Source organism: Aeromonas sp. MTB (assembly GCF_056632455.1).
In genome coordinates this window covers 2,258,360-2,316,030 of record NZ_CP147026.1, presented here as the reverse complement: position 1 = coordinate 2,316,030, position 57,671 = coordinate 2,258,360, and the positions used below count along the sequence as shown (strand labels likewise).

Genomic DNA, 57,671 nt, shown 5'->3' with positions numbered 1-57,671 from the left:
AATCCGGCAAGCGGGTGGTGATCAGTACCGGCTCCAAGAACCTGCAGGAGCAGCTCTTCTATCGGGATCTCCCGACCATCACAGGGGCGCTCTCCTACACCCCGCCGGTGGCCTTGCTCAAGGGGCGCAGCAACTATCTCTGCATCGAGCGGATGAACCGGCTCTTGAGCGAATCCCATCTGCAAAAGCCTGAAATCCTGAATGATCTGGTGAAGGTAAAATCCTGGTCCACCGCCACTGATAACGGCGATGTGGGGGATATTCCGGGATTGCAGGAGAACGCCGAGATCCTCGCCCACGTCACCAGCACCAACGACAACTGCCTCGGTCGCGACTGCCCCTATTACGACGACTGCCATCTGGTGGTGGCCCGACGCCGCGCCATGGATGCCCAGGTGGTGGTGATCAATCATCACCTCTTCTTCGCTGATATGGCGGTGAAAGACACCGGATTTGGCGAGTTGGTGCCCGAAGCGCAAGTCTATGTGTTTGACGAGGCGCACCAGCTGCCGGAGATCGCCACCAACTACTTCGGCAAGTCGGTGGGCAGCCGCACCATCCAGGATCTGGCGCAGGATATCCAGCTGGCCTATCGGGCAGAGGCGCACGACATGGCCCAGCTCGGCAAGGCGGCGGACCGGCTCGCTATCGCCAGTCAGGATCTGCGTCTCGCCTTCGGGTTAGATGGCGGTCGCGGCAATACCCGCGACATGCTGCGCCAGCCGCTCTGGGGGCAGGCTCTGGCTCGTCTTAACGACGCCATCGGGCTCTGCTACGAGGTGCTGAAACTCGCGCTCGGCCGGGGCGAGCAGCTGGATCACGCCTTCGAACGGATCAGTGAACTGCGCACCCGCCTGGGTGAAGTGCTGGCGGTCAACCAGACCGGTTTCTCCTACTGGTACGATTGCTCACGGCTTCATTTCACCCTCAATCTGACGCCGCTATCGGTGGCCGAGCGATTCAGTGCCGAGGTGCAAAGACCGGAGGTGGCTGGGTCTTCACCTCCGCAACCCTGACGGTGGATATGCGGTTTGATCACTTCAAAGCCGAGCTGGGGCTGGCGGGCAGCGCCGAGCTGATCCTCGACAGTCCGTTCGACTATGGCGAACAGGCGCGGCTCTGTGTGCCCCGCTATCTGCCGGAGCCCAACGCCTTTGGTCGTGGCGAGCAGCTGGCCAATCTGATGATCCCCCTCATCAACAAGACGCCGGGGGCTGTTTCTTCCTCTGCACCAGCCATCAGGTAATGCGTCAGGTGGCCGAGGTGCTGCGCCGGGAGATCGGTCGCACCGTCTTGTTGCAGGGGGAGGATAACAAGCAACGGTTGCTCAAGGAGTTTGTCGAGAATGGCCGCGCCGTGCTGGTGGCGACCAGCAGTTTCTGGGAAGGGATCGACGTGCGAGGGGCGGCGTTGTCGTGTGTTATCATCGATAAACTGCCGTTTGCCAGCCCCGATGATCCGCTGCTCAAGGCGCGGGTGGATGATTGCAAGCTCAAGGGAGGGGATCCCTTCGCCGAGCTGCAGTTGCCCAAGGCGGTGATTGCCCTCAAGCAGGGGGTAGGACGGCTTATTCGTGATCGCAGTGATCACGGGGTGCTGGTGATATGTGATCCCCGAATGGTCAACAAACCTTACGGCGCCACCTTTATCAAGAGTCTGCCGGCCATCCCCCGTACCCGGGAGTTGGGAACGTTGGGGAGTTTTTTCGATCGCACTGAACGCGGTGAATAAGTGTGCCGCCAGCTAACAGATTTGAACAACGGGTGAGCATATCTCGCTTGCCGGTTATGTAATTGACTGATTTTATAGAGATTGGAAAGCATGAACGAGTTGAAGATCCTGGCAGTTGATACCGCCACTGAAGCCTGCTCCGCCGCCCTGCTGGTGGGTGACAAGCTGTTCTCCCGCTGGGAGGAGGCGCCACGGGATCACACCCGAAAAATCCTGCCCATGGTTCAGGCTGTGTTAGAGGATGCCGGGATAAGTTTGAGTGACCTCGATGCCATCGCGTTCGGCCGCGGCCCGGGTTCCTTTACCGGCGTGCGGATCGGCATCAGTGTGGCGCAAGGTCTGGCATTTGGTGCGGGTGTGCCGCTGATCGGCATCTCGACCCTGGCCGCCATGGCGCAAGGGGCCTATCGACTGGATGGCGCCGAGCAGGTGCTGACCGCCATCGATGCGCGGATGAACGAGGTCTATTTCGGCCGCTATGAGCTGATTGATGGCCGCATGCAGCTGGTGGGGGACGAGGTGGTGAGCGAGCCCGCGGCACTGGTTGACGTTCGTGGCAAGCTGGCGGGCCCTGTGACCTGCGTCGGCACCGGTTTTGAGACCTATGGCGAGACCCTGAGTGGTCTGGCCGATGAGCTGGCGGTGAGCCAGGTGCGTTTCCCGGCGGCAGAAGACATGTTGCCGTTGGCCCGCGCCGCCTGGCTGGCGGGGGAGGCGGTACCGGTTGAACAAGCAACGCCGGTCTATTTGCGTGACAAGGTGACCTGGAAAAAACTGCCGGGTCGCGAATAAGGGCAGGAGCACTGACGTCATGTCGCTCTTGCCGCTCATCAGCTGCAATAAAAGCGGATGGCCCGACGGGCCACGCCGGCAACAGGAGAGTGACATGATGCGTAATAGCAGAAGCGACATGATGAAACGCACTATGGTGGTCGGGGCGCTTGCTATGCTGCTCGGGGCCTGCAGCTCGGTCCCCAAGGAGCTGGCCTATGAGCCAGAAAACCAGCTGGTGGCCTATCAGCCCGCCCTTGGCGGAATGGAGGGCAAACCGGCCCGCTGGAGCGGCGTTATCTCGGCGGTGCACAACAAGGCGGATCAGAGCGTTATTGAAGTGGTCTACTTGCCGCTCAAGTCCAACGGTGTGCCGGAGCAGACCGAGCAGAGCCCGGGCCGTTTTCTGGCCATCATGAAGGGTTTTGTCGATCCGACCCTCTACGCCAAGGGGCGCAGCCTGACGGTGCTGGGCACCATAGGCAAACCGGTTGATAGCCAGATTGGCGAGCACAAGTACCGCTTCTCGGTGCTCAATGTGACGGGCAGCAAGCTGTGGCCGCCAGTCAAAGAGGTGGAGGTACGCTATATGGACCCCTACTTCTATGACCCCTTCTATGATCCCTTCTGGCCGAGACGGCCGCTGCGTCGCTAAGGCTTGCCATGATCAAGAGCATCAAAAGCACTCTGCACGAACGTCTGCTCACCTTGGCAGATGGTCGGCAGGTGGCCCTGCTTGAGAATCAACTCGCGGATCAGGCTCAGCAGGGCAAACCCCTGCTGATTGCCCTGCACGGCTGGCTCGACAACAGTGCCAGCTTCTTGCCGCTGGCGCCGCATCTGGGAGATTTTCACCTCATCTGTGTCGATCTGCCGGGGCACGGTCACTCCGATCACAAGACCACCCCTTATGTCTTTGTCGACTGGCTGGACGATCTCTACCAGATCGTGCAGGCGGCGGGCTGGTCACGCTTCACTCTGCTCGGTCACTCCCTCGGGGCGTTGATCGCCTCGGCCTATGCCGGGGTGTTTCCCGAACAGGTGGAGCGGTTGATCATGCTGGAGGGGCTGGGCCCGCTCAGTCAGCCCGATGAGGAGGTACCTGCCCAGCTGCGACGTGCGATTTTAAACCGCAGTCGCACCCGGGAGCGCAGTGCCAACGGCTTTGCTTCCATCGATGAAGCTGTCGCCGCCCGTTGCAAAGTGGCGGATATCACGCCGCAGGCGGCGCGTCTTATCTGTGAACGGCAGCTTGAAGAGCGGGCAGGGCGCTGGCACTGGCGCAGCGACCCCCGTTTGCGGGATCTGTCGCCCCTGAGAATGAGCGAAGGACAAGCTCGTGCATTGATGGCGGCCATTTGTTGTCCTGTGCTGTTGATTCAGGGGGAGCAGGGCTTTGCTGCGCTTGAAGCCCAATGGCAGGCTCGTCAGGATGCCTTCCAGCAGATCGAGCGGGTCATATTGGGTGGAAACCACCATTTTCATATGGAAAATTCGGTTGATACGGCCGTTTGTATCGTAAAGTTTTGTCAAGTTCGGTAGAATCGCCAGCTTTCAATAATTCCAGGTTTGTTTTCTCCCTCACATTTTTCTGTTGTTAATTTGCTGTTAATTGATGTTGCGCTGTGTAAATATGTGCGGCATTAGAGCATCAGCTTAAAACAACCGATTAAAATGGATGTGAACCGGGACGGAGGCAACACAGTGAGCGCACAGGTGCTAGTTATGCAGGAGAAGTTTGTGGAAAAAGTCTGGCTGAAACGTTATCCGGAAGGGGTCCCCGCCGAGATCAATCCAGACCAATACAGCTCCCTGGTCGAGATGTTCGAATCCTCGGTGACCCAGTTTGCCGATCAGCCCGCCTTCGTCAACATGGGCCAAACCATCACCTACCGCCGGCTGGAAGAGCAGTCCCGCGCCTTTGCTGCCTACCTGCAAAACGAGCTGAAGCTGGAGAAAGGGGATCGGGTTGCGGTGATGATGCCTAACCTGCTGCAATACCCCATCGCCGTGTTCGGCATCCTGCGCGCCGGCATGATCGTGGTCAACGTCAACCCGCTCTATACCCCGCGCGAGCTGGAGCATCAGCTCAAAGACTCCGGTGCCAAGGCCATCGTCATCGTCTCCAACTTCGCCCATACCCTGGAAAAAGTGGTCTACGACACCCCGATCAAGCACGTTATCCTGACCCGGATGGGTGACAATCTGGGGCTGGCCAAGGGCACCCTGGTCAACTTCGTGGTCAAGTACGTCAAGAAGTTGGTGCCGAAATACAATCTGCCCCACGCCACCACCATGCGTCAGGCCCTCTCCAAGGGGCGTTTCCTGCAGTACATCAAGCCGGAGATCACCAACGACGATCTCGCCTTCCTGCAGTACACCGGTGGCACCACCGGCCTCTCCAAAGGGGCCATGCTGACCCATCGCAACATGATTGCCAACGTCGAGCAGTGCCTCGGCGTCTATGGCCCCATGCTGGAGCGTGGCAAGGAGTTCGTGGTCACCGCGCTACCGCTCTACCACGTCTTTGCCCTGACCGTGAACTGCCTGCTCTTTATGCGCATCGGCGGTTACAACCTGCTGATCAGCAACCCGCGCGACATTCCGGGCTTTGTCAAAGAGATCAAGAAGTACCCCTTCACCTGCATTACCGGGGTCAACACCCTGTTCAATGCGCTGGTCAACAACGAGGAGTTTCAGGGGATCGCCTTTGACAAGCTCAAGCTCACCATCGGCGGCGGCATGGCGGTGCAGCGCGCGGTTGCGGAGAAGTGGAAGACACTGACCGATACCCCGCTGCTGGAAGGCTATGGCCTGACCGAGTGTTCGCCACTGGTGAGCGTCTGCCCCTACGATCTGACTGATTACAACGGTTCCATCGGTCTGCCGGTCTGCTCTACCGAGATCCGGCTGGTGGATGACAACGGTCAGGTGATCCACGCCCTCGGCACCCCGGGCGAGATGCAGGTGCGCGGCCCGCAGGTGATGGTGGGCTACTGGCAGCGTCCCGAGGCGACCGCCGAAGTGATGCAGGATGGCTGGCTCTGTACCGGTGATATCGCGGTTTGCGACGAGCAGGGCTTCTTCAAGATCGTTGACCGCAAGAAGGACATGATCCTGGTCTCCGGTTTCAACGTCTATCCGAACGAGATCGAAGATGTCGTTGCCCTGCACCCGAAAGTGCTGGAAGTCGCCGCCGTGGGTGTGCCACACAAGGTTTCCGGCGAGTTGGTGAAGATCTTTGTGGTCAAGAAAGATGCAAAATTGCAGGAGGACGAGATTATTGCCCACTGTCGCAAACATCTGACTGCCTATAAGGTGCCGAAACTGGTAGAATTTCGTGACGAACTTCCCAAGACCAATGTGGGCAAGATCCTGCGCCGCGTACTGCGCGACGAGGAGATTGCCAAGCAATAACCGGACTGCGGCTGCAGAATCTTCTGCAAACCAGCACCGTCGTTATGCAAAACCGTGGGTCATCCCACGGTTTTTTCTTTTTGGCCCTGATCAACCGCGCAGGCACAGATGCACTATCAACTTATCACTCAGCAAGACGAACTTGAGCAGTATCTCGCTTCTCTGGCCGACGTTCCCCTGGCTATCGATACTGAATTCGTTCGCACCCGTACCTACTACCCCCAGCTTGGCCTGTTCCAGATCTATGACGGCGAGCATCTGGCGCTGCTGGATCCGCTCACCCTGGATCTCTCCGCCCTCTGGCAGCGACTGGGCAGGGCAGGGCAGATCGCCATCCTGCACGCCTCTGGCGAAGATCTGGAGCTTATCCAGCATCAGGCGGGCCACCTGCCCAACCAGATGCACGACACCCAGCTGGCAACCGCCTTTCTCGGTTACGGCGTCTCGGTCGGCTTTGGGGCGCTGGTGAACGAATTCCTCGGGGTCGAGCTGGAAAAAGATCAGGCGCGCACCGACTGGCTGGCTCGCCCGCTTACGCCGCGTCAGCTCGAATACGCGGCAGCGGATGTCTTCTACCTGATGCCGCTCTACGAGAAGGTGATGGCCAAACTGCGGGAAAGCGGCAAGTTTGCCTGGTTCGAGCAGGAGTGCCAAAACCACTCCGCCCGCAAGACCCAGGGTAGCGATCCCCGTCAGGCATATCTTGAAATCGTCAACGCCTGGCAACTGGGTCGCCGCGAGCTCGCCATCCTGCGTGAGCTGGCCGCCTGGCGCCAGCAAGAGGCGGTGCGCCGCGATCTGGCCCTCAACTTTGTGGTGAAAGAGCTGCACCTGTTCAAGGTGGCAGAGCGTCGTCCTGCCTCCCTGCGGGATCTCAACGAGCTCGGCCTCTCGCCCATCGAGATCAAGATCCACGGCAAGCGGATGCTCGATATCGTCGCCAAGGCGCAGCAGAGCGATCCGGATAGCTGGCCCGAGCCCATTCGTCGGCTGGTGGACTTCCCCCAGTACAAGGCCGAGCTCAAGCGCATCAAGGCCATGGTGGAAGAGAAGGCCAAGGCGAGCAATATTCCGCCTGAGCTGATTGCCAGCAAGAAGATCATTCACCAGTACTTCACCTGGAGCTGGCGGATGAACGACGAAGAGCGGGCCCGCAGCGACAAGCCGATGCTGCTGCAAGGGTGGCGCCATGAGCTGGTCGGTCACCTGCTGGCACAATAAGCCACCAGACGGTTGCACCTATAAATCAATCCTCACCCCCGGGTGGGGATTTTTATTGGGCGAAAGAGACAAATGGGCATGCCGGTCTGGGGATAACGACGAATCAGCGAGCGGCCAGATGGCTCGGAATGGAAAATGAAAAAGAATGAAAAAGAAAAGGCAGCGGAACACCGCTGCCTTTTTTGATCACCAGATAGGCTGGGTCAGATAGGGGTTGCTCACCTTCTCGCGACCGAAGGTGGAGCTGGGGCCGTGGCCCGGGATAAAGACGATTTCGTCACCCAGCGGCAGCAGGGTCTCGGTGATCGACTTGATCAAAGTGGCGTGATCGCCACGGGGGAAGTCGGTACGGCCTATGCTGCCGGCAAACAGCACATCGCCAACCCAGGCAAGCTGCTCGGCTTGGGAGAGCAGCACGATATGGCCCGGGGTGTGGCCGGGGCAGAAGTAGACATCCAGCTCGCACTGGCCAAGCTGCACCTTGTCACCCTGCTCAAGCCAGCGATCCGGTGTGAACGCGGGGGTATGGGCGAAGCCGAACATCTGGCTCTGCTGGGGCAGCATGTCGAGCCAGAAGGCGTCCTCCTTGTGGGGGCCGGTAATGGCGACGCCGGTTTTTTCCCGCAGCTCGGCGGCGGCACCCACATGATCCAGATGACCGTGGGTCAGCAGGATGTGAGTCAGGGTCAGGCCGCGTTTGGCGATGGCGGCCAGCAGTTTGTCCGCTTCGCCGCCCGGATCGATCAGGGCCGCTTGATGGGTCTCATCACACCAGATGAGGGAGCAGTTCTGGGCGAACTGGGTGACCGGGATCACCTCGAATTTCAACATAGAGTTCCTCTCTTGGGATGGGTCAGCCGCGCAGCGCGCTGGCATGCTGCTCGGCGAAATAGTCGAGGCAGGCCTGCTTGTCACCGCGAAACACGATGCGCTCCTGCTTGTTGCCAAGCTGATAGAGATACATGGGGTCGTAGTAGCGGGTCAGCAGCAGGGTGATCCAGGCCAGATGCAGCGTGGTATCGCCGCTCTTCTCCTGCTCGGTGAGGGCGGTCTGCATCAGGGCATCCAGCTCGCGGTGGGCCTGATCGCCGAGGCGGCGCTTGAGACGGGCCAACGCATCGGTGAGATAGGCGGCAAACAGCGGCCAACCGGCTTCCTGGCCATACATGGCTTGATAGCGCAGCCAGAGATCGTGCACGTAATCTTCGCGGATCTGCTCGGCGCGATCGATCTGCGGTACATCTACCACCACCAGCGGTGCCTGACTCATGGCCTCATGGAGGGAGAGGGGCAGGCAGCAGCGGCCGATCAGGCGACTCTCATCTTCCACCACGAAGGCATGCTCGCCCTGATGGCGGCGCTTGAGCAGCTCGATGGCGAGGTTGTTTTCAAAATTGATGTTGCTGGGCTGGCCGCCGGGCAGTTGACCAAACGACGAGCCCCTGTGATGGGCGTGTCCTTCCAGATCGAGCGCCTGAGCTACGTGGTCCAGCATATGGGTCTTGCCGGAGCCGGTCATGCCGGTCAGCACAGTCCAGCGACACTCGGCAGAGGCCTTGTCCTGGGTGTCGATCAGGAAACGGCGCAGCTCCTTGTAGCCTCCGGCGACGCGGGGGCGAGTCACCCCCGCATCAGCCAGCCACTGTTGTACGGTTTGCGAGCGCAGGCCGCCGCGAAAGCAGTAGAGCAGGGCATCGGGCTGCTGGCGCAACTGCGCCAGCCAGCCTTCGAGTCGTTCGGCACGTACTGCTCCCCCCACCAGCTTGTGTCCAAGCTCAATGGCGGCGGCCTGACCCTGCTTCTTGAAGCAGGTCCCCACCTGGGCGCGCTCATCGTCTGTCATCAAGGGCAGATTGGTCGAGCAGGGGAAGGCCCCCTCCTTGAACTCGATGGGGGCGCGCACATCAATCAACGGCACATCGTCCAAAAAGAGTTCGGCGTAGTCCGTGGCCAGTGGCAATTCACTCATTGGACAATCTCGATAAAGCGGGAGCCCTCAAGGGGCTTGATCTGGCCGATGGGTGAGAGTGCAAGGCCAGCTTCGCGCGCGATGGCGAGCAGCTCGGCTTCGCTCTCTTTCCCCACGGCGACCAGCAGGCCGCCACTGGTTTGCGGGTCGCACATGATGTTGCGGGTGCGATCGTCCATGGCATCCAGCTTGTGGCCGTAGGAGTCGTGGTTGCGCAGGGTACCACCCGGTACGCAGCCCTCGGCGAGGTAGTAATCCACCTCATCCAGCAGCGGCAGCGCCTTGAAGTCGAGGCGGGCGCTGACATTGGATCCTTCACACATTTCCAGCAGGTGACCGGCCAGACCAAAGCCGGTGACGTCGGTCATGGCGTGGACACCCGGCAGTTCGGCAAAACGCTGGCCAATCTTGTTGAGGGTGCACATGGCGTTGGGGGCCAGCTGCTCGTGTTCGGGCTTGAGCTTGCCCTTCTTCTGGGCGGTGGTGAGGATACCGATACCGAGGGGCTTGGTCAGATAGAGGGTATCACCCACCTTGGCGGTGTCGTTCTGCTTGATGGCATCAAGCGGCACGATACCGGTGACCGCGAGGCCGAAGATGGGCTCGGGGGCATCGATGCTGTGGCCACCGGCCAGCGAAATCCCCGCTTCATGGCACACCTGACGGCCGCCGTCGATCACCTGCTGGGCCACTTCGGCGGGCAGGGTATTGATGGGCCAGCCGAGGATGGCGATGGCGACGATGGGCTTGCCGCCCATGGCATAGATATCGCTGATGGCGTTGGTGGCGGCAATGCGGCCAAAGGTGAAGGGGTCATCGACGATGGGCATGAAGAAGTCGGTGGTGGAGACAATGCCCTGACCGTTGCCGATATCGACCACGGCCGCGTCATCCTTGCTGCTGTTGCCAACGATCAGGGTCGGGTCGTTGAAGCCCGGGATCTGGCTCTTGAGGATGGTGTCGAGTACCTTGGGAGAGATTTTGCAGCCGCAGCCAGCGCCGTGGCTGTATTGGGTCAGACGAATGGAAGACATACTTACCCCTTTTATTTGCAAACAGAGCTGAGGCTCTGTGGAGCCGTCTTGGTCAATGGGCGGTCTTGTAGAGAGAAGGACAAGAAGCCGCAAATATGGGTGGCCTCGGTGCCAACAGGGGCAGCGATGACTGGCAGTTATGAAGGACCGCCAGGCCGGACGGGGAAGAAAAGGGCGACAAGGTGCGCCAGCGCAGCCCCGCCAAGGGCCACAGGACGGGGCATTATGCCACATTTGCCCCTTGGGGTTCGAACAGGAATTCACATAAACAGCAGGGAATTGCCCGCACTTGCCTGTCATCGGGCTGGATCCGGCGCTGGCTGATTGATTGCAGTACAGATGCAGCAAAGAGGACGTCAAAGAGATCAACAGCACGCAACAGCCGATCGACAACAGGAGAGCTTAGTGACCACCACATTTTTGGTTAACCACCCCATTACCACGGCGCAGTTTGCGGCGTTGTTGGCGCAGACCTCGCTGGGGGCGAGACGGCCGCTGGACCATCCGGACACCCTGCAGGGCATGCTGGATAACGCCAATTTGCTGATCACCGCTTGGCAGGGCGAGACCCTGGTCGGGGTGGCTAGCTCGGTGACCGATTTTCATTTTTGTTGCTATCTCTCGGATCTGGCGGTGGCCGAGTCGCTGCAGGGGCAGGGGATTGGCAAAGCACTTATTCGCGAGACGTTTTTGCAATTGCAGCCCGGCTGCAAGCTGATCCTGCTGGCCGCACCGCAGGCGGTGGCGTACTACCCCAAGCTCGGATTTAGCCAGCACCCGAGTGCCTGGGTAATGAGCAGTCTGGATGAACTGGTACTGGATGAGTTGGCATAAAAACGTCAACTCATCCAGACAGGGCGAGATTAGCTTATCCGGCTTGCCCCAGCGCCGGTTGGCGAGCCTTGCCCCAGCGGCGCAGGCGCCGTTGCAGTGGCCGCTCCAGCAGGTTGTAGCTCAACGCCGAGAGCCCGATCAGCACCGCCAGCATCAGCAAGGTGGCCACTACCCCCAGCAGCGGGTTGGCCTGGCCATACCACCATTCGGTGATCCCCGGCGCCAGATAGTGGATGAGCTCGCAACCGGTGAGCAGCACCAGCGCATGGAGCAGGTAGATGGAGTAGGATAGATCGCCCAGCCAGTTGGTGAAGCGGTTATCCAAAAGGCGCAGTAGCGGACTTTTGCGCTCCCCCTGTGCGGCGGCAATCCAGATCAGCAGCACGTAGGAGCCGATCAGCAGCAGTGTCAGTGGTGGCGTCATGGTGAACTGCATCAGCGCGAAGGGCAGCACAAAGGCGACCAGCAGTGGCAGATCTCGCTTCATCATGGGCAAGCCTTTCGCGGCCTTGACCCTCGGCAGCAGCCAGAGGCCGAGCACAAATTCACTAACCCCGCGTCCCACTGCAAGCGCGCCGCTGGTGACATCCAGGGTGCCGCGACTGTGCACGATAAAGGCCAGCACCGTCAGCGCCAGCAGGGGGGCGAGATGGCTCCAGCGACTGCGGGTCACCGCCAGCGGGATCAGCAGCGGGAACAGTAGGTAGCTAATCCACTCCACGCTCAGGGACCAGGCGGCGAAGTTCCAGGTCAACCCGTGATCGGTTACCACCTGCAGCAGCAGGAAGGCGCTGGGCAGTGCTTCGGCTGGCGTGAAGGGTGAACCGAAAGGCGGCATCCCTTCCCACTCCCACATCTTGAACAAGGGGCCGGCATAGAAGCCTACTCCGTGCTGCGCCTTGTAAAGTTCCCAGCCGACCAGCAACAGCAGGGTTACCAGGTAGAGGGGGTAGACGCGGGTCAGCCGCAGCCAGAGAAAGCGGCCATAGCCCACGGTGCGGGGCGTGCAGGTGAAGGCCTCGCCATAGACATGGGCCAGCACCACGCCGCTCAAAATAAAGAACAGATCGACCCAGAGGTAGCCGTTCTCGATGAGTTGGGTGTGGCCTGTGATCGGCTCTATCCACTGGGGAAAGAGCAATAATCGGGCATGGAACAGCACCACCATCAGGGCAGCGATGCCCCGCAGCGGCGTTAACAGCGGCAATGATTGATTCATATCGGGATCCCTTGTGATGTTCAGCTTGGCCTGACATCTATTTTGTTGTTGTGCCGCCCATCAATCCTGACGGGACGGTTGCCCCGGCTCGGCTGCCGCAGGCGGGATCACACTACGGAAAAGAGAGTCATACGGGTGTGATTTGAATCATAAATGCGCAGTTATTGTGCAAAAAAATTTAAACAGATAAAGACGTGGGACGCAGGCAGGGAAAGAGGAGGAGAGAGAACACCCATAAAGCAGAGAGGTGGAATCGGGGCGAGCGTCAGGCTCAGGTTTATACGGCGCGATGCAAAACAATCAGGCCCGCAAGGGGCCTGATTGATCACAAGGGAAGATGACGGCCGATCAGCGGGCGCGCACCACCAGACCCTTGAGGTAGAAGCCTTCCGGATAGGCGGTACCGATAGGGTGATCGGAGGCCTGGGAGAGCCGCTCCAGGATCTGGGCATCGCGACCGGCATCGAGTGCCGCATCGGCGACGATCTTCTGGAACAGGCTCTGCTCCATCAGGCCGGAGCAGGAGTAGGTCAGCAGCACGCCACCCGGCGTCAGCAGCTGGAACGCCAGCATATTGATGTCCTTGTAGCCACGGCAGGCACCCAGCAGCTGGGCCTTGCTTTCGGCAAACTTGGGCGGGTCCAGCACGATGACATCGAACTTCTCGCCCTTCTCGCGATATTCACGCAGCAGCTTGAACACGTCGTGACGGACAAATTGGGTATTGCTGGTATCCAGCCCGTTCAGCTCGGCATTCTGGCGGGCGATATCCAGCGCATTCTGGGAGAGATCGACGTTGACCACTTCCTTGGCGCCGCCCTTGAGGGCATAAACGCCAAACCCGCCGGTATAGCAGAAGCAGTTGAGGACGCGCTTGCCTTCGGTGTATTTGGCGGCAGCCTGGCGATTGTCCCGCTGATCCAGATAGAAGCCGGTTTTATGGCCGTTGCGAATATCCACCAGGATCTTGACGCCACCGTTCTCTTCAATGACCACCGGCTCGTTCGGGGTCTCGCCATAGATGACGCCGGTGCGCTCTTTCAGCCCTTCCTTCTTGCGCACTGCCACGTCGGAGCGCTCATAGATGCTGCACTCGGGGTAGAGGGTACGCAGTGCCTGCGTTATCAGCTCACGCTGGAACTCGGCACCGGCAGAGAGGATCTGGCACACCAGAAAATCGGCATACCGGTCGATGGTCAGACCCGGCAGGCCGTCGGATTCGGCGGCGCAGAGGCGATAGCCGGTGAGGCCCTGACGCTTGATCAGCGGATCGCGAGACTCCTGCGCATATTTGAGACGACGGATAAAGAAGTCGAGATCGACGGTCTCATCCTTGTCGAAGGTCCAGACCCGGGCACGGATCTGGGAGCTGCCTGACCAGGCGCCACGGGCGAGCCACTTGCCATCGTTGGCATAGATCTCGACGGTATCGCCGTCAATGGGGTTGCCCTGAACCCGCTCAATCCCCTTGGAGAAGATCCAGGGGTGGCGACGCAGCAGGGATTTTTCGCGGCCTTTGACGAGATAGATGGAAGCGCTCATGGATGTTTGCCGATGGTAGAAAGAAAAGGGGCCACATTCTATGTGCAATAGTGCGGCTAAGCCAGCCTTTGCTGGTATATGGCAGAGTGACGAATTGTACGTCTGGACAACGCCCGAGTGTTGCATATGCAAGATTTGCAGAATCTCAATGTTGGCGTTTCACGCTGTTTATCTTATATGTCACAGTTGGTTGTGCTTGTTTTTTGTTCAGCGCTGGTCGCTATATGTGCACAATGTAGCCAATAAAGCGTTTTAACCTTACTTTATAGTGATTTTCGCTAAAGAGTCATTTGATGATGTCGATAGTGGGGAAGACCATTTTGAATCTTTCCTGTATCGAGCTGTCCATGTTCCTCTCCATCGCTACCAATATTTCTGCCCTCAATGCTTCTCGCCATCTTGGTCAATCATCCAACACGCTGGATTCGGTATATCGACGACTCTCATCCGGCTTGCGCATCAACAGTGCCGCTGATGATGCAGCAGGCTTGCAGATCAGTAATCGCCTCACCAGTGAAGTGAACGGGACCAACACCGCTATTCGCAACGCCAATGATGGGATCTCGGTGATCAACGTCGCCGATGGGGCGCTTGATGAGTCGGTGAACCTGATGCAGCGGATGCGCACCCTGGCACTGCAGTCGGGAAGTGGTGTCAATACGGCAGAGGATCGCGTAGCCCTGAATGCTGAGTTCAAGCAACTGCAGTTAGAGATGGACCGGATTGCCACAGGTACCCGGTTTGCCGGACAGGACCTGCTGGCGGGGAGTTACGAAGGTATCTTCTTGGTCGGTGCCTATGCAGGACAGAATACCGTCATTACCGATCTCAATGCCCAGACCAAAAATCTGGGGGAGATGGAGTGGCAAGCGCGCAGTCCGGCAGGAAGCAAGCCAGGGGCGTATGACATTGCTGATCTCAAGCTTTCATCTCAGCCTATCACCCTTAATGGCGTCACTTTTGACAAGGACTATTCAACCCTGGAAGCGTTCGTGGCAGATATTAATGGCACCACCTTTCCCAATAATCAGGGGCCGGTACAAGCGAAACAACTGCCATTTTCTGTCGCCTCCGCGGTCGATTTATCCGCATTACCCTCCTATATCGATGTGGCGGGTCACTCTGTGGATTTGACCACAGGCATTGATATGACCGGATGGGATCCGGTCAATCCGACAGCAAAAAATAGTGCCATCATGGCAACCGTGGTTCAACGCATCAACAGTACTGCGCAATCGGCAGGTCTGGGTTTTTATGTGAGTGCCTCCAACAACAGCAATCCCGCCAGCAATTCATTGACCATGCATAGCGCTCAGGGCAACAGCCTTGCGCTGGCCAATGGCACAACCCCCCCTCCGCAGCCAGCACCACCGGCGCCTCCGGTGATCAGTAGTTCCTCTCTGAGCTCTCTGTTACCCGATGTTACATCGACGACGTATATCGGTCAGATGGAGCTGCGCTCATCAGGCGACAAGTATTCCAATATTGATATGCAGGGATCCAGCTTGCATGCGCTTGGCTTTTATCAAGAGGACAAGAAAAAATATACCGTTGATAATATTCATGTTCTTAGTGAAGACAACGCCAGCAGGGCCATCAAAACCCTGGATGTGGGTATGAAACAGCTGGGTGTTCAGCGCGCTCGGCTCGGTGCCCAAGCCAACGCGCTGGATTCACGGGTACGCAATCTGGCCAATGCCAATGAGAACCTCAGCGCTGCCCGCTCAAGGATCCGGGATGCCGATATGGCTGTGGAATCGGCGCGCTTGGTCAGCACCCAAATCTTGCAGCAGGCGAGTGCTTCGATTTTGAGTCAGGCAAACAGTCGCCCCAATGCGGCCCTGAGTTTGCTGCAATCCTGAGCGGGACTGCCAGCCGGCATAGCAATTTGTCGCTATCATTCATGGTCACTATCCATAAAGACAAAGAGGCCACCCAATGGGTGGCCTCTTTTCTTATTGCTTCTTGTTGCCGGATGCTATTCGGCAGCGTCAGAGAGTGATCCCCTTGAGTGCCTGGGTCAGTTCGCTGGCGGTGGCTTTGAGCCCTTGCGTGCCAGCCACCGAGGCGCTGGCAGACTCCTCCACCTGCGCCGCTTCATGGCGTACCTGATCCAGATTGTGGGTGATCTCGGCGGCGACCGAGCTCTGCTCTTCGCTGGAGGTGGCGATCTGGGTACTCATCTCCAGTACCGCATCGCTGTGGTTGCTCAGCTTCTCGATATCGAGCCCCACCTCGCTGATGAGCTGCTGGCTGCTGGCGGCACGCCCCACGGTTTTCTCCATGATCTCGTTCAGCGCGCCAGTACCGGTCTGCAGCTCTTCGATCATCTGCTGGATCTCCACCGTCGCCTGCTGGGTACGGCTGGCGAGGGTACGCACCTCATCAGCTACCACCGCAAAGCCGCGACCCTGCTCACCGGCACGGGCCGCTTCGATGGCGGCGTTGAGGGCCAACAAGTTGGTCTGCTGGGAGATGGCGTTGATGACGTTGACCACCTCGTTGATCCGGTTGGCGTTGTGGGTCAGGCGCTCGACTGCGCCGGAGGCGTTGCCAATTTCGTCTGCCAGGGTGCGGATCGCTTCGATGGTGCGGGCTACCCGGTTGGCGCCATTGGCTGCCTCTTCGCTCGACTGGCGGGTCTGCTGCAGGGTGTCGTTGGCATTGCGCGCCACTTCGCGGATCGCCGCCGACATCTGCTCCATGGCGGTGGCCAGCGAATCCATGTGCTGGCGCTGGGAACGCGCCATGGTCTCGCCTTCGCGGGCATGGTCACGAAACTCGTCGGCGGCCATGGTCAGCGCTTCGGCAGACTCCTCCACCAGTTTGACGATCTGGTGCTGGCGGTCGGTAAAGCGGTCGATGCTGCCCGCCAGGGTTGAGAACTCATCCCGCACCGGGAAGAAGTTGAGTCGGAAGGTGAGATCCCCGTCCGCCACGGTTTGCAGCGCCTTGTTGGTGGAGTAGAGCGCACCGGAAACAAAGGTCATCATGTAGTGGATCACCAGCGCCATCAGGGCGGCCAGCGCGCCGATGAGGAGCAGGGTCGAGCCCTGACCCTCCCACATGGAGAGGTTGCCGGTATCGAGATCACCGGTGACGTAGCCTGCCTGACCCGCTGGCGCGCTAAAGAGGTAGTGACCTCCTTGCTGCTGCAACCCGCTGCTGCCTTGCCGGGTCAGACGCAGATCAGCAGGCAACACCAGAGTGGGCTGCTGGCTGACCAGCTGCGCCGTGGTTTCGACCCGTTGTTGCAACTGCGCTACCCGCAGGGAGATCTCCTGCTGATGGCTGGCCGCCAGCATATACCAGCTGAGAAAGGCGATGATGAAGAGAGGTAACCAGAACGCGATATGGAATTTTTCACTGATGGTGAGGTGAATGAGATAGCGGTCAACCCACCGGAATTTAACTTCTTTCATAATGGAGCTGCATCCTGCAGAGATAGAGTGTCGGGCACATTATCGTCTCGGGAAATTTTTTCTTAAGCGGAAGGTGTGAGAAATGGGAGAGCAATCGTTTGTCATTCGGGTGTGGGGGCAGGTGCAGGGGGTGGGATTTCGCTATTTCACCCGTGAGCGGGCGCTGCAACTGGGTTTGCGGGGCCATGCCTACAACCTGGAGGATGGATCGGTGGAGATCCTCATCAGCGGCCCCGCGCAGGGGGTGCAGATGATGCTGGGTTGGCTAGAGCATGGCCCGCGCACCGCCAGGGTGACCCGGATGGAGTATGAGGAGGCGCTGCCGCCCACCGGTCAGGGCTTTCACACCAACTGAAGGGGCGGGGATGAGATGGACGCTGACAAACAAGGTCTGTTGCTGACTCAGGCAACAAGCTGGGTCGCCCGTTATCAGGAGGCGGCGCGGGCGGTGCGCGAAGAGGCCAGCGAACCGGCCGTGCATGGCTATCGTATCGCGGCGCGCCGCTTGCTGGCGCTGCTCGCCCTGTGGCGGCCACTCACCTATCATCCCGAGCTGGAGCGGCGTCTGCTGCGCTCGGTCGGGCGGCTCTCGGCGCTGCGGGATGCTCAGGTCTACGCCGAGCGTTTTGGCAAGCCGCCTGCCAGCACGGGCAATACTCACAAATCTGCCTGTCGTGTGCCCCTGTTGTCACGGCGACTGGCCCGCTGGCTTGCGGCGGTGGTGCAGGTGCAGGATGCGCGTGCATTGGCGTTCCTCTATCAGCAGCATCTGGCCCTGCGCCTTGATGAGGCGCAAAGCGCTCTCGATGAACCTATTCCCTGCGTTGGGAAATCTGCCAGCTCCCGTCAGCAACAGTTGCGCCGCTGGCATCGGCTGCGCCTCGAGATCAAGCAGGCCCGTTATGGCGTGGAACTGTTGCTGGATCTGGGGAGTGGAGATCCCGGCTGGTTGAGCACCCTGACTCACTGGCAGGAGCGACTCGGCCAGTTGCAGGATTGGCGGCAATGGCGGCGGAGGTTGCGAGCAGAGCAGGGGGGCACCCACAAGCAGACGAAATTGCGGCAGCAGTTGAAGGGGAAGATCACCACCCGTTTGCGTCAACTGGACTGCCAGCAGGCGGAGCTGGTGGCGCTCAAACTGGCGATGCAGGCAGGCCACAACATGAATGACATGCCAAGTCGGCTGGTCAGGTATTCAGAACAAAATGCATCGCCCGCGAATCCCGGTGGTGGATAGCCCCGAGGCCGCACGCAATCGGCGGCAGCCATCCGCGATCAGCATCTACAAAAGCTATCCAGGCCAAACAGGTGAGACAAAAAAGAGAGGCCGTTTGGCCTCTCTTCTTCTATCTGGCTGTGGTCGCAGTCAGCGATACGCTTACTTGACGCGCATACCAGGCTGGGCGCCTTCCTGCGGCTCCAGGATCCAGAGATCCTTGCCGCCAGGGCCTGCAGCCAGCACCATGCCTTCGGACATGCCGAAACGCATCTTGCGCGGCGCCAGGTTGGCCACCATCACGGTCAGCTTGCCTTCCAGATCTTCCGGGTTGTAGGCAGACTTGATACCGGCAAACACCTGACGGGTTTCGCCGCCGATATCCAGTTGCAGCTTGAGCAGCTTCTCGGCTTCCGGTACCACTTCGGCCTTCTTGATCAGCGCGACGCGCAGGTCAATCTTGGCAAAATCGTCATAGGTGATGGTTTCGCTGATGGGGTCATCAGCCAGCGGGCCGGTCACTTTCGGTGCCTGCTCCTTGGCCAGGTCTTCCTTGGATGCTTCGATCATGGCTTCAATCTTCGCCGGCTCGATGCGGGAGAAGAGGGCCTTGAACGGCGCAACGGTGTGATTGACCAGCGGCATCTCGATGCCATCCCAGCTGAGGGTTTCGGCCAGGAAGGCTTCGGCACGTTCGGCCAGCAGCGGCATGACGGGCTTGAGGTAGGCCATCAGCACGCGGAACAGGTTGATGCCGACGGAGCAGACAGCTTGCAGCTCGGCATCTGCGCCTTCCTGCTTGGCGATAACCCAGGGCGCTTTGTCGTCCACATAGCGGTTGGCCTTGTCGGCCAGCGCCATGATCTCGCGGATGGCGCGGCTGAACTCGCGGCTCTCATAAGCCTCGGCAATGGCGGTGCGGGCGTTGGCGAATTCGGCGTAGAGCTCGGGTTCGGCGCAGGTTGCCGCCAGCTTGCCGCCAAAACGCTTGGCGATAAAGCCGGCGTTGCGCGACGCCAGGTTGACCAACTTGTTGACCACATCGGCGTTGACGCGCTGTACGAAATCTTCGAGGTTCAAGTCCAGATCGTCGATGCGGCTGTTGAGCTTGGCGGCATAGTAGTAACGCAGGCACTCCGGATCCAGGTGGTTCAGGTAGGTGGATGCCTTGATAAAGGTGCCCTTGGACTTGGACATCTTGGCGCCGTTGACGGTCACATACCCGTGTACGTTGACCTTGGTCGGCTTGCGGAAGTTGGCACCTTCCAGCATGGACGGCCAGAACAGGCAGTGGAAGTAGGCGATGTCCTTGCCGATGAAGTGGTAGAGCTCGGCATCGGAGTCCGCTTTCCAGTAGCTGTCAAAGTCGATGTCGCCGCGCTTGTTGCACAGGTTCTTGAAAGAGGCCATGTAACCGATGGGGGCATCCAGCCAGACGTAGAAGTACTTGCCCGGGGCGCCGGGAATTTCGAAACCGAAGTAGGGGGCGTCACGGGTGATGTCCCACTGCTGCAAGCCGCTTTCGAACCACTCCTGCATCTTGTTGGCCATCTCTTCCTGAATGGCGCCGGAGCCGCGCACCCACTCAGAGAGCCATTTTTCAAATTGCGGCAGGTCGAAGAAGAAGTGCTCGGAGTCCTTCATTACCGGAGTGGCGCCGGAGACGGCAGATTTCGGATCGATCAGCTCTGTCGGGCTGTAGGTAGCGCCGCAGCTGTCGCAGTTGTCGCCATACTGCTCCGGAGATTTGCACTTGGGGCAGGTCCCCTTGACGAAACGGTCCGGCAGGAACATGGATTTTTCCGGATCGAACAGCTGGGAGATGGTGCGGCTCTTGATAAAGCCACCATTTTTCAGGCGGCCATAGATCAGCTCCGCCAGCTCGCGGTTTTCGTCGCTGTGGGTGGAGTGATAGTTGTCAAAGCTGATGTTGAACCCGGCGAAATCAGCCTGGTGCTCCTTGGAGACAGCGGCAATCATCTCTTCCGGGGTGATCCCCATCTGCTGTGCCTTGAGCATGATCGGGGTGCCGTGGGCATCATCGGCACAGATGAAGTGCACCTGATGGCCGCGCATTCGCTGATAACGAACCCAGATATCGGCCTGGATATGTTCCAGCATGTGGCCAAGATGGATGGAGCCATTGGCATAGGGGAGGGCGCAGGTTACCAGCATTTTACGAGGATCAGTTGCCATATTACGTTCTTGATGTGCTTGTTGGGATGATAGAGTGCCGTGCATGTTACCCGAATTGGGGGTAGCCTGCCTAGGGTTGTGGCTATGCCAACCTTGGCAGCACCTGCTGTTACGATGGCAGGCAAGCCACTGATTTGTGTGCGGTAACCGTTCACCTCAAGATAATGACAAGATAATGAGGAGTTAATGGTGATTGATTCAGTAAAACAGATCCTCGCCGAATTTAAGCCAGCAGGCTGTCACAAGGATCTGGTGGATGCCGGATTCGTTCGCGAGATCATCAATCAGGGTCAGGGGCTTACTATCCGGCTGGTATTGCCGTTTGCCGGTCTCTCGCTGCTCGATCAGCTCAAAGAGAACTACGATGCCAGACTGCGCAGCGCCACCGGTGCTGCCCGTATCGACTGGGCATTGGAGATTGACGTCGCCAGCATGCCGCGGGCGCAGGGCCTCAATGCCGTGCAGGGCATTCGCAACATCATCGTGGTTGCTTCCGGCAAGGGGGGGGTGGGCAAATCCACCACCGCGGTCAACCTGGCGCTGGCCCTGCAAAAAGAGGGGGCGCGGGTCGCCATTCTCGATGCAGATATCTATGGCCCTTCCATTCCTACCATGATGGGCACCCTCACAGAGCGCCCGGTCAGCCATGACGGCAAGCTGATGGAGCCGGTGATGGCCTGCGGCCTCAAGAGCAACAGCATCGGCTATCTGGTCTCCGAGCAGGATGCCACCATCTGGCGCGGCCCGATGGCGAGCAAGGCGCTGGCGCAGATCCTCCATGAGACCCGCTGGGGCGAGGTGGATTATCTGGTGGTAGACATGCCGCCGGGCACTGGCGATATCCAGCTCACTATGGCTCAGCAGGTGCCGACTTCGGCGGCGGTGATCGTCACAACCCCGCAAGATGTGGCGCTGGCCGATGCCCGCAAGGGGATCGCCATGTTCAACAAGGTCAATGTGCCGGTGCTTGGCATCATCGAGAACATGAGTTACCACGTCTGCAGCGCCTGTGGTCACCATGAGCCGCTATTCGGTACCGGTGGCGGCCAGAAGATGGCAGAGCAGTATCAAGTGGCGCTGCTTGGCCAGCTGCCGCTGCACATCGACATCCGCCAACACATGGATGATGGCTGCCCGACGGTGTTCGGCGCACCGGAAGGGAGCCTGGCTCAGGCCTATTTGAAGCTGGCGCGCAGGGTTGGTGCTGAACTCTTTTTCAGCGCAAAACCGATTGCGACCCCCCTCTATGCCATGGCGCTGGATGAATAATCGACGGTCGGTCACTTGAAAGGGAATTGAGGGTGGGCATGACCCACCCTTTTTTATATAATGGATCGGTTTAAACCATCCCCACTGCTCTTCTCTTTTAGGTATTTGTCATGTCTGATACTCAACATTCGTGTGTGATCATCGGTATTGCGGGCGCATCTGCGTCTGGCAAAAGTCTTATAGCCCAGACCATTTATGAAGAGCTGGTGGCCGAACTGGGCGCAGGTCAGATTGGTGTGATCACCGAAGATTGCTACTACCGTGATCAGACCCACCTGACCATGGAAGAGCGGGTCAAGACTAACTATGACCACCCTAACGCGCTGGATCACGACCTGCTGGTACAGCACCTGAGCCAGCTGGTCAAAGGTGACGCGGTTGCCATTCCCCAGTACTCCTACACCGAACACACCCGGATGAGCGAAGTGACCCCGTTTGCGCCGCGCCGGGTGATCATTCTGGAAGGGATCCTGCTGCTGACTGATAGCCGTCTGCGGGATCTGATGGATGCCTCCATCTTTATGGATACCCCGCTCGACATCTGCCTGCTGCGCCGTCTGGTGCGTGATGTGCAGGAGCGTGGCCGTACCATGGACTCCGTGCTTAAGCAGTACCAGAAGACAGTGCGTCCGATGTTCCTGCAGTTTATTGAGCCGTCCAAACAGTATGCCGATGTGATCGTGCCCCGTGGTGGCAAGAACCGCATCGCCATCGACATGCTCAAAGCGCGTATCCGCCACATGTTGATTGGTTAAGATGAAACAAGCCGGGTGATGCCCGGCTTTTTTAAAAGCACAATTTGTCAGGAGAGTCGCCCAATGCGTCTGTGTGATACCGATATTGAACGCCATCTGGATGAAGGCAAGATCGTCATTGAGCCACGGCCCGGGGTAGAGCGGATCAGTGGTGTCAGTGTCGATGTGCTGCTGGGTAACGAGTTTCGGGTGTTTCGCGATCATACCGCACCCTATATCGACCTGAGCGGCCCGAGCAGCGAGATGGCCGATGCCATCGATCGGGTGATGAGTGACGAGATCCACATCCCCGATGGCGAAGCCTTCTACCTTCACCCGGGTCAGCTGGCGCTGGCGGTGACCTACGAATCCGTCACCCTGCCTGCCGATATCGTCGGCTGGCTGGATGGCCGCTCTTCACTTGCACGCCTGGGTTTGATGGTGCACGTGACGGCGCACCGGATCGATCCGGGTTGGTCCGGTCGCATCGTGCTGGAGTTCTACAACGGCGGCAAATTGCCGCTGGCACTGCGCCCGAAGATGAAGATCGGCGCCTTGAACTTCGAGATGCTCTCCGGCGTCGCGGCCCGTCCCTACAACAAGCGGGAAAATGCCAAGTACAAGAGCCAGCAGGGCGCCGTTGCCAGCCGCATCAATCAGGATTGATAACTGGCAACACGGCAACGATTCAAGGGAGCACAAGGTGCTCCCTTTTTGCATCTGGAATCAAACGGATATGGGGCTGATGGTGCTGGTCGGATGAGATTGGCGGGGTAGGGACGTTTTATCACCACTTTCGCCCGTTTTTCTGTCATAAAAATGTCATAAAAATGAAATTATTGGCTTAATTGTCAGCTATTTTTGCCCTTTCCCGCAATCATTGATGGCTTTAATTAATCGATGGCAAGCCGCATGAAGACTGGCTCTAGGATATTTTTTTCCAAAAAGCTCTTTTTTTTTATGGCTGAAATATTTCAATGGTGGCTATGGTGTTGGCCGCCATCTGGCATAATCCGCCGCAACTCATAAACAGGCTTTTTTTTATGTTTGAAATGTTTAGTGGTTTGGGTTTGTGGTGGTCAATCGGTTTGGTATTGGCCGTTTTTTTTGTGCTTGCCTATGAATTTATCAACGGCTTTCACGATACCGCCAACGCGGTAGCAACGGTTATCTATACCAAGGCGATGCCAGCTCACCTGGCGGTCGTTGCATCGGGGATCTTCAACTTTTTTGGCGTCATGTTCGGCGGTCTGGGTGTGGCCTATGCCATTGTCCATCTGCTGCCCATCGACCTGCTGCTTGGGATGGACTCCACCCAAGGGTTGATCATGGTCTTCTCCTTGCTGTTTTCCGCCATCGTGTGGAACTTGGGCACCTGGTTCTTCGGGATCCCGGCCTCCAGTTCACATACCTTGATCGGTTCCATTCTGGGGGTAGGCGGCGCCTATGCCTGGATCACCCATAAACCGGTGACAGAAGGGATCAACGTGGGCAAAGCGATCGACATCATGCTTTCCCTCATCATCTCTCCCACCATCGGCTTCATCATCGCGGCGCTGCTGCTGCTGGCGATGAAGCGCATCTGGACCAGCAACAAGATCCACAAAACACCGGAAGAGCGTCAGCTGGTGGATGGCAAGAAGCACCCGCCATTCTGGGCGCGTCTGACCTTGGTGGCCTCGGCTATGGGAGTCAGCTTCGTACACGGCTCCAACGATGGCCAGAAGGGCATCGGTCTGGTGATGCTGGTGCTGATCTGTATGGCGCCAGCCTATTTCGCACTGGACATGAACAGCCGCGCCTATGATCTGGACCGGACCCAGGATGCCAACCAGCGCATCATGGAGATCTACCAGCGCAACCAGTCCGCCCTCTCTGGTGTCATCAACTTCTCTGCACCGGCAACGGCTCAGGAAGAGCTGATGACCCACTGCTCCGCAGATGGCGTGTTGCAGGCGATGGCCACCCTGGATGCCCGTCTGGGTGCCGTGCGTACTTATGATCAGATGAGCCTGACCGACCGCCGCGAAGTGCGTCGTCTGCTGCTCTGTATCGATGACACCGCCCGCAAGGCTGCCAAGCTGCCGCTGCCAGCCAAGGAGCTGACCGATCTGGCCAAATGGCGCAAGGATCTGACCGCGACCGCTGAATATGCACCGACCTGGGTGATCGTCTCCATCGCGCTGGCGCTGGGTTGCGGCACCATGGTGGGTTGGCGTCGTATCGTCCATACCGTGGGCGAGAAGATCGGCACCACCGGCATGACCTACAGCCAGGGCATTGCGGCCCAGATCACGGCTGCTACCTCCATCGGGGTCGCCAGTCTGACCGGTATGCCGGTGTCCACCACCCACATCCTCTCTTCTGCGGTGGCGGGGACCATGATTGCCAATAAATCCGGCCTGCAGAGCCAGACTATCAAGACCATCCTGATGGCCTGGGTGTTGACCCTGCCGTTGACCATGCTGCTCTCCGGCGGCCTGTTTATCGTCAGCCACCATCTGTTTGGTTGATCTGCTGCGTTCATAACGCGGATCACAATGACGATGCCGCCCGGTCGAAAGATCGGGCGGCATTTTTTATATGCTGGATAGATCGTGTCTCGTGAGCGCAGGAATATGGCTTGCAGGGATGTTAGGAGCGGGTCAGAAATCCCAGCCAGATTGCGGCATCGGTTCAGGTTGATCGCCTTCGCGAGCCTTGCGCCGCGCAGCCTCGACCCGGCGTTTGCGATCCCTGCACAGGCGCATCACCTCTTGTTGCTGGGCAGGGGTCATGGTGAGCCAGTTGAAACGCTCGTCGCGATTGCGCAGGCACCCCTTGCAGTAGCCCTTGTTGTTCACTTCGCAGACCCCGATGCAGGGGCTCTGCAGCGGGAATATTTCGAGCTGTTCCATCCATCACCTTGTACACCCTGTCACCTTGTTATAACCCAGCGGATCCCCTTTGGAGAAATCCTGCTTCAAGTGATTGATGTCGTTTGCTTTCCCCCTGCAAATTTGGCATCTTCCCCGCCGAGCATGGCTCTTGGCGTTATATGAGGACATATGAACAAACACGCGTACTGGCTGACCGCCGCAGTGCTGGGACTGGCCGGTTGTGCGGGCAACTCTGACAAAGCAGAAGTGCCCAAAAAACAGACCGACAACAGATGCTTTCTTAACTGCGAGGTACCGGAAAATCTGGGCAAGCAGTATCTGGACGGGACCTTGCCAGAGGATCTGGTGAGGGTGGAGCGGGTCAATAGCCGTGCGCATGCCGACTACAGCAAGTTTGGCCCGCAAAGCAGACTGGTATTGGAGCGCTCCGGCAAAATGACCCGCCGTTATGGCGAGCTCTATCACCAGCTCTCCCGCTGGGTCGCGGGCGGTGGCAACCCTGCCGACATCACCCGTTACGGTATCAGCCTAGCTCAGCTGGGCGGTGCCGATCGCATGGGTAACGTGCTCTTTACCGGTTACTACTCGCCGGTGCTGGAAGTGCGCCACCGCCCGGATGCCAAGTACAAATATCCCATCTATGCCATGCCCAAATGTGGCGGTCGCTGTCCGACCCGGGCCGAGATCCATCAGGGGGCCCTGGCCAACCGCGGGCTGGAGCTGGGTTACAGCAAATCCCTTATCGACAACTTCCTGATGGATGTGCAGGGCTCCGGATTTGTCCACTACGGGGATGACGATCGGCTGCAGTATCTGGGCTACAGCGGCAAGAACGGCCACGGTTACGTGAGTATCGGTCGGGTACTGATCGACCGCGGTGAAGTGCCCAAAGAGCAGATGTCGATGAAGGCCATCAAGGAGTGGGCCAACCGCCAGCCGGAGGAGAGCGTCAAGGAGCTGGTGGAGCAGAACCCCTCCTATGTCTTCTTCGAGCGTCGCCCGACCAATGATGTGATCGGTGCGGCCGGTATCCCGCTGCTGCCGCTGGCGGCCGTCGCTGCCGACAAGACCCTGCTGCCGATGGGTACCCCGATCCTCGCCGAAGTTCCCTTGCTCGACAAAGAGGGCAACTGGACCGGCAAGCACCAGCTGCGGCTGTTGATTGCGCTGGATGTGGGCGGGGCGGTGAAGAAGGGCCACCTCGACCTCTACCACGGTATGGGCGAGAAGGCTGGCGTCGCGGCCGGTCATTACAAGCACTTTGGCCGGGTCTGGAAGCTGGGCCTGCACCACGGGCCGACTGCCGCCCCCTGGTTGTAATCCTCTGATGGATTGGGCGTCTGTTATCGTGTGCCCGAGCAAAGATGAAGAGACAAAAAAAGCCGCCGGATTGCTCCGGCGGCTTTCTATTTTGTGCGAGTTGCCAGTCTTTGGCTGCGTCAGCTCTTCTGGATATCCAGCCGGATAGCGCCGACCGGTTTGCAGCAGCAGGGTAGGCACTCCCCCTGAGCGACAAATGCCAAGGGCACCGCAGGATAGTGCACCTTGCCAGCCATCAGCGGAGTGCGGCAGGCGCCGCAATAGCCGCTGCGACACTGGAATTCCACATGATGACCGTGGCGCTGCAGGGTCTCCAACACGCTTTCGCCGGGATGGGCGTGCAGCACGGCACCATCCCGGGTATGTACCCGTGGTGCCACGACCGCATGCTGTTCGGCAGGTGCGTGCGGGGCAGGGGTCAGCGTGTTGGTGGCGTCACTCACAGCTCGAAATCACCCAGGTCATCGGCATTGACTTCGCTGTCGATCTGACCGACCAGATAGGAGCTGACCTCTACCTCTTGCGGGGCGACCTGCACGTTGTCGGATGACAGCCAGGTGTTGATCCAGGGGATCGGGTTCTGCTTGGTGCCGGCAAAGGCTGGCTGCAAGCCGACCGCGCTCATGCGCAGGTTGGTGATGTACTCCACATACTGGCAGAGGATGTCCTTGTTCAGGCCGATCATGGAGCCGTCCTGGAACAGGTACTCGGCCCACTCTTTCTCCTGAATGGCCGCTTCCTTGAAGATCTCGAAGCAGGCCTGTTCGCACTCGGCGGCGATCTCGGCCATTTCCGGGTCATCCTGGCCGGTGCGCATCAGGTTCAGCATGTGCTGGGTGCCGGTGAGGTGCAGCGCTTCGTCGCGGGCGATCATCTTGATGATCTTGGCGTTGCCTTCCATCAGTTCACGCTCGGCGAAGGCAAAGGAGCAGGCGAAGCTGACGTAAAAGCGAATTGCTTCCAGCGCGTTGACGCTCATCAGGCAGAGATAGAGCTTCTTCTTGAGCTCGCGCAAGGTGATGGTCACTTCGCGGCCCGCGACGGTGTGGGTCCCTTCACCGTGCAGGTTGTAGAGGGCGGTCGCTTCGATCAGGTCGTCGTAGAAGTGGCTGATGGAGCCGGCGCGCTTCAAGATCTGCTCGTTGGTCACGATGTCGTCGAACACCTGGGCGGGGGTGTTGACGATATTGCGGATTATATGGGTGTAGGAGCGAGAGTGGATGGTCTCCGAGAAGGCCCAGGTCTCAATCCAGGTTTCCAGCTCCGGAATGGAGACCAGCGGCAGCAGCGCCACGTTGGGGCTGCGGCCCTGAATGGAGTCCAGCAGGGTCTGGTACTTCAGGTTAGAGATGAAGATGTGCTGCTCGTGGGGCGGCAGGGCCTGATAGTCGATGCGATCACGGGAGACATCCACCTCTTCCGGGCGCCAGAAGAAGGAGAGCTGCTTCTCGATCAGCCGCTCGAACACTTCGTGCTTTTGTTGATCATAACGGGCTACGTTGACCGATTGGCCAAAAAACATCGGCTCTTTGAGCTGGTCGTTTTGGGTTTGGCAGAAAGTTGAATAGGCCATGGTTACCAGAATATGTGAATAGAGAAAACAGGAGAGCGGGAGCTTCATGCTCCCGCCCGGTTATCAGTTCTTGCCGTGACTTAGATTTTGCAAGCCCCGCCAGCGCAACCGTCATCTTGCAGATCGGTCTGGGCATCGTCTGCACCATCACGGGTGTTGTGATAGTACAGGGTCTTGAGACCGTATTTGTAGGCGGTCAGCAAGTCCTTGAGCAGCTGTTTCATCGGGACCTTGTTGCCTTCGAAACGGGCTGGGTCGTAGTTGGTGTTGGCGGAGATCGCCTGATCCACAAACTTCTGCATGATACCGACCAGCTGCAGGTAGCCGTCAACGCTCGGTTGCTTCCAGAGCAATTCGTATTGATCTTTCAGGCGATCATACTCGGGCACCACCTGTTTGAGAATGCCGTCTTTGGAGGCCTTGACCGACACCAGACCGCGTGGCGGCTCAATGCCGTTGGTGGCGTTGGAGATCTGGCTGGAGGTCTCGCTCGGCATCAGGGCGGTCAGGGTGGAGTTGCGCAAGCCCACGGACTTGATCTCTTCACGCAGACTTTCCCAATCCAGATGCAGCGGCTCGTTGCACAGCGCATCCAGATCCTTCTTGTAGGTGTCGATGGGCAGGATGCCCTGGGCATAGGTGGTCTCGCCAAACAGCGGGCAGGGGCCGAACTCGCGGGCCAGCTGCACGGAGGCTTTCAGCAGGTAGTACTGAATGGCCTCGAAGGTGCGGTGAGTCAGCGCCAAACCAGAGCCGTCAGAGTAGCGGGCACCGTTTTTGGCCAGGTAGTAGGCGTAGTTGATGACGCCGATACCCAGGGTGCGACGACCCATGCTGCCCTTCTTGGCGGCGGCAATCGGGTAGTCCTGATAGTCGAGCAGGGCGTCGAGGGCACGCACGGCCAGATCGGCCATCTCTTCCAGATCTTCCAGCTTGTCGATGGCACCCAGGTTGAAGGCGGAGAGGGTGCACAGTGCGATTTCGCCACTCTCGTCATCGATGTTGTTGAGCGGCTTGGTCGGCAGCGCAATTTCGAGGCAGAGGTTGGACTGGCGTACCGGCGCCACGCTCGGGTCGAACGGGCTGTGGGTGTTGCAGTGATCCACGTTCTGGATGTAGATGCGACCGGTACCGGCACGCTCCTGCATCATCAGGGAGAAGAGGTCTACCGCTTTCAGAGTCTTCTTGCGAATGGCCGGATCCTGCTCGTACTTGACGTAGAGCTCTTCAAACTTGTCCTGATCGGCGAAGAAGGCATCGTACAGACCCGGCGCATCGGACGGGGAGAACAGGGTGATGTCACCGCCCTTGATCAGGCGCTGGTACATCAGCTTGTTGATCTGCACGCCGTAGTCCATGTGACGAACACGGTTCTCTTCCACGCCGCGGTTGTTCTTCAGTACCAGCAGGCTTTCCACTTCGGTGTGCCACAGCGGGTAGAACAGGGTGGCCGCACCGCCGCGCACGCCGCCCTGGGAGCAGCACTTCACGGCAGTCTGGAAGTATTTGTAGAAGGGGATGCAACCGGTGTGGAACGCTTCGCCGCCACGGATGGGGCTGCCCAGACCGCGGATGCGCCCGGCGTTGATACCGATACCGGCGCGCTGGGAGACATAACGCACGATGGAGCTGGCGGTGGCGTTGATGGAGTCCAGGCTGTCGTCGCATTCGATCAGTACGCAGGAGCTGAACTGACGGGTCGGGGTGCGCACGCCGCTCATGATCGGGGTCGGCAGGGAGATCTTGAAGGTCGAGACCGCGTCATAGAAGCGCTTGATGTAGTCCAGACGGGTATCTTTCGGATACTTGGAGAAGAGGCAGGCCGCAACCAGCATATAGAGGAACTGCGGGCTCTCGTAGATCTCGCCGGTAACGCGATTCTGGACCAGATATTTGCCTTCCAGCTGTTTGACTGCCGCGTAGGAGAAATCCATGTCGCGCCAGTGATCCAGATGGGTGTTCAGCTCTTCGAATTCGGCCTGGGTGTAGTCTTCCAGCAGGTGCTTGTCGTACTTGCCCATGTCCACCAGACGAGCCACGTGCTGGTAGAGGTGGGGCGGTTCGAACTGGCCGTAGGCCTTCTTGCGCAGGTGGAAGATGGCCAGACGGGCTGCCATGTACTGGTAGTCCGGGGTCTGCTCGGAGATGAGGTCAGCCGTCGCCTTGATGATGGTTTCGTGAATGTCGGCGGTACGGATACCGTCATAGAACTGGATGTGGGATTTGAGCTCTACCTGGGAGACCGACACGTTGTCGAGCCCTTCGGCGGCCCAGTCCAGCACGCGGTGAATTTTATCCAGATCGATGGGTTCTTTGTGTCCGTTACGCTTCGTCACAAACAAGTTCATTGGCTGATGACCTTCAGTTGATTCCCGAAAAACCATCGCACAATGGCGCCATCCAGGCTCCGGCGGTGTGCGGGAGTTGGGTAGAGATTGTGCGATGAATCACAAGATGTAGTGTTATTTTAAGTTCGAGCTACAAGATAGTGAGGTCAGCCCGCCATTGCAATGTGTGGATAAGTGACGAGCTGTGGATAAATTGTGAGTCTTGCCCCATCAGTTAGTGACTGCTCACAGTGAGCGGGTTTTCATTCGTCCGCTCCGCTAAAAGCAAGTCTCCCGATCGAAGATGGAAAATTTAAATAACTTTTTTTGCTTGCGAAACGGGGGGCTTTTTACTAGCAAACGGCGGCTGATTATCCCTTATGCAACAAGGGTCAAAAGCTGTCCAGTTGTCGCAGCCGCGGGTTCAGCGTGGCAAGGGCTTTGCATCAGATGACGGTGGTTTGTGGCCGCTTTTTGACGGCTGTGAGCTTGTCAAATGGGTATCCAACAGGCAGAAAGCTGCCTTTATTATCCATGAATAGACGAGTTATGGTGGCGCAGGACGCAGGAGCGTAAAGGAAGAGATGCAAGGGGCGGAGAGTCTCTTCGCCCCCGTTTTCGCCTATCAGCCGGTAAGGCTGCGCGTTACACCTTGGCCGTCAACTCATAGCGCAGCCAGTGGTGCAGGGCTTGCACGGTATCAAAGTGCAGTTCGGCGCCCCACTGGGCGGGATCTTCCTCATCATTGAGATAGCCCCAGCCAGCGACCGCGGTGCGCATGCCGGCGTTGCGGCCCGCTTCGATATCCCGCACATGATCCCCCACATAGAGGCAGTGAGCTGCTTCGACCCCCAGCTTCTCACAAGCAAAGAACATGGGGGCGGGGTCGGGCTTGCGTACCGGCAGGGTGTCGGCACTGACCGTCACGCCGCAGCTGGCGAGCTCTGGCAGGGCTGCCAGCAGTGGCTCGGTGAGAAAGCCCGGCTTGTTGGTGACTATTCCCCAGGGGAGCTGTTTCTCGTCGAGCCACTCGATAAGATCCACCATTCCCTCATAGGGACGGGTACCGACGCAGAGATTGGCCGCGTAGTAGTCGAGAAGGGCATTGCGCAGGCGGGTGGCCCCCAGCTCTTCAAGCAGTTCGTCGCCGAGGCCCGCTTTCAGCAGCCCTAGCGCCCCGTGGGAGGTGGTCTGACGAATGATGTCGTCAGAGAGCGGCGCAAAGCCTTCGCTGATCAGCACGTGGTTGACGGCGGCACCCAGATCCGGGGCTGTGTCGAGCAGGGTGCCATCCAGATCGAACAGCACACCGCGCAGGGGAAGAGGGCGAGAGGCGTTCATCAGCCGTGCTCCGGGCGGACAAACTCCACCATATAGTTGACGTCGACATTCTTGCCGAGCTTGAACTGGTTGGTGAGGGGGGCGTAGTGGACGCCGCTCATGTCCCGCACCAGCAGGCCAGCAGCTTCACCCATGCGACACAGTTCGGCTGGGGTAATGAATTTTTTGTGATCGTGGGTACCCTTGGGCACCATCTTCATCAGGTATTCGGCCCCGATGATCATCATCAGATAGGATTTGGGGTTGCGGTTGATGGTGGAGACGAACACCCGGCCGCCCGGGCGCACCAAGGTGGCGATGGCGCGCAGCACGGAGGCGGGGTCCGGCACATGCTCCAGCATCTCCATGCAGGTAACCACATCATACTGGCCCGGTACTTCGGCGGCATGGGCTTCGGCTGTGATCTGGCGGTATTCGAGCTCGACACCCTGCTCCAGGGCGTGCAGGCGGGCGACGCCGAGGGGCTCCTTGCCCATATCGATGCCGGTGACCCTGGCACCACGGCGGGCCATGCTCTCGGAGAGGATGCCGCCACCACATCCGATATCGAGAATGCGCTTGCCAAACAGACCGCCACTTTTGTCGGTGATCCAGTCAAGGCGTACCGGATTGATTTGATGCAGGGGTTTGAATTCACCTTCCATGTCCCACCAGCGGGAGGCGATGGCGTCAAACTTGGCGATTTCTGTCAGATCGACATTGGCATCACTGTTCATTTTTCGAAGATCCTGTGGCAGGGCGCCCGCTTCTGAGTCATGGGCGCAATCTATTGTCCTGGCGGGCATTATAACGGACGGACTTTGTCACACCAGCCCGATCTGATACCCGATTTGTGGCTTAAGGTATTTGGCTCAGTGTGTTACCATGTCGCGCTGTTTAAGCCAAAGAACAACTAATTAGGGATAAGGCTTTCTATGAGCGATCTGGCCAGAGAGATCACGCCGGTCAACATCGAAGAAGAGCTCAAGAGTTCCTATCTTGATTACGCCATGAGCGTGATCGTAGGACGAGCTCTGCCGGATGTGCGTGATGGCTTGAAACCGGTTCACCGCCGCGTTCTGTTTGCTATGAACGAGTTGGGGAACGACTGGAACAAGCCCTATAAAAAATCGGCCCGTGTGGTCGGTGACGTAATCGGTAAATATCACCCGCACGGCGATATCGCTGTGTATGACACCATTGTCCGGATGGCGCAGGATTTCTCCATGCGTTACATGCTGGTCGATGGTCAGGGCAACTTCGGTTCAGTCGACGGCGACAGCGCCGCGGCGATGCGTTATACCGAAGTGCGGATGGCCCGCATCTCCCACGAGCTGCTGGCTGATCTGGACAAAGAGACCGTGGACTGGGTGCCGAACTATGACGGCACCGAGATGATCCCGGCGGTCATGCCTACCAAGGTTCCTAACCTGCTGGTCAACGGCTCCTCCGGTATCGCGGTGGGCATGGCGACCAACATTCCGCCTCACAACCTCACCGAGATTGTCAATGGCTGCCTGGCGCTGATCGAAAACGGCGACCTCACCATTGACGAGCTGATGACCTACATCACCGGCCCGGATTTCCCCACCGGCGGCATTATCAACGGCCGTTCCGGCATCGTGCAGGCGTACCGTACCGGTCGTGGCTCCATCTATGTGCGGGCCAAGGCTGAAGTGGAAGTGGACGAGAAGACCAGTCGCGAGACCATCATCGTTCACGAGATCCCCTATCAGGTGAACAAGGCTCGACTGATCGAGAAGATCGCCGAGCTGGTCAAAGAGAAGAAGATCGAGGGCATCAGTGCCCTGCGCGATGAGTCTGACAAAGACGGCATGCGCATCGTTATCGAGATCAAGCGCGGCGAGTCCGGCGAGATTGTGCTGAACAATCTCTACAAGCACACCCAGATGCAGACCACGTTCGGCATCAACATGGTGGCGCTCGATAACAACCAGCCCAAGGTGATGAACCTTAAAGAGATCCTGGATGCGTTCCTGCTGCACCGCCGTGAAGTGGTGACTCGCCGGACCGTGTTCGAACTGCGCAAAGCGCGGGATCGGGCACACATTTTGGAAGGTCTGGCGGTTGCGCTGGCCAACATTGATCCCATCATCGAGCTGATCCGCCACAGCGCGACCCCGGCCGACGCGAAAGCGGGCCTGGTTGCCAAGGGCTGGGAACTCGGCAACGTGGCCGCCATGCTGGAAAAAGCGGGCGACGACGCGGCACGGCCAGAGTGGCTGGAGCCGGAGTTCGGTATCCGTGAAGGCCAATACTTCCTGACCGAACAGCAAGCCCAGGCCATCCTTGACCTGCGTCTGCACAAGCTGACTGGCCTCGAGCACGAGAAGATCCTGGAAGAGTACCAGTCTCTGCTGGATCTGATTGCCGAGTTGCTGCACATCCTGGCGAGCCCGGCTCGTCTGATGGAAGTGATCCGCGATGAACTGCTGGCTGTGCGTGAGCAGTATGGCGACGAGCGTCGCACCGAGATCAGCATGTCCAGTGCCGAGATCAACATCGAAGATCTGATCACCCCGGAAGACGTGGTGGTTACCCTGTCTCACCAGGGCTATGTGAAGTATCAGCCGCTCTCCGACTACGAGGCCCAGCGCCGCGGCGGTCGTGGCAAGTCGGCCACCCGGATCAAGGAAGAGGACTTTGTGGAGCGTCTGCTGGTGGCCAACACCCACGACACCATTCTGTGCTTCTCCACCCGTGGCAAGGTCTACTGGCTCAAGGTTTACCAGCTGCCGGAAGCGTCCCGTGGCGCCCGTGGTCGTCCGATCATCAACCTGCTGCCGCTGGAAGAGGGTGAGCGTATCACCGCTATCCTGCCGGTGAAGGAATATGACGCCGAGAAGTATGTCTTCTTCGCCACCGCCAACGGTACCGTGAAGAAGACCAGCCTCTCTGACTTCAGCCGTCCGCTCTCCTCCGGTATCCGCGCCATCAACCTCAAAGAGGGTGATGAGCTGATCGGGGTAGATATCACCGATGGCAGCAACGAGATCATGCTCTTCTCCGATGCGGGTAAAGTCGTTCGCTTCGCGGAAGGCAGCGGTCGCGCCGATGCCGATGTCAGCGATGACGTTGAAACCGACGACGATGCCGGTAATGACGATGATGGCAGCGACAACGGCGAAGGCACCGAAAGCAAGGGTACCTTCAAGGGCGTGCGTCCCATGGGTCGTACCGCCGCCGGTGTCCGTGGCATCAAGCTGGGCGCCGGTGACAAGGTGGTTTCCCTCATCGTTCCGCGCGGCGAAGGTGCCATCCTCACCGCAACCGAGAACGGTTACGGTAAACGGACTGCGTTGGCCGAATACCCGACCAAGAGCCGTGGTACCCAGGGCGTTATCTCCATCAAGGTGGATGAGCGCAATGGCAAGGTGATCGATGCGATCCAGGTCGAAGATACCGATCAGATCATGCTGATCACCAACGGCGGTACTCTGGTGCGTACCCGTGTTGCCGAGGTGAGCGTCATTGGCCGTAACACCGGCGGTGTCCGTCTGATCCGTACCGGTGAAGACGAGACCGTGGTTGGCCTGCAGCGTATCGCCGAGAGCGACGAAGACGAAAACGACGCTTTGGCCGTTGACGGTGAGGTATCTGAAGGTACCGATACCACGACCGGCACTGATGCGGTCGATGCTGGGGAAGCGGGCGACGAGTAATCGTCACCAGTTACCCGAGCAACGTCTCTGAGCAAAAAGAGCGACCCTGGTGGTCGCTCTTTTTATTTGTCTGTTTTTTATGACTCTACGCTGCTCTTACGGCTGGATCACTCCTGCAGCCACATTCTGGCGCTGCGGGCAGGAATGGCGACCCGTACCCACTGGCTCTGTACGTTGACTACGGCGCCTTGGTCGAGCACGTCCCGATAGTTGCGATACCAGTTCATCTCGAACCTGGCGGTATCGAGCCAATACTCCTGCTCATAGTCGCACTTGTTGATGCCGACCAGCCCCTGTTTGCCCCGTTTGAACAGCACGAAGCAGTCACCGCTGCCGATCAGCTGCATGGGTTGACCCTGCACCGCATTGTGGAAGCGGATCATCCCCTTGAGATCGGCGCGCTGGTAGTAATCCTGCCAGCGCAGTCCATCCTTGGCCTGGGTCTCGCCGTGATCCGAATAGACCAGCGGCGAGCCACCATCGCGGCCGAGCAGGTAGGCATAGGCCAGCTTCTCGTCAGTCTGGCTTAAGAGCTGATAGCGGAAGCCGTCGTTAGTGGGGATGTCGTGGGTCACGGCAAAGGTGACGGCACGACTGCCCGGCAGCGCCTGACCATAGGCGCCCGGATCCGCCAGCAGGTTCATGCTGCCACCGTAACTGAAGGCACCGCGCAGGGAGGCAAACAGCGGAAAGTCATAGGCTCCCTGGCCGCTGCTGTCGAGGTAGGGTTTGAGGAAGCGCTCGTAATCGGTACTGCCAGCACCCCCAGTGGTGATCACCTCGCCAAACACGTGCATCCCCTGTTTGATTTCGGGGGTGAACACGGCATTGATCTGGTAATCGCTCATGTGTTTGACCGCATCGACCCGAAAACCCTTGATCCCCATCCCCTTGAGCGCCTTGAGATAGGCCTGTTGCTGACTCACTACCCAGTTGTTGGGATCCAGGTCCGGCAGCCCCTTGTCACCGGCACCGCCGCACAGCCGCCAGTACTGGACATGGCCTGGATTATTCCAGTCGGTGATGCACCCTTCGGGATGAAAATCCTGACCGGAGAGGAAGTTTTGCCCGAGATCGCCAAACAGTTTCTGGCGCTCGAAATAGGCCGGGTTGCTGGCGTAGCTTTGCAGCAGCTCGTTGCCGGGATAGTTGAGGTCCTGGCGTTTCCAGCTCTCGTTGGCCATGTGGTTGAGTACCACGTCGGCATAGACGGCGATGCCCCGCGCCTTCATGGCGGCGATCAGTTGCTCGAGCTCCTGCTTGTTGCCAAGGGGGGAATCGACAAGACGCAGATCCTGCGGCTGGTAACGAGCCCACCACTCGCTGCCTGATGACTTGAGAGGTGGTGAGATGAGTACCTGTTTGTAACCGGCCGACTTGATAAGGTCGGCTTTGGCGGTCACTTCACTGTACTTCCAGTTGAAGGCGTGAAGTATGACGTCGGCGTGCGCCAAGGGGGCGATCAGCATGCCTGCGATCGCCCATATTCCCGCTGTGTGTTTCATTATTGTGTCCCTGTTTTTATAGATGCCTGAATGGGCAACCCAGCTTTGGCGGGAACAGGGTGGGTTGCAATCCACAACCTGCAGATTTGTGACCACTTTCAGGATGATTTCGCCGATTATGTGAGCTATTTCGGCTTTTCCTTGTCACGGCCAGTTGTCTTTTTACAAGTGATTTTTTTGTCATTTCCCTGTCATTCCCAGCCGCTATACTGCCAGGCGAGTGGTGCGTTGTTGCCATCACCTTCACCGTCAGGAGCTGCATATGACCAGTTGGATCACGTGGGAAATTTGGTGGAGCCGGGTATGGGGCGAGTCAGAGGTGCCGCAGTATGAAGAGGATGAGCACGAAGTGGCCCATGAACCCTCGCGGCTGCCGGTTGAAATGGTGCAACAGGGTCGGGATCAGCGCGCAGGCTAAGGCGTTAGCCCTCTCTTTAGCGGGTAGCGCTTTCTTGTCGCGGCAGGTCTTCCTCTCAACCTCTTGGCAAGCAAGGGTTTTGTGCTTGATGTGTGAAGGGCGTGAACAGGGGGATTAGAAGAGCGACAGCTGCTCCCCGGGGCGGATAAACCCATCCAGCCTGAGCTGAATATGGCGTTTGCCCAGATCAAGGCGTTTGCTGATAAGGCGAAAGCGCTGGGCCAGCAGATCGGCAAAGTGCCCCTCACCGCGCATGCGGGTACCGAAGGCGGTACTGTTGAGCCCGCCACCGCGGCTGGCTCGCAACTGATTCAAAATAGCCTCCTTCTGGCCCGGATAGTGGGTATCGAGCCAGTCATCAAATAGCGGCGCCAGCTCGTGGGGCAGGCGCAGCAGGATGTAATCGGCGCAGCTGGCGCCTGCCTCGGCAGCCGATTTGATGATCTGCTCCAGCTCCGGTTCATTGAGTCGCGGGATCATGGGGGCGGCCAGTACCCCCACCTGCACGCCAGCGTTGGCCAGCTTCTCGATCACTTTCAAGCGGCCTGCACCTGTGCTGGCGCGGGGCTCCAGCTGTCGGCGCAGGGTTTCGTTCAAGGTCGTCACCGACACCATCACCTGACACAGTCCCTCTCTGGCCAGCTCGGTCAACAGATCGAGGTCGTGCAAGATCATGGCGCTCTTGGTAATGAGCCCGACTGGATGGCGGTGGGCCAGCATCACTTCCAGCAACTGCCGGGTGAGGCGATAGCGCTGCTCGATGGGTTGATAGGGGTCGGTATTGGCGCCAATGAAGATGGTCTGTGGCTGATAGGCAGGTTTGGCAAACTCCCGGCGCAGCAGGTCGGCTGCATTGCGTTTGGCAAACAGCTTGCTCTCGAAATCGAGACCGGGGGAGAGCTCCAGATAGGCATGGCTGGGTCTGGCATAGCAGTAGATGCAGCCGTGTTCGCACCCCTGATAGGGGTTGATGGATCGACCAAAAGGCACATCCGGCGAGCTGTTGTAGCTGATGATGCTGCGTGCATCGATCTCCCGCACCTCGGTGCCAGGCACAGAAGAAGTGAAGGCGGCATCCCAATCGGACGATTGCCAGCCGTCATCGACCGCTTCGACAAGGGGGCCGCTAAAACGGTGATCGATATTGTGGGGGCTGCCTCGTCCTGCCATAGTGTGCACCGACACTGTTTATACATACAGTTATTTTGCAGGTGCCCCGGATAAATGGCAACAACTGCTGATCGTGCGGGTGCAAAAAGGGTTGTCGTAGGGATCTCTAGCTTGATCGCAGCGCTACATTTCGTTTACATAGACGAAATGAGAACTGGATCACGGAAATCATCATGAACCCCACCACTTCCCGCTGGCTGTTTATCGGTCTGCTCGCCCTTGTTATCTGGCGTCTGCTTCCGCTCTCCACCGAGCAGGAGATGGCTGCCGCCAACCGTGCCTGGCGTACCGGTCACTTCGATGAGGCGACCCGGATCTGGTCGCCACTGGCCGAGCAAGGGCAACCTAGGGCGCAAGCCTTGATGGGCTGGAGCCATGAGGTGGGGCAGGGGAGCGAGCAGGATATCCATCAGGCCATCAGCCTCTATCGCCAGTCGGCGCAGGCAGGGGATCCCTTCGGCCAATATCGGTTGGCAGAGCTCTATCTGCGCGGTGTTGGGGTCAAGCGAGATCTGCGCCAAGCCTTTCACTGGATGGATCAGGCTGCCCGTAATGGCGATGTCCCGGCCATGCTGAAAGTCGGTGTGCTTCATCTGATGGGGGTCAGCGGCAGGGTCGATTTGCCTCAGGCGAAACAGTGGCTCTATCAGGCGGCGCAAAAGGGCAACAAGCTGGCGCTTCAGGTGCTGCAAGAGCTGGCGCTGGCCGAGGAGGGGAGCAGTGACTTTGACTTCAACTGGCAATCTCTGCTTGGTGAATAGTCGGCAGGCGACTCATTTGACTGTAGAAAATATCTGCAAATCCGATACAGCACGCCAGACTTCTGGTAGCATGGGACCGTTTTGGCTTGGTTTGTCACGTTAGACATGTGGTTTACGTGTCAGGCCGTCTTCGCAAAGTGCTGTGGAGAACCAGAACATCACCTTTTTGAATCTCTTTTCCATCCCGCATGTGACCTTTGGTAGGGGTCACCACTGTATAAGGAAACACATAATGCCAATCATTACTCTGCCTGACGGCAGCCAACGTCAATTTGCCCACTCTGTTTCCGTCATGGATGTGGCTGCGGACATCGGTCCCGGTCTCGCCAAGGCGTGCATTGCCGGTCGGGTAAACGGTGAACTGGTGGATGCGTGCGAGCTGATCGAAGCCGATGCTGCGCTGGCCATCATCACCGCCAAAGACGAAGAAGGTCTGGACATCCTGCGCCACTCCTGCGCCCACTTGCTGGGTCATGCTATCAAGCAACTCTGGCCCCAGACCAAGATGGCCATCGGTCCTGTCATCGACAACGGCTTCTACTATGACGTTGATCTTGACCGTACCCTGACCGATGAAGATCTGGCTGCCCTGGAAGAGCGCATGCTGGCGCTGGTAGCCAAGGATTACGACGTCATCAAGAAGAAAGTCTCCTGGCAAGAAGCGCGCGATGTATTCGAGGCGCGCGGCGAGTCTTACAAAGTCGAAATCCTGGATCAGAACATTGCCCGTGATGACCAGCCAGGTCTCTATCATCACGAAGAGTACATCGACATGTGTCGCGGCCCGCACGTGCCCAACATGCGCCACTGCCACCACTTCAAGTTGCTGAAGATGTCCGGCGCCTACTGGCGTGGCGACTCCAACAACAAGATGCTGCAGCGTATCTACGGTACCGCCTGGGCTGACAAGAAGCAGCTCAAGGCCTATCTGCAGCGCCTGGAAGAGGCCGCCAAGCGCGACCACCGCAAGATCGGCAAGCAGCTCGACCTGTATCACATGCAGGAAGAAGCACCCGGTATGGTGTTCTGGCACAACGATGGCTGGACCATTTTCCGTGAGCTGGAAACCTTTATCCGCGGCAAGCTCAAAGAGTACGACTATCAGGAAGTGAAAGGTCCGTTCATGATGGACCGCGTCCTGTGGGAGCGTTCTGGTCACTGGGAGAAATACGCCCAGGCCATGTTCACCACCCAGTCCGAAAACCGCGAGTACGCCATCAAGCCGATGAACTGCCCGGGTCACGTCCAGATCTTCAACCAGGGTCTGAAGTCCTACCGTGATTTGCCGCTGCGTATGGCCGAGTTTGGTTCCTGCCACCGCAACGAGCCGTCCGGTTCCCTGCACGGTCTGATGCGGGTGCGCGGCTTTACTCAGGATGACGCGCACATCTTCTGTACCGAAGAGCAGATCATGGAAGAGGTCTCCGGCTGTATTCGTATGGTCTATGACGTCTACGGTACCTTTGGCTTCGAGAACATCGTGGTCAAGCTCTCCACTCGTCCCGAGCAGCGTATCGGCTCCGACGAGATGTGGGATCGCGCCGAGAAAGCCCTGGCCGAAGCGCTGGAGCTCAACGGTCTGAAGTACGATCTGCAGCCGGGTGAAGGGGCGTTCTACGGTCCCAAAATTGAATTTACCCTGCACGATTGCCTTGATCGTGCGTGGCAATGTGGTACCGTGCAGCTCGACTTTGCCCTGCCTGGTCGTCTGGGTGCCACTTATGTGGGCGAAAACAACGATCGCCATGTACCTGTGATGATCCACCGGGCCATCCTGGGTTCTATCGAGCGCTTCATTGGTATTCTGACTGAAGAGTACGCCGGTCTGTTCCCGACCTGGTTGGCACCGACTCAGGCTGTGGTCATGAATATCACGGACAATCAGGCCGATTATGCGGTGAAAGTAGCCAAAGCATTGAATGATGCGGGCCTTCGCGCAAAAGCGGACTTGAGAAATGAGAAGATTGGCTTTAAAATCCGCGAGCATACTTTGAAGCGAGTACCTTTCATGCTGGTCTGCGGCGATAAAGAAGTTGAAGCCGGTAAGATTGCAGTACGGACTCGTAAAGGGGCTGACCTGGGCACTTATCCTGTTGAAGAGTTCATCGCTCTGTTGACCCAGGAAGTTCAGACCCGCGGACAAAAGAAAGTGGAGGAATAAGCTATAAAAGGCGGAAAAAAACTGGGCAAGCAACCGCAAGCCCGCGCTCACCGGATCAATGAAGAGATCCGTCTGAAAGAAGTTCGTCTGACTGGTCTGGATGGTGAAGCCATTGGCATCACCTCCATTCAGGATGCTCTGAACTTGGCCGCAGAGGCCGGAGTTGATCTGGTAGAGATCAGTCCAAATGCTGAGCCGCCCGTTTGCCGGATCATGGATTACGGCAAATTCCTCTACGAAAAGAGCAAAACAACCAAAGAACAGAAGAAAAAGCAGAAAGTCGTCCAGGTTAAGGAAATCAAATTCCGTCCTGGCACTGACGAAGGCGACTATCAGGTAAAACTACGCAACCTGGTTCGCTTTCTGGAAGACGGGGACAAGGCTAAGGTCACCCTGCGCTTCCGTGGTCGTGAAATGGCCCACCAGGATCTTGGTATCAAGGTTCTGGAGCGCGTCAAGAACGATCTGGAAGAGTTGGCCGTAGTCGAGTCGTTCCCGAAAGTCGAAGGCCGTCAAGCTGTGATGGTCCTCGCACCTAAGAAGAAATCTTAAGGCCCACAAGAAATTGGCTCATGGGGCTTGCCCCATGAGTCGGTTCGCCTTGCGATTTTGTTGTCACTCACAATGCGGAGTATGAAATGCCGAAGATGAAAACCAACCGGGGTGCTGCAAAGCGCTTCAAGAAGACTGGCTCGGGTCGCTTCAAGTGCAAGCACAACCACCTGCGTCACATCCTGACCAAGAAGAGCAGCAAGCGTAAGCGTCAGCTGGGACCGAAATTCATGGTTTCTGCTGCCGACCACAAACGTGTTGTCGCTTGTCTGCCGTACGCATAAGGGGGGATGTGAAAAATGCCAAGAGTTAAACGTGGTGTGACTGCTCGAGCTCGTCACAAGAAAGTAATGAAAGCCGCCAAAGGTTACTACGGCGCCCGTTCCCGTGTTTACCGCGTAGCGGTACAAGCGGTAACCAAAGCTGGTCAGTATGCCTACCGTGACCGTCGCCAGAAAAAGCGTCAGTTCCGTCAGCTGTGGATTGCGCGTATCAACGCTGCAGCCCGTCAGAACGGTCTGTCCTACAGCCGTCTGATCAACGGTCTGAAGAAGGCTTCTATCGAGATCGATCGCAAGATCCTGTCCGATATCGCCGTTCACGACAAAATGGCTTTCACCGCCCTGGTTGAAAAAGCTAAAGCAGCTCTGGTTTAATCCAGTTCTGTTATAAACGCTAAAAGGAGGCTCAGGCCTCCTTTTTTGTATCTATAACTCTCTGTTTTACATTACTTTTTCCTTTCTCCCGCCCATATTATATCCACTGTTTTACACGAGCTGCATATTTCTCCACACAAGGTGATATGTGCGAGATGACCTGTTCTACAAATAGTTTATATGCCAACAAACTAGATATTTGTTCCATTATTTCAGGAGTTACGGTGAACCGATAAGACTCGCTTGATATAACAAAATGATTTGTAGGGAGAAAAGCCCACCTTAGCTATGGTCAGCGAAGGGGCTTTTTTTGTATTATTCCCCTCTTGACCTTATTTAGCCTAAAGGCTCCTGTACCGGGAGTGGTGACGAGGAAGACATGCAACAGCTTGAAGAAGTAGTCGTCAAGCCAGAGCCGAAATTGAGGGCGTGAGCGATATCGCTACCCTCGACGAAATCCGGGTCAAATATCTGGGTAAAAAGGGCTTTTTTACCGAGCAGATGAAGGGCCTGAGTGCCTTGTCTGCCGAAGAGCGTCCCGCCGCGGGCGCCGTGATCAACCAGGCCAAACAGCAGGTTCAGGATGCGCTAAACGAGCGTCGTGAAGCGCTCGAAGTTGCCGTGCTGAACCAGAAGCTGGCTGCCGAGACCATCGACGTCAGCCTGCCGGGTCGCCGCATCGAGAATGGCGGTCTGCATCCTGTAACCCGCACCATCGAGCGCATCGAGCGCCTGTTTGGCGAGATGGGCTTCAAGGTTGCCCGTGGTCCCGAGATTGAAGATGGCTTCCACAACTTCGATGCGCTGAACATTCCGGCTCATCACCCGGCGCGTACCGATCACGATACCTTCTACTTCAATCCTGATCTGATGCTGCGTACCCACACCTCGGGCGTGCAGATCCGTACCATGGAGCATCAGCAGCCGCCGATCCGCATCATTGCACCGGGCCGCGTCTATCGTAACGACTACGACATGACCCACACCCCGATGTTCCATCAGGTTGAAGGTCTACTGGTTGACGAGCATGCCAGCTTTACCGAGCTGAAGGGCATCCTGCACGACTTCCTGCGCAACTACTTCGAGGAAGACCTGACCATTCGCTTCCGTCCTTCCTATTTCCCGTTCACCGAGCCGAGCGCTGAAGTAGATGTGATGGGCAAGAACGGCAAGTGGCTGGAAGTGCTGGGCTGCGGCATGGTGCACCCGAACGTGCTGCGTTCGGTCGGTATCGATCCGGAAAAATACTCGGGCTTTGCCTTCGGCATGGGCGTTGAGCGCCTGACCATGCTGCGTTACGGGGTCAACGACCTGCGTGCCTTCTTCGAAAACGACCTGCGCTTCCTCAAGCAGTTCAAGTAAGGGCGAGAGAACATGAAATTCAGTAAATCCTGGGTGATGGAGTGGGTCCGCACCGAGTTGAGTGACAATGCACTGGCCGAGCAGATCACCATGGCCGGTCTGGAAGTGGACGCCGTGGAAGCGGTTGCTGGCCAGTTCAACAATGTGGTGGTGGGTGAAGTGGTCGAGTGCGCCCAGCATCCGGACGCCGACAAGCTGCGGGTGACCAAGGTCAACGTGGGTGAAGCCGAGCTGCTGGACATCGTCTGTGGCGCGCCGAACTGCCGTCAGGGCTTGAAAGTGTGTGTGGCCAAAGTAGGGGCGACCCTGCCGGGTGATTTCACCATCAAGAAAGCCAAGCTGCGTGGCCAGCCGTCTCACGGCATGCTTTGCTCTTTCAGCGAGCTGGGTATCGACGTTGAAGCCGATGGCATCATTGAGCTGCCGGCCGATGCCCCCATCGGTACCGATATTCGCGACTACCTCAATCTGAACGACGTATCCATCGATGTGGATCTGACTCCGAACCGTGCCGATTGCCTCGGTATCGCCGGTCTGGCTCGTGAAATTGGCGTGCTCAACAGCGTGGACGTGGTCGAGCCGACCTGGGCACCTGCAGTTGCCACCATTGACGCAACTTTTCCGATCCGGGTTGAAGCAACCGCCGATTGCCCCCGTTATCTGGGTCGCGTCATCAAGGGGCTGAACCTGCAGGCCCAGAGCCCGCTCTGGATGCAAGAGAAGCTGCGCCGTGGCGGCATTCGTTCCATCGACGCCATCGTCGACATCACCAACTACCTGCTGCTGGAATACGGTCAGCCGATGCACGCCTTCGATCTGGCTACCCTGGAAGGGGAACTGGTGGTGCGTCGCGCCCACACTGATGAGCCGATGACCCTGCTCGACGGCAACGAAGTTAAGCTCAAAGAGACCACTTTGGTGATTGCCGATGCCAAAGGCCCTGCCTGTATGGCCGGTATCTTCGGTGGCAACCGCACCGGTGTATCCGAGACCACCACCGACATCCTGCTGGAGTGCGCCTTCTTCGCGCCGCTCTCCATCACCGGCCGTGCCCGTGCTTACGGTCTGCATACCGACTCTTCCCATCGCTTCGAGCGTGGGGTGGATCCGCAGCTGCAAGCCAAGGTAATGGATCGTGCCACCCGTCTGCTGCTGGACATCTGCGGCGGTGAAGCCGGCCCGGTCATCGAGGTCAAATCCGATGCCCATCTGCCGAAAGCGGCACCCATCAAGCTGCGTCGCAGCAAGCTCGACAAGGTGATCGGTATCAGCGTGGCTGATGCTCAGGTGGTCGAGATCCTGACCCGCCTCGGCATGCAAGTCACTGTGGATACTGACGGTTGGACTGCGTTGGCGCCCTCTTGGCGTTTCGATATCGCCATCGAGGAAGATCTCATCGAGGAAGTGGCTCGCATCTACGGCTACAACAACATCCCGAACCTAAAACCCGCTGCCTCCTTGGCGATGGTGGAGCAGGCAGAAGGGCAGGTGACCCTGAAGCGCGTGCGCGACCTGCTGGTTGACCGCGGTTTCCAGGAAGCGATCACCTACAGCTTCGTTGATCCCAAGACCCAGCAAACCCTGTTCCCGCAGAGCGATGCCATCGTGCTACCGAACCCGATCTCGGTCGAGATGTCCGCCATGCGTGTCTCTCTGTTCCCGGGTCTGGTGCAGGCCGTCGTTTACAACCAGAACCGTCAGCAGCCGCGCGTGCGTCTGTTCGAGCAGGGTCTGCGTTTCATCAAGGATGAAAGCGCCGAGAACGGTATCCGTCAGGAGCCGATGCTGGCCGGTGTCATCACTGGCAACCAGAGCGACGAGCACTGGGACATCAAAACCCGCGCAGCCGACTTCTTTGATTTGAAAGGGGATCTGGAAGCGGTGCTCGACTTGACCGCCGAAGGGGCCACCTTTACCTTCGAGCGCACCGAGCACAGCGCCCTGCACCCGGGCCAGAGCGCAGCCATCCTGCGCAATGGCGAGATCATCGGCCACATCGGCGTGATCCACCCGAGCCTCGAGAAGAAGCTGGGCCTCAAGAGCCGTGTGGTGATGTTTGAGCTGGAGCTGGACAAGCTGACCCCGGCCAAGGTGCCTGTGGCAGCCGAAGTTTCCAAGTTCCCGGCGAACCGTCGCGACATCGCCGTCGTGGTCGATCGTCAGGTTCTGGCAGGTGATGTGCTTGCGGTAATTAAAAAAGTTGGCGGAAATCAGGTAGTTGGAATAAACTTGTTTGACGTATACCAGGGTGCTGGTATGGCAGAGGACAAGAAGAGCCTGGCCATCAGTCTTGTATTGCAAGACACCCAGCGCACCCTGGAGGAGAAAGAGATTGCCGAGACCGTAGACAATGTCGTGCGGGCCCTTGGTGAAGAGTTGAATGCATCCTTGAGGGATTGATCTATGGCGCTTACCAAAGCCGACATTGCAGAGCACCTGTTCACCCAGCTCGGGATGAGCAAGCGTGAAGCCAAAGATATGGTGGAAGCCTTCTTTGAGGAAATCCGACAGGCGCTTGAGCGTGGTGAACAAGTCAAGATTTCAGGCTTCGGTAACTTTGACCTTCGTGAGAAGAATCAGCGTCCCGGACGCAACCCCAAGACGGGCGAGGATATTCCTATCAGCGCCCGCCGCGTGGTGACCTTCCGGCCTGGCCAGAAGCTCAAGGCCAGGGTAGAAAATGTTGAACCCAACGAGTGATAAAAAGCCAGGCAGATGCCTGGCTTTTGTTTTCAGATGACCAAATTCCCTGTTTTTCTTCTGGGTGCCGTACTGGCACTGCCATTGCACGCCAAGCCTTTGCAGACCACAGTGCTGCCGTTGGCGCCGGCGACCCAGGCTTATGTAAATTCACTGAGTCAGCTTTCGCTCTGTTATCCTGCGACGCTTCCTCCACCATACCTGATGGCCGAGGGGGGACTGCTCAAGGATCGCCTCGCCCGGTTGCAGGAGCTGTTCCCGATTCCGCTTGTGCTCAAAGAGCTGCCCGATTGGCAGACATTGCGCAATGGGCTCGCAGAGGGTGACTGCGACATCATTCCCTATGTTGGAACCCGCAAGAAGGCCGTGGAGGGCATGCGGTTAAGCCGTCCGATGATGGAGACCGATGCCGCCATCCTCTACAAGGGTGAAAATCTCAAACAGGCCCGCTTTCTGGTCTACTCGGTGGCAGACTCTGCCCGCCTGCTGCACGAGCTCTATCCTCAGGCGCGCATTATTTCCCTAAAGAGCGGAGAGAAGGTCTACGACGCGCTGCAGAGTGGCAAGGGGGATGCCTATCTGGGGGACTATCTGCAACTGCGCTATCTGATGCGCGAGTTTCCTGCCGATGGTTTGCGCCTGCGCCGCCTGTTTGGTGAGGATCGGATCATCAGCTATCGCCTGATGATGCGTGATCAGCCGGAGTTGGCCAATCTGGTGGACACCCTGATCCGTCATATGCCCGCCGGTACTATCTATACCGATCTGGCCCGTTATCTCGATCAGGGGTCGCTCTACGTTAACCAACCCCACTTCAGCGATACCGAACAGGCTTGGTTATCCGGCCGCGGGCGCACCATTCGCCTGGTGGTCAATCCTGAGTTGATGCCCTATAGCGGCGTCAATGATCTGGGGGAGGCGAAAGGGTGGAGCGCGGATGTGCTGCGCTGGGTCACCCAGGAGACCGGCCTGAAATACAAGCTGGTGCCTGCCGCCAGCAAGGCGGAGGCCGTAGAAAAGCTGCGCCGTGGTGAGGCGGATATGATGGCCGGCTTGCCGGAATCCCCGGCATTGACGGATCAGTTCATTTTCAGTCGGACGATCTCCACCAACCGGTTTGCCTTGATCAGCAAGCGCAAGCTGGCTGCCGATCGCATCACCCAACTCAAGCGGCAGCGTATTCTGGTGCCGGAATCCCTCTACGATCCCTCCTTGCTCGCCCTGCTCGGTGATCAGGAGTGGGTTCGCACCGACGGCCTCGAGCAGGGGCTTGCCGCGATCAAACAGGGCAAGGCTGACGCCATGCTGAGCGAGCTATATCAGCTGCAATATCCCCAGCGTACCAACTTGCTGGAAGGGCTCGATATCGAGGAGCTGGAAGATCGCTTCAGTCTTGGCTTTGCCATCAACAAGAGTCAGACCGAACTGGCCGGGGTGATGGATCGCAACCTGATGGCACTGACCAGCACCCAGATCGACGAACTTAACCAGCGCTGGCGCCGCTTGCTCGTCGTGCAGCAGCCTGGCGTGAGCTACGCCGCCTGGTTTGGCTCCATCGCCATGGCACTGCTGATCAGCAGCATTGTCATCGGCGGGATCTGGCGTTCCCGCCAGCAACTGGCACGGGAAGTGGCCCAGCGTCACGCCGCCGAGAAGGCGCTGGCCATCGAGAGCGAGCTGCGGGAAACCATGTTTCAGGCGTTGCCGGTGCCCGTCTATCTGCGCAACAGCCAGGGCAAGGTGATCAAATCCAATAAACAGGGGCGACGTCTGGCCCTGCGCTATTCGCAACAGTTGATGCTGCCGCCGGTACAGCCCCAGAAGAGTGAAGGGGAGCTGGTGCTGGGGGATCAGGTCTTTGCCTATGCCCAGCATCCGCTGCGACTGGACAAGCAGGCACCTGCCACCGATCTCATCGCCCTGTCGGATATCAGTGTGCTGCGTGAGCAGGCCCGTTTTCTGCGTCAGGCAGAGCGCCGCCTGCGTGCCCTGACCAATACCGTTCCCGGCGTGGTGCTGCAGTTTATGTTCGAGCGGGGACGGGTAGGGGGGATCGAGTTTATCAGCCGGGGCTGTTACGAGCTGCTGGGGCTGGCGAGTCAGCAGATCCGTCGTGAGCCCAAACGGGTGCTCATTATGCTGGAGCGCGAGGATCGTCGTCGGGTAAGCCGTGAGATGTTCGCCATGTTGCAGGCTGGCAAACCCTTCGCGTTCACCATGCGCTATTACCATCCGACAAAGGGTCTGCGCTGGTTGCAGCTCTATGGCCGTGGCCGCAGTCAGCCGCAGGGTTGGCGGATCTATGCGGTGATGCAGGATGTCACTACCAGGGTCGAGCAGGATCAGGCATTGCAGCACTCCCATGAGCAGGCGCAACAGGCAGTTCTGGCCAAGGGGCGCTTTTTGGCCGCCATCAGCCACGAGATCCGCACGCCGATGAACGCCATGCTCGGCTTGCTGGAGTGGCTGGCCAGCACCCCTTTGTCGAGAGAGCAGGATTCGGCGCTGGCACGGGTGCGTCAGGCGGGGGATGAGCTGCTCGGCCTGCTCAACGATGTGCTCGACTTTAGCCGCAACGAGAACAGCAAACTCTCCCTCTCGCCCCAGCCCACCGATTTTGCCGAGCTGTGCGAGCACGTGGCGGCAGTGCACTGGACCAAGGCGCGGGCCAAGGGGTTGCAACTGCGCCTTAAGTTGGATCCGGCTCTGCCAGCCCTGCAGACCCTCGACCCTCACCGGGTACGGCAAGTGCTCCACAACCTGCTCTCCAATGCCATCAAGTTCAGCCTGCGTGGGGAAGTGGTGCTCTGGGCCGAGGTGGTCGCATCGACCTTGCGCTTCGGTGTGGATGATCAGGGGCCGGGGATCACCGCCAAGATGCGCACCACGCTCTTTATGCCGTTCGAGCAGTTTGCCGTTGAAGGGCAACTGCGGGCGCCGGGCACCGGTCTTGGTCTGGCGATCTGCAAGCAGTTGATCGAGCAGATGGGGGGGCTTATCGATGTCGAGGGACGCGTCGGAGGCGGTAGCCGCTTCTATTGCGAGTTGCCCCTGAAGCGGGTGCAGCAGGCGCCGGACTGGCAGCCCAATGTGCGGCAGCTGGCACTCTCTTTACCCCACGATGAGGCGCAAGCACTGTCGCCCTGGCTCAGTCGATTGGGGATCGCCACCGTCAGCAACGCCGTTGATACGCTGCAAGCGGAGGTGGACGAGAAGGGGCTCTACTATTGGGCCTGGCAAGGGGAGTCCTGGGTGCCCGGGACCATCATCACCGTGCTGCAACCACGCTTGACCCCGGATCAACCGGTCGCCGGCACCCAGCCCGGGCTCGGCATGCGGGTACTGCTGGTTGAAGATCACGATGTCAATCGCGAGCTGATCAGCCTGCAACTAGGCCAACTTGGTGCCAGCGTTATCACTGCCGCCAACGGGCAACTGGCGCTGGAGATGCTGGCGCAGCAGGAGGTGGATTTTGTGCTGACCGATCTGCAGATGCCGGTGATGAACGGGGCCGAGCTGTGCAGGCAATTGCGCCAATCCGCCCGTTGGGCCCGTCTGCCGGTCTATGTGATCACCGCAGATCTCAGTGATCAGGCGGCAAGGGAGCTGCAATCCTGCGGTTGCGATGGCCATCTGGACAAGCCGGTCGCCCTCAAGGAGCTGGCGACCTTGCTGCGCCATATTGCCAAAGAGGGGAGCAATGTTGTCGCCCCGACACCGGTTGCCTCGCTGCTGACCGATGAACTGGCCGCCCTTTATCTGAAGGCTACCCGTGATGATTTGGCCGAACTTGAGCGCTGCAGCACAGAAGAAGATGAAGTTGGCGTGAATGCTGCTTTACACAAGTTGAAGGGGGCCGCCAGAATGGTAGGGGCGACCGCGTTGGTGGCGGTCATTGAAGAGTGGCAACAGGCGCCCCATCCGATGCTGCAAGCCAGATTGAACCGGGCACTGGATGAGTTCAGCCAGCAGTTTTCAAAGAGGGCTCAAGATGATCATCACTGATGAAGAATTACTGGCGTTGCTCGATTCGGAAGAGCATGAGGCGGCCGGATTTTGCCCCATTGTGCTCTATGCCCTCGACAGCACCGCCCATGAGTTGGCCAGCACCATGACATTGCCCTCCTATGTCACGCTGCACCGTACCCGACCGGATGCCTGCTGGCAGTGGGAAGGGTTGTTTGCGGCAGGTGCCATTGCCCTTTACGACCCCGCCGCTCATCAGCAGGCGGACTATTTTCCCCAGTTGCAGCAGCATGAGGGGATCTACGCTATCGGCGAGGATTGGCTGGGGGGGCTTGCCGCCAGTTACCGTAACTGGTGCAACTGGCTGGCCGCTAACAAGGTGCTGCTGCTCGAGGATCACCCGTTTCAGGGGATGCAATTGCAACAGACCATCGCCGGGTTGGGGCTCTCCTGTCAGTGGGTACAGGATGAATCGGCCTGCCTTGCGGCATTGTCGGCGGGCGACATCAGCCTGCTGGTGTGCGATCTCAGTCTGGTGGAGCAAGATGCCATCAGTCTGCTGATGAACCAGCCCCAGTTGCAGGAGGCCGGGCTGCCCATCGTGCTGCTCTCGGCCCATGAGCAGACGCTGATCGACGGTGCCCGCCGCCTGCTGCACGATGCCGGTTTCAACATTCTGGCGGCACTGGCCAAGCCGCTTGATTGCGACGAGCTGCTCAGGTTGCTGCGTCGACTCTATCTGGGCCCGCTGCGTCAACAGCGCTTGAGCGGCCAGCGCCGCTCTATTCGCCGTTGGCAGGGGGAGGTGCAGGGTCAGCTAGGGCTGCTCTCCAGTCCCGCGACCCCTCATCCGGTCTGGCTGGCGGTGACGGGTTTGCCCAGCCGCTGGGAGGCGCTCAAGGATTGGCTGACGGAGCAGTCGCGCACCCCAGCCGAACTGACCCTGCTTATCCACCGTCGTGACCACCTGCTCGGCAACGCCGATCGCTTCGCGCTGGTGCTGCAAGCCAGTCTGGCGGGGAGCAAGCTGGCGCTGCTGCTCGATAACAGCCAGCATCTGCCATTCGATCTGCTGGAGCGTTTGCCGCTGCAAGCCTTGCTGCTGGGGCAGGGGATCTTGCCGGAGATGGAGTCCTTGACCGGTGACTCCCTGCTGGGACGCTTTATGACCCGGGTTCGGGAGCTGGGGATCGCTGTCTATCTGGATGATCCTTACAACCTGCTCGACGTCGAGGTGTGGCGAGAGCGCGGTATGACGGGGCGCTGGTAAGCCATGCCGCGCTACCTCTGCTGGCCCATGCACCGGGAGCGTCTCGGCAAAGGGCTGGATGGCTGGCCCCATCCGGTTTCACGGGCCGCGCTGCCACTGGCGATGCAGGTCTCCGGGGTGCCTTGCCTGCTGCGCGAGCTGCATGGTGTGGCGCCTGCCCGCATGCTGGCCGCTTACGATGCATTGAGTGAAGAGAGCATCTATCTGCGCTTTATGCGTCCGAAACGGACGCCGCCACCGGAACAGGTAGCCCAATATCTCAATTACCATCCCGAACAACAGATCTCGCTGCTACTGACCGATCTGGCCGGTGAGCCGCTGGCTCAGGCGCAATCAATCCGCCGCCGCCTTCATCCCGATCGGGCGGAGTTCTCCTGCATCGTAGCGGATCACTTTCAGCACAAGGGGGCGGGGAGGCGCATTCTGCTGGCGCTGGCACTGCTGGCCAGGGAGGACGGGATCCGGGAGTGGACGGCGGAAGTGCTGGCCCAGAACCGGCCCATGCTGACCCTGCTCAAGCGCCTTGGCTTGCCGCTGACCCTGGTGACCGGGCGGGAGATGGTCTTTGTCAGGCTGGATCTGTCGGTACTGGATGCCTGGTTACCCGCACCGCCAGCGGCGCCGCTTAAGACCAAGGGCGAATAGTGACACTTTTTTCCCTGTGCTAAGGTCACATTTATTGTGCGGGGATAGACGGAGCAGCTTATGGCGCAGTCATATAAACATATCGTGATCCTGACCGGCGCGGGGATCTCTGCCGAATCCGGCATCAAGACTTTTCGTGCCTGCGACGGTTTGTGGGAAGAGCACAAGGTCGAGGATGTGGCGACCCCCGAGGGGTATGCCCGGGATCCCGAACTGGTGCTGCGCTTTTACAACTCCCGCCGCAAACAGCTGCAACAGCCTCAGGTTCACCCCAATCCGGCCCACTATGCGCTGGCCCGCCTCGAGCGACTGCTGCCCGGTTCGGTGACGCTGGTCACCCAGAACATCGACAATCTGCACGAGAGCGCTGGCAGCAAGAACCTTATCCATATGCACGGCGAGCTGCTCAAGGCCCGCTGCCCCGAGTCCGGTCAGGTGATCGAGTGGCGCGGTGATCTCCATCAGGACGAGCTCTGCTCCTGCTGCCAGTTTCCCCAGCCGATGCGTCCCCATGTGGTCTGGTTTGGCGAAATGCCGCTCGGGCTGGATCGCATCTACAGTGCGCTGGCCCAGTGCGATCTCTTTATCTCCATCGGCACCTCTGGCGCTGTCTATCCGGCCGCCGGGTTTGTCCATGAAGCGGGATTGAACGGGGCGCACACCATCGAGCTCAATCTCGAACCGAGCGAGGTAGGTAGCCAGTTTGACGAAAAACGCTATGGCCCAGCTTCCCTGCTGGTGCCCGCCTATGTCGATGAGTTGCTGGAGGCGTGCGGCATTCATCAACCGAGGCAAGTCGAGGGGCACAACTGGATGGAGATGCGTGGTCCCTGAGCTACTGTGCGACGGGACAGTTGCAATGGTTCGGTGAAATCGCCACACTGGCAACCATTTAAAAAATGGGACGCAGTTGGCGCAAATTACCATGACCGCAGTAAAGCAATGGATCGCTTTTTTTCTCCTGATGCTGGCCAGTGCCAGTGCATCGGCCTCCATCCCCCTGATGACCCTGGTACTGCCAGATGGCCAGCAGGTGAGCCTCGATGAGGCGGCCCTCTCCGCCTTGCCACAGACCGAATTCACCACCACTACCCCCTGGACTCAGGGCGCTCACCACTATCGCGGGCCGACCCTGTCAGCCGTGCTGGCGGCGCAAGGGATCCCGGATGCTCGCAAGATCGCCGTTTCGGCCCTCAACGGCTATCAGCAGGTGGTGGATCTGGCCCTGTTCGACGGCGTGCCGCTGACCCTGGTGCGTCAGGAGGACGGCAAACCGCTGACCCGGCGCAACAAGGGGCCGCTTTGGCTGCTCATCCCGTTCACCACCTATCCCAAGCTGGACGCGCCCGCCATCCATAACTGCATGGTGTGGCAGGTGACCCGCATCGAGATCGTCGATTGATGGGGCTATCCCGCCAAAATCTGCTGTTGGTTGCGGTGTCGCTGCTGTTTCTGCTCTCGTCGGGCAGCAGCCTCTATCTGCAGTATCGGCAGGAGCAGCTGGTCGATACCTTCTACCGCAATGTCCACTGGAACATCAGCCAGGTGATGCTCGAATCCCAGCGTTTCCTCTACGACCTGCAGCTCTATCGGGCTGGCAGATTGTCGATGGAGACCCTGAGCCTTGATTACGATTTGCTGTGGAACCGGCTCGATATCTTCCTCATCAGCAGTGAAACCGCCGAGATGCGCCAGCGGCACGGACTCGGCAAGGTGCTGGCCACCCTGTTCGAGCAGATCAAGCAGCTCGAACCCCAGATGGAGGCTGGTGCGCTGCGCGAGGGGGCTGAGCTTGCCCGCTTGCAGGAGGCGATCGCCAGCCAGACCCGTCTCATCGAACAGATAGGGGATCAGATCCTCTCCGGCCAGGAGCGGGAGCATTCGGTCAGCCAGATCCGCAACAGCCTGTTCTGGCTGCAGATCTGGCAACTGATCCTGTTGCTGACCGGTGGCGCTCTGGTCGCAGCCCTCATTCGCGCCAATCTGGCGAACCGTCGGCTGGCCCTGCTCGATCCCCTGACCCAGCTTGGCAACCGCCGTGCCCTGCAGGAGCAGCTCTCTCGCGCTCTGCATGCCGATGATGTGAGCGCTTTGGTGGTGCTCGATCTCAAGCGCTTCAAGCAAGTCAATGATCTGCTGGGTTATCAGGTCGGTGATCGGTTGTTGCAGATGGTGGCCAACAAGCTGCAGCAGGCCCATGGCAGCCACGCTTACCGGCTCGGCGGAGATGAATTTGCCGTGGTGCTGACCAAGGCGAATGATGCGCTGGAAACCGCCATTCATGAGCTGGTGGAGCTGCTCCATTTCGAGTTCGTGACCCGGGAATGCAGCTTCGATCTGGCCTGTCGGCTCGGGGTTGCCAAGGCGCAGCAACAGGATGCCGCCCGGTTGCTGGATCAGGCCATCCTGGCCCTTAACCAGGCCAAGCGTAACCAGGAGGGGGCGATCAGCTGGTTTGAGCCTGCCATGCTGCAGCAGTTGCAGTTGAGTCAGCAGCAGCTTCATCAGCTGCGAGAGTGGTTGGCGGGGCGCGAGCCAGCGCCGCTGCGAGTGGCATTGCAGGAGCTCACAGACGGGCAGGGCAACGAGATGTGGCAATTGGCGCTTGAGTGGCGTGAGCAGGGAGTACCCTGCTATATGCGCTGGCTGCAGGAGTGCGGTGTGCTGGGGCCCGTGTTGGCCCGTGTGCTGCAAGCGCACGAGGCGCAGTATGCCGATGGTCGGGCACTGCTGGTCCCGCTCGACAACCAGGCCCAGCTGACCCATCTACTGGCCTATCTGCAGGAGGCTTCCCGTACGCCGCTGGTGTTGCTGGTGCCGACGCTACAGCCGGATAGTGCCCTGCTGGCGGGATTGCGGCAACAGGGTTGCACTCTGGCGCTCAGAGAGATTGGCAGTACCACCTCGGCGCAGCTGGCAGCCGGCTGGCCTGTCCGCTACTGGCTGCCGCAGGGTGATGAAGATGGCGAGTTGCTGCAACCTCTGGCCCGACGATTGGGGCTGGTGCCACTGCAAGTGCTGGCAGCCAGGGAGACCCGGTCGCTGGCCTGAGGGCAAAAGCGATATTGCACGGCAGAGATAAAACGAAACAAGGCGACCTCGGGGTCGCCTTGTGTCATTTATTGCCCCTGAAAATCAGGGGCGAGGGGCGCAGGACTGTCTGATCACCAGGTCCGGGTCGACGGTGATCAGGTGGTTCTCCACCGCTTCACCGTTGATGCGGGCCAGCAGGCGGGTGACGGCGAGGCGCCCCAGCTCCTCTTTGGGCTGGTTGACGGTGGTGAGCGGCGGCGACATAAATTCAGCCAGCGCCACATTGTCGTAGCCGACGATGGAGATATCCCGCGGGATCACCAGCCCCGCCTGATGGGCGGCACTGATGGCTCCCATCGCCATCATGTCGTTGCAGACAAAGAGGGCGGTGGGGCGCTCGGGCAATGCCAGCAGACGAGTCATCGCCTGATGGCCGCTGGCGCAGTCAAAATCACCCTCCTGGATCCACTCCTGATTGACGATGAGACCCGCCTCCTGCAACGCCTGTTCAAAGCCAGCTTGGCGCTGGTTGGCGGGGGCACGGCTGTGGGGGCCTGTGATGCAGCCGATGGCGGTATGGCCCAGCTCAATCAGATGGCGGGTCGCCAGATAACCGCCGTGGAAGGAGTTGTCGGCGATAAGATCCACATCCTCGCTGACCAGCCCCCAATCCATCACCACCACCGGCAGGCTCTTGAGCCAGTCGAGCTGGTTGAACACCTCTTGCTGGCCTTCGCTGCACATGATCAGCAGGCCATCGACCCGCTTGCGCAGCATCATCTTGAGGTAGGAGAGGGCCGTCTCGGCTTGCCCCTCGGTGTTGCCCAGCATCAGGTTGTAGCCCTGCTCGAAGCAGTAACGTTCCACCCCGCGCACCACCTCGGCAAAGAAGGGGTTGCTGGAGGTGGTGACCAGCATGCCGATACTGTTGGTTTCCTTCACTTTGAGGCTGCGGGCCACCAGACTCGGGGCATAGTTGAGATCGCGCATGGCGGCGAAGACCCGCTCGCGGGTCTCCTCGGCCACAAAGCGGGTCTCGTTGATGACATGGGAGACAGTGGTGGTCGACACCCCCGCCAGCGCCGCCACCTCCTTGATATTGGCCATCAGTGCCCCTGTGCAGTCTGCTCAAGCAGGAAGGTGTCGACCTCCTGCTTGCTCGGGATGGAGCTCTGAGCGCCGAACCGGGTGACGGAGAGTGCCGCCGCCCCGTGGGCAAAGCGCACCGCGCTGTGGAAATCGGCACCGGCCAGTTCCGCCGCCAGCAGGGCGCCGTTGAAGGTATCGCCTGCGGCAGTGGTATCCACCGCCTTGACCCGAAAGCCCGGGATCTGCTGTTGCTGCTGGGCGTTGCTGCAATAGACCCCCTGCGACCCCAGGGTGATCATCACGTCCGCAATGCCCATCTGGTGGAAGCGGGCGGCCGCCTCGCGGGCGCTCGCTTCGTCGGTGACTTTTACGCCGGTCAACAGCTCGGCCTCGGTCTGGTTGGGGGTGATAAGGTCGACCAGCGCCAGCAGTTCGCTTGAGAGCGGACGGGCAGGGGCGGGGTTGAGCACCACCCGGGTGCCGTGGGCGCGGGCCAGGCGGGCAGCTTCGTGGACGCTCTCGAGCGGCACTTCCAGCTGCAACAGCAGGGTATGGGCGTCGGCGATCATCGCTTCGTGGTTTTTCACCACCGCAGGGGTGATGGCGCCGTTCGCTTCGGCGGAGATACCGATGCTATTCTCCCCCTCATCGCTCACATAGATGATGGCGATACCGGTCGGGAGCTTGGGATCGAGTTCGACGGCGC

At 58.9% G+C, this 57,671-nt stretch carries 46 protein-coding genes and 2 pseudogenes (2 of these 48 running past the window's edge); 31 read left to right on the top strand and 17 right to left on the bottom strand.

The features are described 5' to 3' along the window. The 6 genes and pseudogenes from yoaA to rnd form a co-directional block, all read left to right on the top strand. A pseudogene (yoaA, locus tag WBR25_RS10645) lies at positions 1-1,731 on the top strand (DNA repair helicase YoaA); it begins 187 nt to the left of the window's first position. A gap of 90 nt (positions 1,732-1,821) precedes the next feature. Continuing rightward, on the top strand, positions 1,822-2,523 hold the full coding sequence (tsaB, locus tag WBR25_RS10640) for a tRNA (adenosine(37)-N6)-threonylcarbamoyltransferase complex dimerization subunit type 1 TsaB (RefSeq protein ID WP_005345613.1): 702 nt from the start codon (positions 1,822-1,824) through the stop codon (positions 2,521-2,523). 118 nt (positions 2,524-2,641) lie between these two features. Then, positions 2,642-3,157, top strand: coding sequence for a Slp family lipoprotein (locus tag WBR25_RS10635; RefSeq protein ID WP_429106718.1), 516 nt, complete (start codon positions 2,642-2,644; stop codon positions 3,155-3,157). An 8-nt stretch (positions 3,158-3,165) separates the two neighbouring features. Further along, complete coding sequence (locus WBR25_RS10630) at positions 3,166-4,044, top strand: alpha/beta fold hydrolase (protein ID WP_429106655.1); 879 nt, start codon at positions 3,166-3,168, stop codon at positions 4,042-4,044. A 198-nt stretch (positions 4,045-4,242) separates the two neighbouring features. Continuing rightward, complete coding sequence (gene fadD, locus WBR25_RS10625) at positions 4,243-5,919, top strand: long-chain-fatty-acid--CoA ligase FadD (RefSeq protein WP_085942148.1); 1,677 nt, start codon at positions 4,243-4,245, stop codon at positions 5,917-5,919. Between the two features lie 108 nt (positions 5,920-6,027). Beyond that, positions 6,028-7,140, top strand: a complete 1,113-nt coding sequence (rnd, locus tag WBR25_RS10620) for a ribonuclease D (RefSeq protein ID WP_236355980.1) — start codon at positions 6,028-6,030, stop codon at positions 7,138-7,140. Positions 7,141-7,326: 186 nt separating this feature from the next. Here the strand turns inward: rnd and WBR25_RS10615 are convergent, their stop codons facing one another. The 3 genes from WBR25_RS10615 to selD are packed head-to-tail and all read right to left on the bottom strand — an operon-like array spanning position 7,327 to position 10,143. After that, complete coding sequence (locus tag WBR25_RS10615) at positions 7,327-7,971, bottom strand: MBL fold metallo-hydrolase (RefSeq protein WP_108612377.1); 645 nt, start codon at positions 7,969-7,971, stop codon at positions 7,327-7,329. A 22-nt stretch (positions 7,972-7,993) separates the two neighbouring features. Then, a complete protein-coding gene (gene mnmH, locus WBR25_RS10610; RefSeq protein ID WP_429106657.1) occupies positions 7,994-9,109 on the bottom strand; it encodes a tRNA 2-selenouridine(34) synthase MnmH in 1,116 nt (371 codons plus the stop codon). Continuing rightward, positions 9,106-10,143: a selenide, water dikinase SelD gene (gene selD, locus WBR25_RS10605; protein WP_139742067.1), complete on the bottom strand. Its 1,038-nt coding sequence runs from the start codon at positions 10,141-10,143 to the stop codon at positions 9,106-9,108. The genes mnmH and selD overlap by 4 nt, the downstream gene beginning before the upstream one ends. A gap of 405 nt (positions 10,144-10,548) precedes the next feature. Here selD and WBR25_RS10600 point away from each other — a divergent pair, with 405 nt between their 5' ends. Continuing rightward, positions 10,549-10,977: a GNAT family N-acetyltransferase gene (locus WBR25_RS10600; protein WP_429106659.1), complete on the top strand. Its 429-nt coding sequence runs from the start codon at positions 10,549-10,551 to the stop codon at positions 10,975-10,977. Between the two features lie 34 nt (positions 10,978-11,011). Here WBR25_RS10600 and WBR25_RS10595 read toward each other — a convergent pair whose 3' ends face one another. Together WBR25_RS10595 and WBR25_RS10590 are read right to left on the bottom strand one after the other, a co-directional pair. Next, complete coding sequence (locus tag WBR25_RS10595; protein WP_429106661.1) at positions 11,012-12,196, bottom strand: acyltransferase family protein; 1,185 nt, start codon at positions 12,194-12,196, stop codon at positions 11,012-11,014. 348 nt (positions 12,197-12,544) lie between these two features. After that, the gene (locus WBR25_RS10590; protein WP_429106664.1) at positions 12,545-13,738 is read right to left on the bottom strand and encodes a class I SAM-dependent methyltransferase; all 1,194 of its coding nucleotides are present in this window, start codon (positions 13,736-13,738) and stop codon (positions 12,545-12,547) included. A 293-nt stretch (positions 13,739-14,031) separates the two neighbouring features. Here WBR25_RS10590 and WBR25_RS10585 point away from each other — a divergent pair, with 293 nt between their 5' ends. Then, on the top strand, positions 14,032-15,600 hold the full coding sequence (locus WBR25_RS10585; protein ID WP_429106666.1) for a flagellin N-terminal helical domain-containing protein: 1,569 nt from the start codon (positions 14,032-14,034) through the stop codon (positions 15,598-15,600). 129 nt (positions 15,601-15,729) lie between these two features. On the opposite strand, the gene WBR25_RS10580 is transcribed toward WBR25_RS10585, so the two are convergent. Then, positions 15,730-17,160: a methyl-accepting chemotaxis protein gene (locus WBR25_RS10580; RefSeq protein ID WP_429106669.1), complete on the bottom strand. Its 1,431-nt coding sequence runs from the start codon at positions 17,158-17,160 to the stop codon at positions 15,730-15,732. An 82-nt stretch (positions 17,161-17,242) separates the two neighbouring features. On the opposite strand from WBR25_RS10580, the gene WBR25_RS10575 reads away from it, so the two are divergent. Next, entirely contained in the window at positions 17,243-17,515 is a 273-nt protein-coding gene (locus WBR25_RS10575; protein WP_005345583.1) for an acylphosphatase, read from the top strand. Positions 17,516-17,530: 15 nt separating this feature from the next. Beyond that, entirely contained in the window at positions 17,531-18,397 is an 867-nt protein-coding gene (locus tag WBR25_RS10570) for a CHAD domain-containing protein (RefSeq protein WP_429106670.1), read from the top strand. Between the two features lie 141 nt (positions 18,398-18,538). Here the strand turns inward: WBR25_RS10570 and metG are convergent, their stop codons facing one another. Continuing rightward, the gene (gene metG / locus WBR25_RS10565; protein WP_429106672.1) at positions 18,539-20,572 is read right to left on the bottom strand and encodes a methionine--tRNA ligase; all 2,034 of its coding nucleotides are present in this window, start codon (positions 20,570-20,572) and stop codon (positions 18,539-18,541) included. Between the two features lie 186 nt (positions 20,573-20,758). Between metG and apbC the strand changes: the two genes are divergently transcribed. From apbC to WBR25_RS10545, 4 genes are all read left to right on the top strand, one after another. After that, on the top strand, positions 20,759-21,841 hold the full coding sequence (apbC, locus tag WBR25_RS10560; protein ID WP_479749833.1) for an iron-sulfur cluster carrier protein ApbC: 1,083 nt from the start codon (positions 20,759-20,761) through the stop codon (positions 21,839-21,841). 110 nt (positions 21,842-21,951) lie between these two features. Further along, complete coding sequence (gene udk, locus WBR25_RS10555) at positions 21,952-22,596, top strand: uridine kinase (protein WP_005345570.1); 645 nt, start codon at positions 21,952-21,954, stop codon at positions 22,594-22,596. Between the two features lie 63 nt (positions 22,597-22,659). Continuing rightward, entirely contained in the window at positions 22,660-23,241 is a 582-nt protein-coding gene (dcd, locus tag WBR25_RS10550) for a dCTP deaminase (protein WP_005336719.1), read from the top strand. A gap of 377 nt (positions 23,242-23,618) precedes the next feature. Continuing rightward, positions 23,619-25,088 carry an inorganic phosphate transporter gene (locus tag WBR25_RS10545; protein ID WP_021230067.1) on the top strand — a complete coding sequence of 490 codons (1,470 nt, stop codon included), beginning with the start codon at positions 23,619-23,621 and terminating at the stop codon, positions 25,086-25,088. A 132-nt stretch (positions 25,089-25,220) separates the two neighbouring features. Here the strand turns inward: WBR25_RS10545 and WBR25_RS10540 are convergent, their stop codons facing one another. Beyond that, on the bottom strand, positions 25,221-25,472 hold the full coding sequence (locus WBR25_RS10540) for a DUF1289 domain-containing protein (protein ID WP_429106674.1): 252 nt from the start codon (positions 25,470-25,472) through the stop codon (positions 25,221-25,223). Between the two features lie 150 nt (positions 25,473-25,622). Here WBR25_RS10540 and mltA point away from each other — a divergent pair, with 150 nt between their 5' ends. Continuing rightward, positions 25,623-26,774 carry a murein transglycosylase A gene (gene mltA / locus WBR25_RS10535; RefSeq protein ID WP_021230068.1) on the top strand — a complete coding sequence of 384 codons (1,152 nt, stop codon included), beginning with the start codon at positions 25,623-25,625 and terminating at the stop codon, positions 26,772-26,774. 119 nt (positions 26,775-26,893) lie between these two features. On the opposite strand, the gene yfaE is transcribed toward mltA, so the two are convergent. The 5 genes from yfaE to ubiG all read right to left on the bottom strand — a co-directional run bounded on the left by yfaE (position 26,894) and on the right by ubiG (position 32,731). After that, positions 26,894-27,217, bottom strand: coding sequence for a class I ribonucleotide reductase maintenance protein YfaE (gene yfaE, locus WBR25_RS10530; protein WP_429106676.1), 324 nt, complete (start codon positions 27,215-27,217; stop codon positions 26,894-26,896). After that, entirely contained in the window at positions 27,214-28,347 is a 1,134-nt protein-coding gene (gene nrdB / locus WBR25_RS10525; RefSeq protein WP_005336708.1) for a class Ia ribonucleoside-diphosphate reductase subunit beta, read from the bottom strand. Before nrdB ends, yfaE begins: the two co-directional genes overlap by 4 nt. Before the next feature lie 80 nt (positions 28,348-28,427). Continuing rightward, positions 28,428-30,695 (bottom strand): class 1a ribonucleoside-diphosphate reductase subunit alpha, encoded by a 2,268-nt coding sequence (nrdA, locus tag WBR25_RS10520; protein WP_204383153.1) that lies wholly within the window; start codon positions 30,693-30,695, stop codon positions 28,428-28,430. Positions 30,696-31,319: 624 nt separating this feature from the next. Next, positions 31,320-32,015 (bottom strand): HAD family hydrolase, encoded by a 696-nt coding sequence (locus WBR25_RS10515; protein ID WP_201946556.1) that lies wholly within the window; start codon positions 32,013-32,015, stop codon positions 31,320-31,322. After that, positions 32,015-32,731 (bottom strand): bifunctional 2-polyprenyl-6-hydroxyphenol methylase/3-demethylubiquinol 3-O-methyltransferase UbiG, encoded by a 717-nt coding sequence (ubiG, locus tag WBR25_RS10510; RefSeq protein ID WP_128271357.1) that lies wholly within the window; start codon positions 32,729-32,731, stop codon positions 32,015-32,017. The genes WBR25_RS10515 and ubiG overlap by 1 nt, the downstream gene beginning before the upstream one ends. A 198-nt stretch (positions 32,732-32,929) precedes the next feature. Here ubiG and gyrA point away from each other — a divergent pair, with 198 nt between their 5' ends. Then, on the top strand, positions 32,930-35,677 hold the full coding sequence (gene gyrA, locus WBR25_RS10505; RefSeq protein WP_019838754.1) for a DNA topoisomerase (ATP-hydrolyzing) subunit A: 2,748 nt from the start codon (positions 32,930-32,932) through the stop codon (positions 35,675-35,677). Positions 35,678-35,784: 107 nt separating this feature from the next. Here gyrA and WBR25_RS10500 read toward each other — a convergent pair whose 3' ends face one another. Next, on the bottom strand, positions 35,785-37,182 hold the full coding sequence (locus tag WBR25_RS10500) for an alpha-amylase family protein (RefSeq protein ID WP_429056425.1): 1,398 nt from the start codon (positions 37,180-37,182) through the stop codon (positions 35,785-35,787). Between the two features lie 262 nt (positions 37,183-37,444). Between WBR25_RS10500 and WBR25_RS10495 the strand changes: the two genes are divergently transcribed. Continuing rightward, positions 37,445-37,600: a hypothetical protein gene (locus tag WBR25_RS10495; protein WP_005336695.1), complete on the top strand. Its 156-nt coding sequence runs from the start codon at positions 37,445-37,447 to the stop codon at positions 37,598-37,600. 114 nt (positions 37,601-37,714) lie between these two features. Here the strand turns inward: WBR25_RS10495 and WBR25_RS10490 are convergent, their stop codons facing one another. Beyond that, a complete protein-coding gene (locus WBR25_RS10490) occupies positions 37,715-38,770 on the bottom strand; it encodes a PA0069 family radical SAM protein (protein WP_429056422.1) in 1,056 nt (351 codons plus the stop codon). Positions 38,771-38,943: 173 nt separating this feature from the next. On the opposite strand from WBR25_RS10490, the gene WBR25_RS10485 reads away from it, so the two are divergent. From WBR25_RS10485 to WBR25_RS10420, 14 genes and pseudogenes are all read left to right on the top strand, one after another. Then, positions 38,944-39,531 carry a tetratricopeptide repeat protein gene (locus WBR25_RS10485; RefSeq protein ID WP_429056420.1) on the top strand — a complete coding sequence of 196 codons (588 nt, stop codon included), beginning with the start codon at positions 38,944-38,946 and terminating at the stop codon, positions 39,529-39,531. Between the two features lie 232 nt (positions 39,532-39,763). Further along, positions 39,764-41,692, top strand: coding sequence for a threonine--tRNA ligase (gene thrS / locus WBR25_RS10480; protein WP_005336690.1), 1,929 nt, complete (start codon positions 39,764-39,766; stop codon positions 41,690-41,692). A gap of 3 nt (positions 41,693-41,695) precedes the next feature. Further along, a complete protein-coding gene (gene infC / locus WBR25_RS10475) occupies positions 41,696-42,244 on the top strand; it encodes a translation initiation factor IF-3 (protein ID WP_026034907.1) in 549 nt (182 codons plus the stop codon). A gap of 86 nt (positions 42,245-42,330) precedes the next feature. Further along, positions 42,331-42,528 carry a 50S ribosomal protein L35 gene (rpmI, locus tag WBR25_RS10470; protein ID WP_005336688.1) on the top strand — a complete coding sequence of 66 codons (198 nt, stop codon included), beginning with the start codon at positions 42,331-42,333 and terminating at the stop codon, positions 42,526-42,528. A gap of 15 nt (positions 42,529-42,543) precedes the next feature. Next, positions 42,544-42,900, top strand: coding sequence for a 50S ribosomal protein L20 (gene rplT / locus WBR25_RS10465; protein ID WP_005336687.1), 357 nt, complete (start codon positions 42,544-42,546; stop codon positions 42,898-42,900). 379 nt (positions 42,901-43,279) lie between these two features. Then, positions 43,280-44,262, top strand: a pseudogene (gene pheS / locus WBR25_RS10460) (phenylalanine--tRNA ligase subunit alpha). 12 nt (positions 44,263-44,274) lie between these two features. Then, positions 44,275-46,662 (top strand): phenylalanine--tRNA ligase subunit beta, encoded by a 2,388-nt coding sequence (gene pheT / locus WBR25_RS10455; RefSeq protein WP_429106683.1) that lies wholly within the window; start codon positions 44,275-44,277, stop codon positions 46,660-46,662. Between the two features lie 3 nt (positions 46,663-46,665). Continuing rightward, entirely contained in the window at positions 46,666-46,962 is a 297-nt protein-coding gene (gene ihfA / locus WBR25_RS10450) for an integration host factor subunit alpha (protein ID WP_005300715.1), read from the top strand. Between the two features lie 15 nt (positions 46,963-46,977). Then, a complete protein-coding gene (locus WBR25_RS10445) occupies positions 46,978-50,967 on the top strand; it encodes a response regulator (RefSeq protein WP_479749827.1) in 3,990 nt (1,329 codons plus the stop codon). Beyond that, the gene (locus WBR25_RS10440) at positions 50,954-52,198 is read left to right on the top strand and encodes a response regulator (protein ID WP_279504770.1); all 1,245 of its coding nucleotides are present in this window, start codon (positions 50,954-50,956) and stop codon (positions 52,196-52,198) included. The genes WBR25_RS10445 and WBR25_RS10440 overlap by 14 nt, the downstream gene beginning before the upstream one ends. A gap of 3 nt (positions 52,199-52,201) precedes the next feature. Further along, on the top strand, positions 52,202-52,843 hold the full coding sequence (locus WBR25_RS10435; RefSeq protein WP_167569735.1) for a GNAT family N-acetyltransferase: 642 nt from the start codon (positions 52,202-52,204) through the stop codon (positions 52,841-52,843). 60 nt (positions 52,844-52,903) lie between these two features. Next, positions 52,904-53,677: a Sir2 family NAD+-dependent deacetylase gene (gene cobB / locus WBR25_RS10430; protein ID WP_005336680.1), complete on the top strand. Its 774-nt coding sequence runs from the start codon at positions 52,904-52,906 to the stop codon at positions 53,675-53,677. Positions 53,678-53,768: 91 nt separating this feature from the next. Next, positions 53,769-54,245, top strand: a complete 477-nt coding sequence (locus WBR25_RS10425) for a putative pterin-binding protein (RefSeq protein WP_167569734.1) — start codon at positions 53,769-53,771, stop codon at positions 54,243-54,245. Next, positions 54,245-55,894: a GGDEF domain-containing protein gene (locus tag WBR25_RS10420; protein ID WP_479749823.1), complete on the top strand. Its 1,650-nt coding sequence runs from the start codon at positions 54,245-54,247 to the stop codon at positions 55,892-55,894. The genes WBR25_RS10425 and WBR25_RS10420 overlap by 1 nt, the downstream gene beginning before the upstream one ends. Positions 55,895-55,978: 84 nt before the next feature. Here WBR25_RS10420 and WBR25_RS10415 read toward each other — a convergent pair whose 3' ends face one another. Continuing rightward, entirely contained in the window at positions 55,979-56,983 is a 1,005-nt protein-coding gene (locus WBR25_RS10415) for a substrate-binding domain-containing protein (protein ID WP_139733249.1), read from the bottom strand. Further along, positions 56,983-57,671: the 3' portion of a ribokinase gene (rbsK, locus tag WBR25_RS10410; protein WP_479749821.1), read on the bottom strand. 244 nt of this gene lie beyond the right edge of the window; the window shows 689 of its 933 coding nt (coding positions 245-933); the start codon falls outside the window, past its right edge; it ends in the stop codon at positions 56,983-56,985. The genes WBR25_RS10415 and rbsK overlap by 1 nt, the downstream gene beginning before the upstream one ends.

Bases quoted from the DNA above. Each gene is read 5' to 3' on its own strand.
- WBR25_RS10425 (WP_167569734.1), top strand. From the start codon at position 53,769: ATGACCGCAGTAAAGCAATGGATCGCTTTTTTTCTCCTGATGCTGGCC.
- WBR25_RS10440 (WP_279504770.1), top strand. From the start codon at position 50,954: ATGATCATCACTGATGAAGAATTACTGGCGTTGCTCGATTCGGAAGAG.
- WBR25_RS10615 (WP_108612377.1), bottom strand. From the start codon at position 7,971: ATGTTGAAATTCGAGGTGATCCCGGTCACCCAGTTCGCCCAGAACTGC.
- WBR25_RS10415 (WP_139733249.1), bottom strand. From the start codon at position 56,983: ATGGCCAATATCAAGGAGGTGGCGGCGCTGGCGGGGGTGTCGACCACC.
- WBR25_RS10575 (WP_005345583.1), top strand. From the start codon at position 17,243: ATGGGAGAGCAATCGTTTGTCATTCGGGTGTGGGGGCAGGTGCAGGGG.
- WBR25_RS10495 (WP_005336695.1), top strand. From the start codon at position 37,445: ATGACCAGTTGGATCACGTGGGAAATTTGGTGGAGCCGGGTATGGGGC.
- selD (WP_139742067.1), bottom strand. From the start codon at position 10,143: ATGTCTTCCATTCGTCTGACCCAATACAGCCACGGCGCTGGCTGCGGC.
- rplT (WP_005336687.1), top strand. From the start codon at position 42,544: ATGCCAAGAGTTAAACGTGGTGTGACTGCTCGAGCTCGTCACAAGAAA.
- tsaB (WP_005345613.1), top strand. From the start codon at position 1,822: ATGAACGAGTTGAAGATCCTGGCAGTTGATACCGCCACTGAAGCCTGC.
- nrdB (WP_005336708.1), bottom strand. From the start codon at position 28,347: ATGGCCTATTCAACTTTCTGCCAAACCCAAAACGACCAGCTCAAAGAG.
- WBR25_RS10595 (WP_429106661.1), bottom strand. From the start codon at position 12,196: ATGAATCAATCATTGCCGCTGTTAACGCCGCTGCGGGGCATCGCTGCC.
- WBR25_RS10635 (WP_429106718.1), top strand. From the start codon at position 2,642: ATGATGAAACGCACTATGGTGGTCGGGGCGCTTGCTATGCTGCTCGGG.
- WBR25_RS10485 (WP_429056420.1), top strand. From the start codon at position 38,944: ATGAACCCCACCACTTCCCGCTGGCTGTTTATCGGTCTGCTCGCCCTT.
- WBR25_RS10445 (WP_479749827.1), top strand. From the start codon at position 46,978: ATGCCTGGCTTTTGTTTTCAGATGACCAAATTCCCTGTTTTTCTTCTG.
- WBR25_RS10500 (WP_429056425.1), bottom strand. From the start codon at position 37,182: ATGAAACACACAGCGGGAATATGGGCGATCGCAGGCATGCTGATCGCC.
- apbC (WP_479749833.1), top strand. From the start codon at position 20,759: ATGGTGATTGATTCAGTAAAACAGATCCTCGCCGAATTTAAGCCAGCA.
- WBR25_RS10590 (WP_429106664.1), bottom strand. From the start codon at position 13,738: ATGAGCGCTTCCATCTATCTCGTCAAAGGCCGCGAAAAATCCCTGCTG.
- WBR25_RS10570 (WP_429106670.1), top strand. From the start codon at position 17,531: ATGGACGCTGACAAACAAGGTCTGTTGCTGACTCAGGCAACAAGCTGG.
- mltA (WP_021230068.1), top strand. From the start codon at position 25,623: ATGAACAAACACGCGTACTGGCTGACCGCCGCAGTGCTGGGACTGGCC.
- WBR25_RS10420 (WP_479749823.1), top strand. From the start codon at position 54,245: ATGGGGCTATCCCGCCAAAATCTGCTGTTGGTTGCGGTGTCGCTGCTG.
- dcd (WP_005336719.1), top strand. From the start codon at position 22,660: ATGCGTCTGTGTGATACCGATATTGAACGCCATCTGGATGAAGGCAAG.
- WBR25_RS10515 (WP_201946556.1), bottom strand. From the start codon at position 32,015: ATGAACGCCTCTCGCCCTCTTCCCCTGCGCGGTGTGCTGTTCGATCTG.
- metG (WP_429106672.1), bottom strand. From the start codon at position 20,572: ATGGCAACTGATCCTCGTAAAATGCTGGTAACCTGCGCCCTCCCCTAT.
- WBR25_RS10630 (WP_429106655.1), top strand. From the start codon at position 3,166: ATGATCAAGAGCATCAAAAGCACTCTGCACGAACGTCTGCTCACCTTG.
- ihfA (WP_005300715.1), top strand. From the start codon at position 46,666: ATGGCGCTTACCAAAGCCGACATTGCAGAGCACCTGTTCACCCAGCTC.
- WBR25_RS10540 (WP_429106674.1), bottom strand. From the start codon at position 25,472: ATGGAACAGCTCGAAATATTCCCGCTGCAGAGCCCCTGCATCGGGGTC.
- ubiG (WP_128271357.1), bottom strand. From the start codon at position 32,731: ATGAACAGTGATGCCAATGTCGATCTGACAGAAATCGCCAAGTTTGAC.
- WBR25_RS10580 (WP_429106669.1), bottom strand. From the start codon at position 17,160: ATGAAAGAAGTTAAATTCCGGTGGGTTGACCGCTATCTCATTCACCTC.
- thrS (WP_005336690.1), top strand. From the start codon at position 39,764: ATGCCAATCATTACTCTGCCTGACGGCAGCCAACGTCAATTTGCCCAC.
- WBR25_RS10435 (WP_167569735.1), top strand. From the start codon at position 52,202: ATGCCGCGCTACCTCTGCTGGCCCATGCACCGGGAGCGTCTCGGCAAA.
- WBR25_RS10585 (WP_429106666.1), top strand. From the start codon at position 14,032: ATGATGTCGATAGTGGGGAAGACCATTTTGAATCTTTCCTGTATCGAG.
- nrdA (WP_204383153.1), bottom strand. From the start codon at position 30,695: ATGAACTTGTTTGTGACGAAGCGTAACGGACACAAAGAACCCATCGAT.
- gyrA (WP_019838754.1), top strand. From the start codon at position 32,930: ATGAGCGATCTGGCCAGAGAGATCACGCCGGTCAACATCGAAGAAGAG.
- rpmI (WP_005336688.1), top strand. From the start codon at position 42,331: ATGCCGAAGATGAAAACCAACCGGGGTGCTGCAAAGCGCTTCAAGAAG.
- cobB (WP_005336680.1), top strand. From the start codon at position 52,904: ATGGCGCAGTCATATAAACATATCGTGATCCTGACCGGCGCGGGGATC.
- pheT (WP_429106683.1), top strand. From the start codon at position 44,275: ATGAAATTCAGTAAATCCTGGGTGATGGAGTGGGTCCGCACCGAGTTG.
- WBR25_RS10490 (WP_429056422.1), bottom strand. From the start codon at position 38,770: ATGGCAGGACGAGGCAGCCCCCACAATATCGATCACCGTTTTAGCGGC.
- rnd (WP_236355980.1), top strand. From the start codon at position 6,028: ATGCACTATCAACTTATCACTCAGCAAGACGAACTTGAGCAGTATCTC.
- udk (WP_005345570.1), top strand. From the start codon at position 21,952: ATGTCTGATACTCAACATTCGTGTGTGATCATCGGTATTGCGGGCGCA.
- mnmH (WP_429106657.1), bottom strand. From the start codon at position 9,109: ATGAGTGAATTGCCACTGGCCACGGACTACGCCGAACTCTTTTTGGAC.
- WBR25_RS10545 (WP_021230067.1), top strand. From the start codon at position 23,619: ATGTTTGAAATGTTTAGTGGTTTGGGTTTGTGGTGGTCAATCGGTTTG.